The organism is Rhodoblastus acidophilus (assembly GCF_009720655.1).
Classification (GTDB): domain Bacteria; phylum Pseudomonadota; class Alphaproteobacteria; order Rhizobiales; family Beijerinckiaceae; genus Rhodoblastus; species Rhodoblastus acidophilus_A.
Genome location: NZ_WNKS01000023.1, coordinates 1 through 55,529, shown reverse-complemented (window position 1 = coordinate 55,529; position 55,529 = coordinate 1). Strand labels below are relative to the sequence as shown.

General features: G+C 64.7%; 55 protein-coding genes (1 of these 55 running past the window's edge). 41 read left to right on the top strand and 14 right to left on the bottom strand.

Annotated features, from left to right (window positions below):
• The 20 genes from rplN to GJ654_RS18105 form a co-directional block, all read left to right on the top strand.
• A protein-coding gene (gene rplN / locus GJ654_RS18200) for a 50S ribosomal protein L14 (protein WP_155447600.1) crosses the window boundary here: on the top strand, window positions 1–197 show its 3' portion. The gene continues 172 nt to the left of window position 1, outside the view; the window shows 197 of its 369 coding nt (coding positions 173–369); its start codon lies off the left edge, out of view; the stop codon is at window positions 195–197.
• The gene (gene rplX, locus GJ654_RS18195) at window positions 197–514 is read left to right on the top strand and encodes a 50S ribosomal protein L24 (RefSeq protein WP_155447599.1); all 318 of its coding nucleotides are present in this window, start codon (window positions 197–199) and stop codon (window positions 512–514) included. The genes rplN and rplX overlap by 1 nt, the downstream gene beginning before the upstream one ends.
• A complete protein-coding gene (gene rplE, locus GJ654_RS18190) occupies window positions 507–1,169 on the top strand; it encodes a 50S ribosomal protein L5 (RefSeq protein ID WP_155447598.1) in 663 nt (220 codons plus the stop codon). Before rplX ends, rplE begins: the two co-directional genes overlap by 8 nt.
• A 36-nt stretch (window positions 1,170–1,205) precedes the next feature.
• Window positions 1,206–1,511, top strand: coding sequence for a 30S ribosomal protein S14 (gene rpsN, locus GJ654_RS18185; protein ID WP_155447597.1), 306 nt, complete (start codon window positions 1,206–1,208; stop codon window positions 1,509–1,511).
• Window positions 1,512–1,521: 10 nt separating this feature from the next.
• Window positions 1,522–1,920, top strand: coding sequence for a 30S ribosomal protein S8 (rpsH, locus tag GJ654_RS18180; protein WP_155447596.1), 399 nt, complete (start codon window positions 1,522–1,524; stop codon window positions 1,918–1,920).
• Window positions 1,921–1,937: 17 nt separating this feature from the next.
• Window positions 1,938–2,471, top strand: a complete 534-nt coding sequence (gene rplF, locus GJ654_RS18175; protein WP_155447595.1) for a 50S ribosomal protein L6 — start codon at window positions 1,938–1,940, stop codon at window positions 2,469–2,471.
• 12 nt (window positions 2,472–2,483) lie between these two features.
• Window positions 2,484–2,840 (top strand): 50S ribosomal protein L18, encoded by a 357-nt coding sequence (gene rplR / locus GJ654_RS18170; RefSeq protein WP_155447594.1) that lies wholly within the window; start codon window positions 2,484–2,486, stop codon window positions 2,838–2,840.
• 179 nt (window positions 2,841–3,019) lie between these two features.
• Complete coding sequence (gene rpsE, locus GJ654_RS18165) at window positions 3,020–3,592, top strand: 30S ribosomal protein S5 (protein ID WP_155447593.1); 573 nt, start codon at window positions 3,020–3,022, stop codon at window positions 3,590–3,592.
• A gap of 11 nt (window positions 3,593–3,603) precedes the next feature.
• The gene (rpmD, locus tag GJ654_RS18160) at window positions 3,604–3,786 is read left to right on the top strand and encodes a 50S ribosomal protein L30 (protein ID WP_088520746.1); all 183 of its coding nucleotides are present in this window, start codon (window positions 3,604–3,606) and stop codon (window positions 3,784–3,786) included.
• A 14-nt stretch (window positions 3,787–3,800) separates the two neighbouring features.
• The gene (rplO, locus tag GJ654_RS18155; RefSeq protein ID WP_264586305.1) at window positions 3,801–4,271 is read left to right on the top strand and encodes a 50S ribosomal protein L15; all 471 of its coding nucleotides are present in this window, start codon (window positions 3,801–3,803) and stop codon (window positions 4,269–4,271) included.
• Between the two features lie 134 nt (window positions 4,272–4,405).
• Window positions 4,406–5,740: a preprotein translocase subunit SecY gene (gene secY, locus GJ654_RS18150; protein ID WP_155447591.1), complete on the top strand. Its 1,335-nt coding sequence runs from the start codon at window positions 4,406–4,408 to the stop codon at window positions 5,738–5,740.
• The gene (locus tag GJ654_RS18145; protein ID WP_155447590.1) at window positions 5,737–6,318 is read left to right on the top strand and encodes an adenylate kinase; all 582 of its coding nucleotides are present in this window, start codon (window positions 5,737–5,739) and stop codon (window positions 6,316–6,318) included. Before secY ends, GJ654_RS18145 begins: the two co-directional genes overlap by 4 nt.
• 165 nt (window positions 6,319–6,483) lie before the next feature.
• Window positions 6,484–6,852: a 30S ribosomal protein S13 gene (gene rpsM, locus GJ654_RS18140; protein ID WP_155447589.1), complete on the top strand. Its 369-nt coding sequence runs from the start codon at window positions 6,484–6,486 to the stop codon at window positions 6,850–6,852.
• 290 nt (window positions 6,853–7,142) lie between these two features.
• Entirely contained in the window at window positions 7,143–7,535 is a 393-nt protein-coding gene (gene rpsK, locus GJ654_RS18135) for a 30S ribosomal protein S11 (protein ID WP_155447588.1), read from the top strand.
• A gap of 138 nt (window positions 7,536–7,673) precedes the next feature.
• A complete protein-coding gene (locus GJ654_RS18130) occupies window positions 7,674–8,717 on the top strand; it encodes a DNA-directed RNA polymerase subunit alpha (RefSeq protein WP_425540404.1) in 1,044 nt (347 codons plus the stop codon).
• Window positions 8,718–8,915: 198 nt separating this feature from the next.
• Complete coding sequence (rplQ, locus tag GJ654_RS18125) at window positions 8,916–9,323, top strand: 50S ribosomal protein L17 (protein WP_155447586.1); 408 nt, start codon at window positions 8,916–8,918, stop codon at window positions 9,321–9,323.
• Between the two features lie 198 nt (window positions 9,324–9,521).
• Entirely contained in the window at window positions 9,522–10,946 is a 1,425-nt protein-coding gene (ccoG, locus tag GJ654_RS18120) for a cytochrome c oxidase accessory protein CcoG (protein WP_155447585.1), read from the top strand.
• Between the two features lie 130 nt (window positions 10,947–11,076).
• Entirely contained in the window at window positions 11,077–11,772 is a 696-nt protein-coding gene (locus GJ654_RS18115) for a hypothetical protein (RefSeq protein ID WP_155447584.1), read from the top strand.
• A 1-nt stretch (window position 11,773) separates the two neighbouring features.
• Complete coding sequence (locus GJ654_RS18110) at window positions 11,774–13,402, top strand: OmpA family protein (protein WP_155447583.1); 1,629 nt, start codon at window positions 11,774–11,776, stop codon at window positions 13,400–13,402.
• Entirely contained in the window at window positions 13,399–13,905 is a 507-nt protein-coding gene (locus tag GJ654_RS18105; protein WP_155447582.1) for a Rab family GTPase, read from the top strand. Before GJ654_RS18110 ends, GJ654_RS18105 begins: the two co-directional genes overlap by 4 nt.
• A gap of 457 nt (window positions 13,906–14,362) precedes the next feature.
• Here the strand turns inward: GJ654_RS18105 and GJ654_RS18100 are convergent, their stop codons facing one another.
• Window positions 14,363–14,782 carry a DUF1489 family protein gene (locus GJ654_RS18100; protein WP_155447581.1) on the bottom strand — a complete coding sequence of 140 codons (420 nt, stop codon included), beginning with the start codon at window positions 14,780–14,782 and terminating at the stop codon, window positions 14,363–14,365.
• Window positions 14,783–15,002: 220 nt separating this feature from the next.
• On the opposite strand from GJ654_RS18100, the gene GJ654_RS18095 reads away from it, so the two are divergent.
• Window positions 15,003–15,581: a molecular chaperone DnaJ gene (locus GJ654_RS18095; protein ID WP_246664816.1), complete on the top strand. Its 579-nt coding sequence runs from the start codon at window positions 15,003–15,005 to the stop codon at window positions 15,579–15,581.
• A 63-nt stretch (window positions 15,582–15,644) separates the two neighbouring features.
• Here GJ654_RS18095 and GJ654_RS21525 read toward each other — a convergent pair whose 3' ends face one another.
• Window positions 15,645–17,282, bottom strand: a complete 1,638-nt coding sequence (locus tag GJ654_RS21525; RefSeq protein ID WP_155447579.1) for a serine hydrolase — start codon at window positions 17,280–17,282, stop codon at window positions 15,645–15,647.
• Window positions 17,283–17,534: 252 nt separating this feature from the next.
• On the opposite strand from GJ654_RS21525, the gene GJ654_RS18085 reads away from it, so the two are divergent.
• The 6 genes from GJ654_RS18085 to GJ654_RS18060 all read left to right on the top strand — a co-directional run bounded on the left by GJ654_RS18085 (window position 17,535) and on the right by GJ654_RS18060 (window position 25,226).
• A complete protein-coding gene (locus tag GJ654_RS18085; RefSeq protein WP_155447578.1) occupies window positions 17,535–17,879 on the top strand; it encodes a phasin family protein in 345 nt (114 codons plus the stop codon).
• A gap of 424 nt (window positions 17,880–18,303) precedes the next feature.
• The gene (clpS, locus tag GJ654_RS18080; RefSeq protein WP_155447615.1) at window positions 18,304–18,699 is read left to right on the top strand and encodes an ATP-dependent Clp protease adapter ClpS; all 396 of its coding nucleotides are present in this window, start codon (window positions 18,304–18,306) and stop codon (window positions 18,697–18,699) included.
• A 10-nt stretch (window positions 18,700–18,709) separates the two neighbouring features.
• Entirely contained in the window at window positions 18,710–21,100 is a 2,391-nt protein-coding gene (gene clpA, locus GJ654_RS18075; protein WP_155447577.1) for an ATP-dependent Clp protease ATP-binding subunit ClpA, read from the top strand.
• Between the two features lie 372 nt (window positions 21,101–21,472).
• Window positions 21,473–23,110: an acyl-CoA synthetase gene (locus tag GJ654_RS18070; RefSeq protein ID WP_155447576.1), complete on the top strand. Its 1,638-nt coding sequence runs from the start codon at window positions 21,473–21,475 to the stop codon at window positions 23,108–23,110.
• 79 nt (window positions 23,111–23,189) lie between these two features.
• Entirely contained in the window at window positions 23,190–24,935 is a 1,746-nt protein-coding gene (locus GJ654_RS18065; protein ID WP_155447575.1) for an acyl-CoA dehydrogenase, read from the top strand.
• 66 nt (window positions 24,936–25,001) lie between these two features.
• Entirely contained in the window at window positions 25,002–25,226 is a 225-nt protein-coding gene (locus GJ654_RS18060; RefSeq protein ID WP_155447574.1) for a DUF6489 family protein, read from the top strand.
• Between the two features lie 5 nt (window positions 25,227–25,231).
• On the opposite strand, the gene nagZ is transcribed toward GJ654_RS18060, so the two are convergent.
• The 4 genes from nagZ to GJ654_RS18040 all read right to left on the bottom strand — a co-directional run bounded on the left by nagZ (window position 25,232) and on the right by GJ654_RS18040 (window position 30,601).
• A complete protein-coding gene (gene nagZ, locus GJ654_RS18055; RefSeq protein WP_155447573.1) occupies window positions 25,232–26,230 on the bottom strand; it encodes a beta-N-acetylhexosaminidase in 999 nt (332 codons plus the stop codon).
• Between the two features lie 74 nt (window positions 26,231–26,304).
• Window positions 26,305–27,624 carry an SPOR domain-containing protein gene (locus tag GJ654_RS18050; protein ID WP_155447572.1) on the bottom strand — a complete coding sequence of 440 codons (1,320 nt, stop codon included), beginning with the start codon at window positions 27,622–27,624 and terminating at the stop codon, window positions 26,305–26,307.
• 46 nt (window positions 27,625–27,670) lie between these two features.
• Window positions 27,671–29,452, bottom strand: coding sequence for an arginine--tRNA ligase (argS, locus tag GJ654_RS18045; RefSeq protein WP_155447571.1), 1,782 nt, complete (start codon window positions 29,450–29,452; stop codon window positions 27,671–27,673).
• Between the two features lie 363 nt (window positions 29,453–29,815).
• Window positions 29,816–30,601, bottom strand: a complete 786-nt coding sequence (locus tag GJ654_RS18040) for a class I SAM-dependent methyltransferase (RefSeq protein ID WP_196305611.1) — start codon at window positions 30,599–30,601, stop codon at window positions 29,816–29,818.
• Between the two features lie 1,430 nt (window positions 30,602–32,031).
• On the opposite strand from GJ654_RS18040, the gene GJ654_RS18035 reads away from it, so the two are divergent.
• From GJ654_RS18035 to rpsI, 8 genes are all read left to right on the top strand, one after another.
• Complete coding sequence (locus GJ654_RS18035) at window positions 32,032–32,247, top strand: hypothetical protein (protein WP_155447569.1); 216 nt, start codon at window positions 32,032–32,034, stop codon at window positions 32,245–32,247.
• 135 nt (window positions 32,248–32,382) lie between these two features.
• Complete coding sequence (locus GJ654_RS18030; RefSeq protein WP_155447568.1) at window positions 32,383–32,553, top strand: hypothetical protein; 171 nt, start codon at window positions 32,383–32,385, stop codon at window positions 32,551–32,553.
• Between the two features lie 81 nt (window positions 32,554–32,634).
• Window positions 32,635–33,144, top strand: a complete 510-nt coding sequence (locus GJ654_RS18025) for a SixA phosphatase family protein (RefSeq protein WP_155447567.1) — start codon at window positions 32,635–32,637, stop codon at window positions 33,142–33,144.
• Between the two features lie 222 nt (window positions 33,145–33,366).
• A complete protein-coding gene (locus GJ654_RS18020; protein WP_155447566.1) occupies window positions 33,367–34,161 on the top strand; it encodes an RMD1 family protein in 795 nt (264 codons plus the stop codon).
• Window positions 34,162–34,287: 126 nt separating this feature from the next.
• On the top strand, window positions 34,288–36,099 hold the full coding sequence (locus GJ654_RS18015; protein WP_246664815.1) for an ABC transporter ATP-binding protein: 1,812 nt from the start codon (window positions 34,288–34,290) through the stop codon (window positions 36,097–36,099).
• Window positions 36,100–36,248: 149 nt separating this feature from the next.
• Complete coding sequence (locus tag GJ654_RS18010) at window positions 36,249–36,683, top strand: PaaI family thioesterase (RefSeq protein WP_246664814.1); 435 nt, start codon at window positions 36,249–36,251, stop codon at window positions 36,681–36,683.
• A gap of 178 nt (window positions 36,684–36,861) precedes the next feature.
• Entirely contained in the window at window positions 36,862–37,332 is a 471-nt protein-coding gene (rplM, locus tag GJ654_RS18005) for a 50S ribosomal protein L13 (RefSeq protein ID WP_155447565.1), read from the top strand.
• 2 nt (window positions 37,333–37,334) lie between these two features.
• A complete protein-coding gene (rpsI, locus tag GJ654_RS18000) occupies window positions 37,335–37,814 on the top strand; it encodes a 30S ribosomal protein S9 (RefSeq protein ID WP_155447564.1) in 480 nt (159 codons plus the stop codon).
• A gap of 120 nt (window positions 37,815–37,934) precedes the next feature.
• Here the strand turns inward: rpsI and rsmA are convergent, their stop codons facing one another.
• The 7 genes from rsmA to GJ654_RS17965 all read right to left on the bottom strand — a co-directional run bounded on the left by rsmA (window position 37,935) and on the right by GJ654_RS17965 (window position 47,272).
• On the bottom strand, window positions 37,935–38,804 hold the full coding sequence (gene rsmA / locus GJ654_RS17995) for a 16S rRNA (adenine(1518)-N(6)/adenine(1519)-N(6))-dimethyltransferase RsmA (protein WP_155447563.1): 870 nt from the start codon (window positions 38,802–38,804) through the stop codon (window positions 37,935–37,937).
• Window positions 38,801–39,811, bottom strand: a complete 1,011-nt coding sequence (pdxA, locus tag GJ654_RS17990; RefSeq protein WP_264586303.1) for a 4-hydroxythreonine-4-phosphate dehydrogenase PdxA — start codon at window positions 39,809–39,811, stop codon at window positions 38,801–38,803. The genes rsmA and pdxA overlap by 4 nt, the downstream gene beginning before the upstream one ends.
• A complete protein-coding gene (locus GJ654_RS17985; protein WP_155447562.1) occupies window positions 39,808–40,698 on the bottom strand; it encodes a hypothetical protein in 891 nt (296 codons plus the stop codon). Before GJ654_RS17985 ends, pdxA begins: the two co-directional genes overlap by 4 nt.
• 61 nt (window positions 40,699–40,759) lie before the next feature.
• Window positions 40,760–43,465, bottom strand: a complete 2,706-nt coding sequence (locus tag GJ654_RS17980) for an LPS-assembly protein LptD (protein WP_246664813.1) — start codon at window positions 43,463–43,465, stop codon at window positions 40,760–40,762.
• Window positions 43,465–44,547 carry an LPS export ABC transporter permease LptG gene (gene lptG, locus GJ654_RS17975; protein ID WP_155447561.1) on the bottom strand — a complete coding sequence of 361 codons (1,083 nt, stop codon included), beginning with the start codon at window positions 44,545–44,547 and terminating at the stop codon, window positions 43,465–43,467. The genes GJ654_RS17980 and lptG overlap by 1 nt, the downstream gene beginning before the upstream one ends.
• Window positions 44,544–45,671 carry an LPS export ABC transporter permease LptF gene (gene lptF, locus GJ654_RS17970; protein ID WP_155447560.1) on the bottom strand — a complete coding sequence of 376 codons (1,128 nt, stop codon included), beginning with the start codon at window positions 45,669–45,671 and terminating at the stop codon, window positions 44,544–44,546. The genes lptG and lptF overlap by 4 nt, the downstream gene beginning before the upstream one ends.
• Before the next feature lie 185 nt (window positions 45,672–45,856).
• A complete protein-coding gene (locus GJ654_RS17965; RefSeq protein ID WP_155447559.1) occupies window positions 45,857–47,272 on the bottom strand; it encodes a cryptochrome/photolyase family protein in 1,416 nt (471 codons plus the stop codon).
• Window positions 47,273–47,459: 187 nt separating this feature from the next.
• Between GJ654_RS17965 and tmk the strand changes: the two genes are divergently transcribed.
• From tmk to GJ654_RS17945, 4 genes are all read left to right on the top strand, one after another.
• Entirely contained in the window at window positions 47,460–48,125 is a 666-nt protein-coding gene (gene tmk / locus GJ654_RS17960; protein WP_246664812.1) for a dTMP kinase, read from the top strand.
• A complete protein-coding gene (locus GJ654_RS17955; protein WP_264586302.1) occupies window positions 48,122–49,180 on the top strand; it encodes a DNA polymerase III subunit delta' in 1,059 nt (352 codons plus the stop codon). The genes tmk and GJ654_RS17955 overlap by 4 nt, the downstream gene beginning before the upstream one ends.
• Before the next feature lie 441 nt (window positions 49,181–49,621).
• The gene (locus GJ654_RS17950) at window positions 49,622–51,157 is read left to right on the top strand and encodes an acyl-CoA carboxylase subunit beta (RefSeq protein ID WP_155447558.1); all 1,536 of its coding nucleotides are present in this window, start codon (window positions 49,622–49,624) and stop codon (window positions 51,155–51,157) included.
• 192 nt (window positions 51,158–51,349) lie between these two features.
• Window positions 51,350–53,293 carry a putative bifunctional diguanylate cyclase/phosphodiesterase gene (locus GJ654_RS17945; RefSeq protein WP_155447557.1) on the top strand — a complete coding sequence of 648 codons (1,944 nt, stop codon included), beginning with the start codon at window positions 51,350–51,352 and terminating at the stop codon, window positions 53,291–53,293.
• Window positions 53,294–53,299: 6 nt separating this feature from the next.
• Here the strand turns inward: GJ654_RS17945 and GJ654_RS17940 are convergent, their stop codons facing one another.
• On the bottom strand, window positions 53,300–54,109 hold the full coding sequence (locus tag GJ654_RS17940; protein ID WP_155447556.1) for a cell envelope integrity EipB family protein: 810 nt from the start codon (window positions 54,107–54,109) through the stop codon (window positions 53,300–53,302).
• A gap of 121 nt (window positions 54,110–54,230) precedes the next feature.
• On the opposite strand from GJ654_RS17940, the gene GJ654_RS17935 reads away from it, so the two are divergent.
• Both GJ654_RS17935 and GJ654_RS17930 read left to right on the top strand, forming a co-directional pair.
• On the top strand, window positions 54,231–54,716 hold the full coding sequence (locus GJ654_RS17935; RefSeq protein ID WP_155447555.1) for a RidA family protein: 486 nt from the start codon (window positions 54,231–54,233) through the stop codon (window positions 54,714–54,716).
• Complete coding sequence (locus GJ654_RS17930) at window positions 54,713–55,453, top strand: glycerophosphodiester phosphodiesterase family protein (RefSeq protein WP_155447554.1); 741 nt, start codon at window positions 54,713–54,715, stop codon at window positions 55,451–55,453. Before GJ654_RS17935 ends, GJ654_RS17930 begins: the two co-directional genes overlap by 4 nt.
• The last annotated feature ends 76 nt before the right edge of the window (window positions 55,454–55,529 follow it).

Genomic DNA, 55,529 nt, shown 5'->3' with positions numbered 1-55,529 from the left:
TGAAGGCGGTGGTCGTTCGCACCGCCAAGGACATCAAGCGTCCCGACGGCTCCGTGATTCGCTTCGACACCAATGCGGCCGTTCTGATCAACAATCAGAAGGAGCCGGTGGGCACCCGTATCTTCGGACCGGTGCCGCGCGAGCTGCGCGCCAAGAACCACATGAAGATCATTTCGCTCGCCCCGGAGGTGTTGTGATGGCCGCCAAGATCAAGAAAGGCGACAAGGTCGTCGTGATCGCCGGCCGTGACAAGGGCCGCAAGGGCGAAGTGACCCTGGTGCTTCCCAAGGAAGGCCGCGCGCTCGTGTCCGGCGTCAATACGGTGAAGCGTCACCAGAAGCAGACGCAGGCGCAGGAAGGCGGCATCATCACCAAGGAAGCCCCGATCCAGCTGTCGAACATCGCGATCGCCGATCCCAAGGACGGCGCTCCGACCCGCGTCGGCTTCAAGATCCTCGATGACGGCCGGAAGGTCCGTTTCGCCAAGCGTTCCGGAGAATTGATCGATGGCTGAGGCAAAGACCCCCAAGAAGGGCGCCGCCAAGGCGGACAAGGGCGCCGAGAAGAAGGCCAAGGGTTCCGAGACCGTCGCCCACGCCGGCGCGGTCTCCTCGATCCCCGAGGGCTATGTCGCGCGCATGCGCCAGCACTACGACGAAGTGGTGCGGCCGAAGCTGATCGAAGAGTTCGGCTATAAAAACGCCAACGAAGTTCCGTCGATCGAAAAGATCGTGCTGAACATGGGCGTGGGCGACGCTGTCAACGACACCAAGAAGGTGACGCTGGCCGCCGCCGACCTCGCGCTGATCGCCGGCCAGAAGCCGGTCATCACCCGGGCCCGCAAGGCGATCTCGACCTTCAAGGTGCGCGAGAACATGCCGATCGGCGCCAAGGTCACGCTGCGCAAGACCCGCATGTACGAATTCCTGGACCGCTTCATCACCGTCGCGCTGCCGCGCGTGCGAGATTTCCGCGGTCTCAATCCGAAGTCGTTCGACGGCCGTGGCAATTATGCGCTCGGCATCAAGGAGCACATCGTGTTCCCTGAAATCGACTACGACAAGGTCGATACGGTTCTGGGCATGGACGTGATCGTGTGCACCACGGCCAAGACCGACGACGAAGCCCGCGCTCTCCTGCGCGCCTTCAACTTCCCGTTCCGGCAGTGAGCCGCAAGGCTCAGACGCGGAGACCAGAGGTAACTCATGGCTAAGAAAAGCGCTATCAACAACAACAAGAAGCGCGCCAAGATGGCGGTCGACAAGGCCGGCAAGCGGGCGCGTCTCAAGGCGATCGCCAAGGATCGCTCCTTGACCGTGGAAGAGCGTTTCGAAGCGACGCTCAAGCTGGCGGAAGTTCCGCGCAACTCCTGCGTCAATCGCGTGCGGAATCGCTGCGAAGTGACGGGGCGTCCGCGCGCCTATAACCGCAAGCTGAAAATGTCGCGTATCGCTCTGCGCGAATTGGGCTCCAAGGGTCTGATCCCGGGCCTGGTCAAGTCGAGCTGGTAAGGAGACCGTCATGGCGATCAACGATCCTGTGGGCGATCTGCTCACCCGCATCCGCAATGCGCAGATGCGCCGCAAAACCTCCGTCTCGACGCCGGGCTCGCGCCTGCGCGCCCACGTCCTCGACGTGCTCAAGGACGAAGGTTACATCCGTGGCTATTCGGTCACTGAATACGGCAACGGCCGCACCGATTTCGAAATCGAGCTCAAGTATTTCGACGGCCAGCCGGTGATTCGCGACATCACTCGCGTGTCGAAGCCGGGCCGCCGCGTCTATGCCGCTGTCGACAAGCTGCCGCGCGTCGCCAACGGCCTGGGCATCGCCATCATTTCGACCCCGAAGGGCGTCCTCGCGGATCATGCCGCGCGCGAAGCCAATGTCGGCGGCGAAGTGCTCGCCACCGTGTTCTGAGCCGAGAGGAGAACAAAATGTCTCGTATCGGTAAGAAGCCGGTTCCGGTTCCGGCGGGCGTCACCGCCAAGGTCGAGGGTCAGACGGTCACCGTCAAGGGCGCCAAGGGCGAACTGTCCTTCATCGTTCATGACGACGTGTCGGTCGAACTCAACGACAATGGCGTCAAGGTCGATCCGCGTTTTGAAACCAAGCGCGCCCGCGCGCTGTGGGGCACCGCCCGCGCCCAGATCAACAATCTGGTCGTCGGCGTCACCAGCGGTTTCGAGAAGAAGCTGGAAATCACCGGCGTCGGCTACAAGGCCGCTGTCGCTGGCAAGAATTTGCAGCTGTCGCTCGGCTACAGCCACGACATCAACTATCCGATTCCGGCCGGCGTCACCATCGCCTGCCCGAAGCCGACCGAAATCACCATCGCCGGGATCAACAAGCAGCAGATCGGCCAGATCGCCGCTGAGATCCGCGAGTATCGTGGCCCCGAGCCTTATAAGGGCAAGGGCGTCAAATACGCTGGCGAATTCATCTTCCGCAAGGAAGGCAAGAAGAAGTAAGGACCGCGTATCATGGCTAAGGATACCACTGATCGCCGTAAGGCGCGCGTCCGCCGCACGCTTCGCGCCCGCGCTTACGGAAAGCCGCGTTTGTCTGTGTTCCGCTCGTCGAAGCAGATCTATGCTCAGATCATCGACGACGCGAACGGCGTCACTCTCGCCGCCGCTTCCTCGATCGAGAAGGCGCAGCGCGAAGGGCTGAAGACCGGCGCCGACGTCGAGGCCGCCAAGGCCATCGGCAAGTTGATCGCGGAACGCGCGGTCGCCGCCGGTGTGACCGAGGTCGTGTTCGACCGCGGCTCGTACATGTACCACGGCCGCGTCAAGGCGCTGGCCGACGGCGCCCGCGAAGGCGGGCTGCAGTTCTGATCGGCGCGATCCGTTCAACGCCTTTGGCGTTGGACGCGCCGGTTGGCTGAGTTTTCAAACTCGTCCCGGAACGCGATTTTCGCGTTCCGGGATTGACGTTTGAGGAAAGCTCCCGTATCGGGAGCGACCCAGCGAGCGGGGGTCTAACGGGACCTTCCGCGCAAGTGACGGAAAAACAAATGGCTCGTGAAGAACAGGGCGGTCGCGGTCGCGATCGCAAGGATGAAGAGCGCGACAGCGAATTCGTGGATCGTCTGGTCCACATCAACCGCGTCGCCAAGGTTGTGAAGGGTGGCCGTCGCTTCGGCTTCGCCGCCCTCGTCGTCGTCGGCGACCAGAAGGGTCGCGTCGGTTTTGGGCATGGCAAGGCGCGCGAAGTGCCGGAAGCCATCCGCAAGGCCACCGAATCCGCCAAGCGCGCGCTGATCCGCGTGCCGCTGCGCGAAGGCCGCACCCTGCATCATGACGTGAACGGCCGCCATGGCGCGGGCCGCGTCGTTTTGCGCGCGGCGCCCGCGGGTACTGGCATCATCGCCGGCGGCCCGATGCGCGCTGTGTTCGAATCGCTCGGCGTCCATGACGTCGTCGCGAAGTCGCAGGGTTCGTCGAATCCCTACAACATGGTTCGCGCCACGTTCGACGCGCTCAAGGCCGAGGATTCGCCTCGTTCGGTGGCGGCGCGTCGCGGTCTGAAAGTGTCCGTGCTGCAGTCGCGTCGCCCCGGCGGCGAAGACGGCACGGCTGAAGGCTGAGGAGAACGGACATGACGGACAAGACTGTCACGGTCGTTCAGACCAAGAGCCCGATCGGCCGCCCCGCCGACCAGCGCGCGACTCTCGTCGGCCTGAAACTTAACAAGATCGGCCGCAAGGCGGTGTTGAAAGACACCCCCTCGATTCGTGGTCAGATCGCCAAGGTCGCGCACCTCGTGCGCGTCGAAGATTGAGGATCGCGACCATGGTGAAACTCAACGACCTCTCCGACAATCCCGGTTCCTCCAAGAACCGCATGCGCGTCGGTCGCGGTATCGGCTCCGGCAAGGGCAAGACCGCGGGACGCGGCGTCAAGGGTCAAAAGGCCCGCACAGGCGTCGCCATCAAGGGTTTTGAAGGCGGCCAGATGCCTCTGCATCGCCGTCTGCCCAAGCGCGGCTTCTGGAACCCCTTCTCCGTGGATTACAACGAGGTCAACCTCGGTCGTATCCAGCAGGCGGTGGAAGCGGGCAAACTGGACGCCTCGGCGCCCGTGACCCTGGAAGCCCTGATTGCCGCCGGCGTGATCTCCAAGGCCCGCGACGGCGTGAAGATCCTCGGCAATGGCGAAATCAGCGCCAAGCTCGCCTTCGAAGTCGCCGCCGCGTCCAAGTCCGCTGTCGCCGCCATCGAAAAGGTTGGCGGTTCGGTGAAGCTGCTGGCTTCCGCCGAGGCGTGATTTTTCTTTAGGCGAAAGGCGCGAATGCGCGTGATTTTGCCGGGATGAACGGTTATTGACGGGGCGGAACTCGAAGGAGTTGCGCCCCGTTTTCGCATCATTCATGCGCGCGTCGCGCATTTGGAGCAGTTTTCATGGCTTCGGCAGCTGAACAGCTTGCGGCTAATCTCAACTTCGCTTCGCTCGGCAAGGCCGAAGAGCTCAAGAAGCGTATCTGGTTCACCCTTGGCGCTCTGGTCATCTACCGCCTCGGCACCTACATCCCGCTGCCCGGCATCGATCCCGTGGTGTTCGAGCAGAGTTTTCATGGCAAGCAGCAGGGCGTGCTCGAGCTGTTCAACATGTTCGCCGGCGGCGCCGTGCAGCGCATGGCGATCTTCGCCCTGAACATCATGCCCTACATCTCGGCCTCGATCATCGTGCAGCTGATGACCTCGGTGATTCCCGCGCTGGAAACGCTGAAGAAGGAAGGCGAGCAGGGCCGCAAGGTCATCAACCAGTACACCCGCTATCTCACCGTGGCGCTCGCTGTGTTCCAGGCCTATGGCATCGCCATCGGACTCGAGGGGCAGACCGGCGTGGTGACGGAGCCCGGCTGGTTCTTCCGCGCCTCCACCGTGATCACCCTCACCGGCGGCGTGCTCTTCCTGATGTGGCTTGGCGAGCAGATCACCTCGCGCGGCATCGGCAACGGTTCGTCGCTGATCATCTTCGCGGGTATCGTCGCGGCCTTCCCGTCGGCGGTCGCCAGCACACTGGAGCTGTCGCGCCAGGGCGCGATTCCTCCGGCCGTGATCGTCGGCGTCTCCGTCATGTCCTTCGCGGTGATCGCTTTCATCGTCTTCATGGAGCGCGCCCAGCGCCGGCTGCTGATCACCTATCCCAAGCGCCAGCAGGGCAACCGGGTTTATGAGGGGCAGACCTCGTTCCTGCCGCTAAAACTCAACACCGCGGGCGTGATTCCGCCGATCTTCGCCTCGTCGCTGTTGCTGCTGCCGATCACCTTCTCCAATCTCGCGGGCGACGGCGGAACCAGCGGCTTTCTCGGCTTTCTCGCGACCTATTTCGGTCACGGGCGGCCGGCGTATATCGCCTTCTATGTCGGCATGATCGTGTTCTTCGCCTTCTTCTACACGGCCATCGTGTTCAATCCCCAGGACACGGCGGAAAACCTGAAGAAGCATGGCGGCTTCATTCCGGGCATCCGGCCCGGCGAGCGCACCGCGCAATATATCGACCACGTGCTCACCCGCGTGACCGTGCTCGGCGCCGGCTATCTCGCCATCATCTGCCTGCTACCCGAAATGCTGATTTCCCAATTTGCGCTGCCGTTCTATTTCGGCGGGACGTCCCTGTTGATCGTGGTCTCCGTGACCATGGACACGGTTGCGCAGATTCATGGCCATCTCCAGGCGCAGCAATACGAGGGACTGGTGAAAAAGGCCAAGCTCAGGGGGAAGAAGAAATGAGGCTCATTCTGCTCGGACCGCCGGGGGCCGGCAAAGGCACCCAGTCGGCGCGCCTGGAACAGAAGTACGGCATCCCGCAGCTCTCGACCGGCGACATGCTGCGCGCGGCGGTCAAGGCGGGCACCCCTGTCGGCTTGAAGGCCAAGGCGGTGATGGAATCGGGCGGCCTCGTCTCCGACGAAATCGTCATCGGCATCATCGCCGACCGAATCGACGAAGCCGATTGCGCCAAGGGTTTTATCCTCGACGGGTTTCCGCGCACGGTCGCGCAGGCCGAGGCTTTGACGGCGCTGTTGAAGCAGAAGGGGCGCGGTCTCGACGCCGTGGTCGAGCTGTTGGTGGACGACGGCATTTTGCTGGCGCGAATCGAGGGCCGGGCGCGCGACACCGTCGCCGCCGGCGGGACCGTACGCGCCGACGACAATCCGGAAGCGTTCAAGAAACGTCTGGCTCAGTATCATGAGCAGACCGCTCCGGTCTCGGGCTATTACAAGTCCATCGGCGAGCTGCGCACCGTCGACGGCATGGCGCCGATCGACGAGGTGACAAAACAGCTCGACGCGGTGCTGGCGAAATGATTTACCGCGCCGGTTGACGGCGCGGCGGAATCGTTCTAAGCGAAACGTCTTCTACGGCGCTCCTGCTGGAAAGCAGGAGCGTTGTTTTTATACCCGCAGGGGCCGGCCTCCACCGGACGCGGGTTTGTCTGGGCGCAAGCCCGTCAACATGGAGCATGTGAAAAAATGGCTCGTATAGCTGGCGTCAATATCCCGACCAACAAGCGCGTGATCATCGCGCTGCAGTACATCCACGGCATCGGATCGAAGAAGGCCGAGGAAATCTGCGAAAAGGTCGGCATTGCCGCGGAACGCCGGGTGAACCAGCTTTCGGACGCCGAAGTGCTGCAAATCCGCGAAACCATCGACCGCGACTATATGGTGGAAGGCGATCTGCGCCGCGAAGTCGCGATGAACATCAAGCGCCTGATGGACCTCGGCTGCTATCGCGGCCTGCGCCATCGTCGCGGTCTGCCGGTGCGCGGCCAGCGCACCCACACCAACGCCCGCACCCGCAAGGGCAAGGCCAAGCCGATCGCCGGCAAGAAGAAGTAAAATCCGGCCCAAATGGGTGGGGCCGGGCTACAAATGGCGTTTTGCTCCGCTCCGATGCTCACGTACTCAAGTACGCTCCGCTTCGGTGCTCGCAAAACACCATTTTCGCCGCAGCCTGACCCATTTGAATCCGAATTTTGGCAGTTCCACTTTCGCGCAAACAGCGCGAGATCATAGGGCGGCTCAAACGGCCGCTCGCCAACCCCAGCGCCGAAGGGCGCGCGTCAGCGCGGCCGTCGGATTACCTTAGCGACCGGCATTACGGGCGCGCTCGAAGGGCAGTTAAAAATATGGCCAAGCAGGAAAACACCCGCGTTCGCCGCAGGGAACGCAAGAACATCGCCTCCGGCGTCGCGCATGTGCATTCGTCGTTCAACAACACGATGATCACCATCGCCGACGCGCAGGGCAACACCATCTCCTGGTCGTCGTCCGGCACCATGGGGTTCAAGGGCTCGCGCAAGTCGACCCCTTACGCCGCGCAGATGGCCGCTGAAGACGCCGCCCGCAAGGCCGCCGAGCACGGCATGCGCACGGTTGAAGTGGAAGTGTCCGGTCCCGGTTCGGGTCGTGAGTCCGCGCTGCGCGCGTTGCAGGCCGCCGGCTTCACCGTCACCTCGATCCGCGACGTGACCCCGATCCCGCACAACGGCTGCCGCCCTCGCAAGCGCCGCCGCGTCTGATTATATATTGGGTTGGCCGCCTCGCGCGGTCTCGTGTCGATCGCGGCCTCGCCGCGATCGATTTGTATCCGCCTGGGACCGACGGGGCTCGGCGGACAATTCCGTTAGCGGACCAAAGGCCATGGTTGACGAACCGATATGCCGCGGTCCGAGGAAGAGGCTGAAATGATCCAGAAGAATTGGCAAGAGCTGATCAAGCCGAACAAGCTCATTGTGTCCCCCGGCGAAGACCCCAAGCGTGTCGCGACCGTCGTCGCCGAGCCGCTGGAGCGCGGTTTTGGTCTGACGCTCGGCAATGCGCTGCGCCGCATCCTGCTGTCGTCGCTTCAGGGCGCCGCCATCACCTCCGTCCACATCGACGGCGTGCTGCATGAATTCTCCTCGATTCCCGGCGTGCGCGAGGATGTGACCGACATCGTCCTCAACATCAAGGACGTCGCCATCAAGATGCAGGGCGAAGGCCCGAAGCGCATGACCCTGAAGAAACAGGGTCCGGGCGTGGTCTATGCCGGCGACATCGGCGTGACCGGCGACATCGCCGTGCTCAACCCGCAGTTGGCGCTGTGCACCCTCGACGAGGGCGCGGAAATCCGCATGGAATTCACCGTCAATACTGGCAAGGGCTATGTTCCCGCGGACCGCAACCGCGCCGAGGACGCCCCGATCGGCCTGATCCCGGTCGATTCCATTTATTCGCCGGTGAAGAAGGTGTCCTACAAGATCGAGCCGACCCGCGAGGGCCAGGTGCTCGACTATGACAAGCTCACCTTGCAGATGGAGACCAACGGCTCGCTGACCCCCGAGGACGCCCTGGCTTTCGCCGCGCGCATCCTGCAGGACCAGCTCAATGTGTTCGTCAATTTCGAGGAGCCCAAGCGCGAGGAGGCCTCGCCGGCCATTCCGGAACTCGCCTTCAACCCGGCGCTGCTCAAGAAGGTCGACGAACTCGAACTGTCGGTGCGCTCGGCCAACTGCCTGAAGAACGACAACATCGTCTATATCGGCGACCTCATCCAGAAGACCGAAGCCGAAATGCTGCGCACGCCGAACTTCGGCCGCAAGTCGCTCAACGAAATCAAGGAAGTGCTGGCGCAGATGGGCCTGCACCTCGGCATGGAAGTCTCCGGCTGGCCGCCGGAGAACATCGACGAACTCGCCAAGCGGTTCGAAGAACACTACTAAGGCACGCGCCTTCTCCCCTTGCGGGAGAAGGTGGCGCGAAGCGCCGGATGAGGGGTTCTTCCCGCCTCATCCGTCTCGGCGCTCCGCGCCGATCCGCCTTCTCCCGCAAGGGGAGAAGGATAACCCGCCCCGAAATCGGGGCAAGCACGGAAGGGCCGTTCCTTGGCACGGCGGCCCTAATCAACATGGAGAGCCAATATGTATCATGGTAAATCCAAGCGGCGGTTCAACCGCACCGCCGAGCATCGCAAGGCGATGTTCGCCAATCTCTGCCAGGCGTTGATCAAGCACGAGCAGATCACCACCACCCTGCCCAAGGCCAAGGACCTGCGTCCGGTGATCGAAAAGCTCGTCACCCTCGGCAAGCGCGGCGACCTGCACGCCCGTCGTCAGGCCATCGCCCAGATCAAGGACGTGGCGCTGGTCGCCAAGCTGTTCGACACGCTGGCTCCGCGCTACAAGGATCGTCAGGGCGGGTATACCCGCGTGCTCAAGGCTGGCTTCCGCTACGGCGATAACGCCGCCATGGCCATTATCGAATTCGTCGATCGCGACGTCTCCGCCAAGGGCAAGGATTCCGGTCAGGTCGCCGAAGCTGCGGAATAAGGTTTTTCGCACGCGATTTTTTCAGGGCGGCCCGGTGGGCCGCCCTTTTGTTTTGGCCGACGCGCCGATGGTATTATATTCGAATTCCTTGATGAATGATCCGAAAGGGCGTACACCCTGCGCGGGATCAATGAACGGATGCGGACTTCCGCGCTATCCCGCGCTGACTTCGCGCGTCGAAACGTCAGGACACTTGCGATGGACGACGAAACCATCATCACTGGACCGCTCTACGAGGTCCACAAGAAGGTCTATCCGCAGGCGACCCACGGAACGTTTCGCACCATCAAGTGGGGGCTGATGGCCTTCACCCTGGCGGTCTATTACCTGATGCCGTTCCTGCGCTGGGACCGCGGGCCGAACCTGCCGGACCAGGCGGTGCTGATCGACATGCCGGCGCGGCGCTTCTACTTCTTCTTCATCGAGATCTGGCCGCAGGAGGTCTATTATTTCACCGGCCTGCTGATCATCGCGGCCATGACCCTGTTCCTGCTGAACGCGCTCGCGGGCCGCGTGTGGTGCGGCTATCTGTGCTGGCAGACGGTGTGGACCGACCTGTTCTTCGCCGTCGAGCGCTGGGTCGAGGGCGACCGCCGCGAGCGCATCATGAAGGACAAGAAGGGCTGGACCTTTTCGCGCGTTCGCGAACTCGCCACCAAGCATGTCCTTTGGCTGTTGATCGCCATGTTCACCGGCGGCGCCTTCGTGCTCTATTTCGCCGATGCGCCGACTTTGCTGAAGGACTTGTTCACCGGCGCGGCGCCGGGCGTCGCCTATATCTGGGTCGGCATTCTCACCTTCACGACTTACGTCTTCGCCGGCCACATGCGCGAGCAAGTGTGCATCTTCATGTGCCCGTGGCCGCGCATCCAGGCGGCGATGACCGACGAATGGGCGCTCAACGTCTCCTATGAGCGCACCCGCGGCGAGCCGCGCATGTCGGTGAAGAAGGCTTTGGCCGCGCATGAACGCGGGGAAAAGGCCGGCGACTGCATCGACTGCCACCAATGCGTCGCGGTCTGCCCGACCGGCGTCGACATCCGCCACGGCTCGCAGCTCGGCTGCATCCAGTGCGGCCTGTGCATCGACGCCTGCAATATCGTCATGAAGGAGATCGGCCGGCCCGGCAATCTCGTCGCCTATGACACCGACATCAATATCGCCCGCCGCGACGAAGGGCTGCCGCCGGTCTATAAATTGATCCGGGCGCGCACGCTGATCTATCCGGTGATCATCCTGGCTGTCGCCGGCGTGATGGCGCTCAAGCTCGGGACGCGCGCGGATCTGTTCGTCAACGTGCTGCACGACCGCAACCCGCTTGCGGTCACCATGTCCGATGGCGCGGTTCGAAATGGCTACACGGTGCGCGTGCTCAACAAGCAGGCCAACGACCGCAAGGTTGAGGTGTCGGTGGAGGGCAGCCCCAATCTGCAATTGCAGATCATCAACGGCAAGGGTGGGCAGGCCGCTGTCGTCGGCCCGGACCAGACCCTGGAGCTGCGCGTCGCCGTGACCGCGCCCGCGGGGTCGGTTCCCGCAAAACCGGTCGATGTGGTGTTCACGGTGAAGGATGAGACCGGCGCGACCACCGCGACGCACAAGGATCATTTCTTCCCGCAGTGAATGTTGCCTTGCGTAAAATAATGGGCGCGGCGCCGAAAGGGCCGCGCCCAAAGCTTGCGACGCAAGGCAAAGCTGGCCTAAATGGGTTGTCGCGCGCGATCTTGTTCGCGCACTGCCCGGGAATTGAACCATGACGGACGTGAATACGAACGCGGCGCCGGCCGTTACACCCGAAACGATTGATGACGTGCGGGAAATGCTGTTTGGCGCGGAAAAGCGCGCTTCCGACGAAAAAATCCAGCACATGGACGCCAGACTGGATCGTCTCGACGAAAAACTGGCGAAGCTCGACGCCGGTCTGGCCAAGCTCGACGCCAAAAATGCGCAGCTCGACCAGCGGCATGCGCAGCTCGACCAAAGGCAGGCGCAGCTGGATCAAAGGCAGGCCGAGCTCAACGCAAGGCAGGCGGAGCTCGACGCGCGCTTCAGCCGAGTCGCGCAGCTGGATGGGCGATTCGCCCGGGTCGACACCCAATTCGCCCAGTTCGAGAAATGGATGGACCAGCTGGACACGCGGCTGGGGCAGGGGTTGAGCGCTCTGATCCAGGAAAAGCGCGCCGCCGACGCCCGGTTCAAGAAACTCGACGATCTGCTCGACGAGACCCGCGCGGAAATCGTCGCCGACAAGCGATTCGCCGAAGCGCGGTTTGGCGCTGTCGGCGTCGAAGCGCGCGCCGCCGAGGCCAGGCTGGAGGCGCTGCGCCAGGAATTGCAGCGGCTGGAGCTTCTCGGAACGGACGTGGAGAAGCTGAAGCGGGGGCAGGGCATTGGCGCGGCCATCGGCTATTCGCTGCGCAATTTCTCGACCGTTTCGAGGTCGCGCTGATTTGAGCGCCCCTCGCGCGGCCGGCGCCGATCTCGGCAGGCTGAAACAGCTGCTGTTCGAGCCGGAGCAGGCGAAGATCGAAGCGCTGCAAGGCCAGTGCGACGCCTTCGCCCAAAAAATCGGCGACGACGCGCGATTCGAGGCGTCGACGGCGCAGGTGATCGCCGGCGCCTTGCGAAAGGCGGAAGTCTCGCGGCATCGCGAGCTCTCGGCGGCGATCGCGCCGCTGGTGGTGGCGGCGATTCGCAGCGAAATCGTCAACTCGCGCGACATGATGGTGGACGCGCTCTACCCGATCACCGGCCGGCTCGTCGCCGCCGCCGTCGCCAATGCGTTTCGCGATCTGGCCGACAGTCTGGAAAAACGCATCGACGCGCTGCTGTCCACCGACCTGTGGCGGCTGCGGCTTCGCGCCTGGCTCAGCCGGCGCCCGCTCAGTGAAGTGGTGCTGGAGGCGGCGGGTCGGCCCCGCGTTCTGCGGCTTCTGGCTCTTGAGCGCGACACCGGCAAGCTTTTGGGGAGCTGGCGCGCCGATGGGCAGGCGGATGAGTCCGTGGAGCTGGTCAGCGGCCTGATCGCGGCGATCAGCCAGTTTTCCGCCCAGGCTTTTTCGAAAGCGCATGGCGAGCTGCGCGAGCTCGACATGGGGGCGAGCCATGTGCTGCTGCGGGCCTCGGCCCGCATGGTGGTCGCGGCGGAATTTTCCGGAGCGCCCGACGCCGCCGCCGCGCGGCGGATGGATTCGGCGCTGTTCGACCTGATCGACGGCAGCGCGCCGTTGGACGAACGCGCTCTTGAGCGTCTGGCGTTGGCTTCCGCGGCGCCTCCGCCGGCGACGCGGTCGCGCGCGTCGCGCTGGGTTTTGGCGGGGCTGCTCGCGGCGGCGCTTTTTGCCGCGCTCTATGGTCCGGTCCGCGACGCGATTCGCGACCGCCGCATCGAAGCCGCCTTTTCGCAAGCGCAAGCCGCGCAAGAGCTCGACTCCTGGCCAGTGACGCTCGCCATCGACCATGGTTCGAAATCGGTTTTGGTGCGCGGGCTCGCGCCGGCGAAAACCGATCTTGATGCGCTGGCGCGGGCTCTGGCGCCGGCGGCCGCGCCTTATGCGGTTGCGATGGGTGTGGTTCGGCTTGATGAGCCCGCGCCGCCCGTCGAGTCTTCAGAACCAAGACTCGCCAAGGCGGAAGCCCGGATCGCCGAACTTGAGGCCGGGATCGCCGAACTGAAAAGCTGGCGGGCCGAACGCGAGGCCCGCGACAACGCGCCGGCGGCGGTGTTGTCCCGGCTGGCGGGCGCCAGTGCAATTCACTTCACTGACGAGGTCACGCTGAAGGAGCCTGACAAGGCGCAAGCAACGGTGGCGGCGCTCGCCCAGGCGCTGAAGGCGTCGGGACTTGGCCTGCGCGTGGTCGGCTACAGCGATTCGACCGGCGTCGCCGCCAAGAACCACACGCTGTCGCTTTCGCGCGCGGCGACCGTGGTCAAAATGCTGGTCGAGGCGGGCGTGGCGCCCGAAAAACTGGTGGCGGTGGGGCGCGGCGACCAGAACCCGATCCTGGATGACGGCGGCGCCGAGCGCGTCGGCAACCGGCGCGTCGCCTTCGAGGCGCTCGAAGGGGCGCCGCGATGAATTTTTCCGCCAAGGTCATGCTGCTTGGCGATATCGGGGTGGGAAAAACCTCGCTGGCGCGGCGGCTGGTGTTCGGCAGGTTCGACGGCGACTACAAGACGACCATCGGGGTCGACATCCTCACCCATGACCTCAAGCTCGTCGGCCGGCCCGAGGACATCTGGGCCAAACTGTTGTTGTGGGACACCGACGGCGATTTCGGCCATCACATTTTCAAGTCGGTCTATATCGCCGGCGCCTCGGGGGCGCTGGTGGTGGCCGACGCCTCGCGGCCGCTGACCATCGAAAAAATGTTCGCGTTGGCGGCGGATTTTTCCGAAGCCATGCCGGGGCGTCCGGTGCTGGCTCTGGTCAACAAGGCCGATATCGTCAGGCCGAACCTCGCCGGTCTCGACCGCCTGGGGTTGCCGGAGGAGCAGATCATGATCACCAGCGCCAAATCCGGCGAGAACGTCAATGAAGCGTTCGAGGGGATCGCCGAGACCATCTATCGGCGCCGGTGAGGGCGGGCGCCATCGGTTGCGTTTTCGCGGGACTGACGCCCGGCGGCAGTGTCGAAATCTCCACCCTGGGTTGAAACATATGCGCCTAAAAACGGAAAAGCCGCGCTGTTTCCTGTGAAAATCGTGCGAATTCCTACACAAAACCGTCGATTCTTGCGCGTGCAACCGCAGGGTTGCGTACGAGATGTGGGCGGGAGCGGGGACCGCGTTCCGCGCGGTAAATGAGGATTGTTCTTGGGAAACAAGGGTTTGGCGAGGCGCGGTGGTTCGAGATGTTTCACGTGGAACATAACGAGAACAAAATCTTGTGGGTTTGCGGTTTTCACTTTTGTCGCGGGCGTCATCTCACGCCGGCGCCGGTCTGCTCGAAAAGGTTGGATTGCTTCGCTTCGCTCGCAATGACGGCATCAGGGAGTCTGGGCGAGCCGGCGCCGTCGGCGGCCCGCTTCGGAATGTTTCATAGAAGCCCCAGGGCGCTCAACTCGCGCCGCAGGTCTTCCGGCATGTCCGCGCCCGCGCCGGCCAAAAGATCGGGCGGGGCGTCCGCGGGTTTCAGATAGCGCCAGCCCTGGAAGGCGCGGCAGGGGCGGGGGGCGACCGCCACGATCTCGTCATCCAATTGCAAGGCGCAGCGGCGCACGCCGGCGGAATCGACGAAATCCTCGAGGCCGATCAGCCGTTGCCGGACGGAAATCTGGCCCTTGATCACCCAGTAGAGCGAGCCGCCGTCCAAGATTTCGTCGGCGCGGCTTGGCCTCATGCGCGTGACATGGGCGTGGACGAGGCCAGGATTGTTTTGCGCGCGCAACAGCGTCCAGCGGCGCAGGTCGTCAGCGGAGTCGATTCCGACGCAGAGTTTTAACAGGTGAAGGGGCATGACCGCGTTTCTTTAGCTGGCGGCGGGCCGCGCGCCTATCCCGAAATGCGGACCCTGGCGCCGTCGGGGGAGACCGCCTATGTTTCGCATCCATGCCCGCGGTTGCGCCTGAATTGGGGAGGCGGCGATTTTCTTTCTGCTCGGACTTCTGGTCCTGATCCTGATCCTGTTTGGCTTGCGCGAACTCGGCCGGGCGCCGCCGGCGCGCGTGGCTTCGATGATGCGCCAGGGATTCGCGGGCATCGCCCTGTTCGCCGCCGCCCTGATGCTGGCGCGCGGCCAATTCGCCGCGGCGCTGGCGCTGGCTGGCGTGGCGCTCGCCGCTTTGGGCCGGAGTTTTCCGCCATTCTCCCGCGGCAAGCGCGGTTCGGCGGTGGACATGGAGTTCGACGATTTTGGCGTCCGCGACGGCGCCGTTCGCTCCGGGCCGTTCGCGGGCTCAAGACTGTCGGAACTGTCCAAGTCGCAATGCCTGGCCCTCTACGCCCAGTGCCGCGCCGAAAATCCCGAGGCGCTGCTGGCGCTAGAGGCTTATTTCGACCGCCGCTTTCCCGGATGGCGCGTGACAGCGCAGGACGACGCGGACGCGCGGCGGGGCGGCGGGATCCGCCGCGCCGGCGAAATGAGCGAGCAGGAAGCGTATGAGACGCTCGGACTTCGATGGGGGGCGAGCGCGGACGAGATCGTTCGCGCGCATCGGACGCTCATGAAGGAACGTCATCCCGACCACGGGGGGACGACGGATGGCGCGGCCCGGCTCAATCAGGCCAAGGACAGACTCTTGCGGCGTCACGGGTGACCACCCTCCCAAACTCAAGTACGCGACGACTGAAAACCAACCTTGACCGCCTCGCGCCCCGCGTCAGTTGCGCATCGCGAAACAGGAAAATCCGGAACTCTTCAAAGCCTTGCACGCGGCCTCGGCGCGCGATTCCTCGAGGCCGGCGAAACGGGCGCGGTAGAGCGTTTCCCGGCCCTTGTGGACCGCCTCGGTGTAGCCCCTGGCGCCGCCGAGCAGCGCGGCGCGCTTTTCCCGGGCGCTCTTGAGCAGGGCTTCCGCCTTGTCGGCGTCGTCGGTCGCGCCGATCTGGAGAATCCAGCCGGAGACGGCGGGCTTGGCGGAGGCGATCTTGTCCTTGCCCTTCTCGCTGACCCCTTCAGTCTCCTGCGCCTTTGGGGTCGGCTTGATCTCGATGCGGGTTTCGAGCTTGGTGGGCCTGGCCGGCGCGCCGGTGAGCCAGCGCATGCCGCCGGGGGTGGCGGCGCCGGCGCCGTCCTGGGCCTTTCGCGTCGAGCCGTCGACGGCGGGACGGGCCGTGGGCCGCTCTTCGGGGCGCGGCGGCTGCGGCGCGGCGGCGACATAGGCCGGGCGCGGACGCGGGTCCGGCAGCACGGCGGCGAGCTGGAGGCGGGGCGGCTCGGGGGCGGCGCGCTCGGTTACGCGGGGCTCGGGCCTGGGTTCGGGTTTCGGTTCCGGCTTGGGCTCCGCGACGCGGCGGGGCTCGGGCGCGGGCTCGGCGCGCGCCTCGGCCTCTTCGTCGGCGTCGCGGCTGGCGACCTGGACCGCGCCGCGTCCGCCGGCGTCGTCGATATGCGCCTCGATCACGCGCTCCATATAGGCGTCGCGGGAGCGCGCGCTCTTGCCGCCCATCACCACGGAAATGAGATAGTGGCCGTCGCGCTTGACCGAGCTGAGCAGGTTGAAGCCGGAGGCGGCGGTGTAGCCGGTCTTGATGCCGTCCATGCCCTCGACGCGATCCATCAGATGGTTGTGGTTGTGGATGCGCTGGCCATGCCAGGAGACTTCGTGCAGCGAGAAATAGCGGTAGTAGCGGGGGAAACGCGCCTGGATGTCGCGGCCGAGAATGGCGAGGTCAAAAGCCGTGGTGATCTGCTCGCTGTTGGGCAGGCCGGAGGCGTTGCGGTAGAGCGTGCGGCTCATGCCGAGCGCATGGGCTTTGCGCGTCATCATCTCGGCGAAGTCCGACTCGGTCCCGCCGACGGCCTCGGCGATGGCGACGGCGATGTCGTTGGCCGATTTGGTGACGACCACCTTGATGGCGTCCTCGACGCGGATCGACGAACCCGGACGCAGGCCGAGTTTGGAGGGCGCCTGCGCGGCGGCATGGGCGGAGATCGGAATCGCGTCGTCGAGCGACAGTTTGCCCTTTTCCAGCTGCTCGAACAGCAGGTAAAGGGTCATCACCTTGGTGACGGAGGCGGGATGGCGCGGCGCATGCTCGTTCATGCCCCAGAGCACATGGCCGGTGGCGCCGTCCACCGCGATGGCGGCGGTCGCCGAGCCCGCGACGGCGGCGGGGCGCGCGTGGCGGAGATGATGGTGGGCGTGAAGATTCGCATGCACGCGATGGCCGCCGTGGTGATGATGGCGGCGGGCTTCGGCGGGGGTGGCGAGGGATGTGGCGGCGACGAGGGCGATGACGAAGCCGGAGAGGGTCGCGCGGGCATAACGCGGACCGCCGAGGATGCTCTGGAACATACACCAATCCCGAAGGTGAACTGACACGATCGTCCGCTGTGGCGCCGACGAAACTTTCCTCAAATTAGACCCAATGCGGTTACTCGCCCGTTAAGCGGTTTGCTGAACAAAGGGTTAACAAAAACTATGGTGCACCGCACAACGAATCATTGACATTTTTGTGCGCTGCATATAAAAGTAATCCTCGAGAACCGGAGAACGCGTTCTCACGGAATTCCTCAGCCGCCGAGCGGCAAAATCATAGGTGCTACAATGGCTATCAACTTCGAAGACTACCAGAAGGTCAGCAAGGAACAGATCGACGCGATCCAGGCCTCCGCTGTGGAAGTGTCCAAGCAGCTCCAGGCCATCGCCGCCGAAAGCACCGACTACGCCAAGAAGTCGCTCGAGCACGGCTCGGCCTTCGTGGAAAAGCTGCTCGGCGTGACCAAGTTCGAAGACGCGCTCGCCCTTCAGCAGGAATACGCCAAGGCGTCCTATGAAGGCTTCGTCGCGCAGACCACCAAGCTCGGCGAGCTCTATTCCAACGTCGCCAAGGAAGCCTGGAAGCCGGTCGAAGGCGCCTGGGCCAAGGCTCAGTCCTCCGTCGCGGCGTAATCCGCTCCCGCCCCCCGGGCGGTCTTGAGTTTTGAACGCCCGGTTCGGCGCCACGCCGAACCGGGCGTTTGCGTTTTGCGAGCGCCGGTCCGGTTTTCGCCCATTTCGTTGCGTATATTTGTTGGCGCCCAGAATTTGAGCAAAAGCCCGCGTTTCCTTCACGCGCGCCCAATCATCGGCGTTGCGTCATGCTTCGTGCAAGACATACGCTGCATGGTGGCTTGACGGTGACAGGAAGACAGGGGCCTCGCCAAAATCTTTTCGGCCCTCTGGCGGGGACGGGAAGCGGCGCATAAATTGAGCTTGAGGGGTGAAACGGCAGCGCCGCTCGCGCCGTTATGGTAACCTTGAAAGTGTCTGATGGCGCCGGACGACGAAACGAAATGCCGGTGCGGATTGTTGGAGAGAGAATTCCGTGACTGTTCTGACGACCCGTTCAAGGCGTGACGCGCTGCTCGGCGCGCGCGGCCGGGTTGGGCCAACCGCAGGCAAGGGCGGCAAGAAGAATCCGGGCGATGGCCCCGGCTCCGGGACGGCGGTCATCACCCGATCGAAGACCCAGACGCAACGACCTTCGATGTACCGGGTTTTGCTTCTGAACGACGACTACACGCCGATGGAATTCGTTGTCGGCGTGCTCTGCAACTTCTTCCACAAGACCCTCGAAGACGCCGAGAGGATCATGTGGCAAGTCCATACAAATGGCGTTGGGGAATGCGGAATCTATACCTATGAGGTCGCCGACACCAAGGTGACGCAGGTGATGGATCACGCGCGCAAGCACCAGCATCCGCTGCAATGCGTCATGGAAAAGAAGTGAGGTCCAGCCTATGCCGTCCTTCTCGCGCAATCTCGAACAGACCCTGCATCGCGCCTTGGCGGCCGCTTCCGAGCGCCGGCACGAATATGCGACGCTCGAACATTTGCTGCTGAGCCTGCTCGACGATTCGGACGCGGCGGCGGTGATGCGCGCCTGTTCCGTCGATCTCGACGTGCTGCGCAAGAGCCTCGTCGCCTATATCGAGCACGAACTGGCCAATCTCGCCACCGAACTGCATGAGGACCCCAAGCCGACCTCCGGTTTCCAGCGGGTGATCCAGCGCGCCGTGATCCATGTGCAGTCCTCCGGGCGGGAGGAAGTCACGGGAGCCAATGTGCTGGTCGCCATTTTCGCCGAGCGCGAGAGCCACGCCGCCTATTTCCTGCAAGAGCAGGACATGACCCGTTACGACGCGGTCAATTACATCAGCCACGGCATCGCCAAGCGTCCGGGCATGAACGATACCTCGAAAACCCCGCGCGGGGTCGAGGAAGAGGAAAAGACCGAGCGCGCCAGCGAAAGCTCCTCGAAGGACCACGACAAGAAGAAGGAGACGGCGCTCGAGGCCTATTGCATCAACCTCAACGCCAAGGCCAAGGACGGCCGCATCGATCCGCTGATCGGCCGCGAAACCGAAGTTTTGCGCGCCATCCAGGTGCTGTGCCGTCGGCACAAGAACAACCCGCTGCTGGTCGGCGATCCCGGCGTCGGCAAAACGGCGATTGCGGAAGGTTTGGCGCGGAAAATCGTCAAAGGCGAGACTCCTGAAGTCCTGCACGGCGCGACCGTCTATGCGCTCGACATGGGCGCGCTGCTGGCGGGCACCCGCTATCGCGGCGACTTTGAAGAACGCCTCAAGCAGGTGATGAAGGAGATCGAGCAGCACAAGAAGGCGATTCTCTTCATCGACGAAATCCATACGGTGATCGGCGCCGGCGCCACCTCCGGCGGCTCGATGGACGCCTCCAACCTGCTGAAGCCCGCGCTGGCCCAGGGCGGCCTGCGCTGCATCGGCTCGACCACCTACAAGGAATTCCGTCAGTATTTTGAGAAGGACAGGGCCTTGGTCCGCCGCTTCCAAAAGATCGACGTCAACGAGCCCTCCGTCCCCGACACGATCGAAATCCTCAAGGGCCTCAAGCCCTATTTCGAGGAGTTCCACAAGCTGCGCTACACCAACGACGCCATCAAGGCGGCGGTGGAGCTGTCGTCGCGCTACATCCATGACCGCAAGCTGCCGGACAAGGCGATCGACGTGATCGACGAGACGGGCGCCTCGCAAATGCTGGTGCCCGAGCCCAAGCGCAAGCGCATCATCGGCGTCAAGGAGATCGAGGCCACGGTCGCCACCATGGCGCGCATCCCGCCGAAGAGCGTGTCCAAGGACGACGCCGAGGTTCTGCAAAACCTGGAGCAGACGCTCTCGCGCGTCGTTTACGGGCAGGACACCGCCATCAAGGCCCTCACCTCCGCGATCAAACTGTCGCGCGCCGGCCTGCGCGACGGCGAGAAGCCGATCGGCAGCTATCTGTTCTCCGGCCCGACCGGCGTCGGCAAGACCGAAGTGGCCAACCAGCTCGCCAAGTCGCTCGGCGTGGAAATGGTGCGCTTCGACATGTCCGAGTACATGGAGCGGCATACGGTTTCGCGTCTGCTCGGCGCGCCTCCCGGCTATGTCGGTTTTGAGCAGGGCGGGTTGCTAACCGACGCCATCGACCAGCATCCCCATAGCGTGCTGCTGCTCGACGAAATCGAAAAAGCCCATCCGGATCTCTACAACATCCTGTTGCAGGTGATGGACCACGGCAAGCTGACGGATCACAACGGCAAGCAGATCAGTTTCAGGAACGTGATCCTGATCATGACCACCAACGCGGGCGCGGCGGAAATGGCCAAGGCCGCTTTCGGCTTCACCCGATCCAAGCGCGAGGGCGAAGACGTGGACGCGATCAACCGCATGTTCGCGCCGGAATTCCGCAACCGTCTCGACGCGGTGGTGCCGTTCGGCCGCCTGCCGACCGAGGTGATCGCCAAGGTGGTCGACAAGTTCGTCATGCAACTGGAGGCGCAACTCGCCGACCGCCATGTGCAGATCGAACTGTCGGACGAGGCGCGCGCCTGGCTGGTGGAGCGCGGCTATGACGAGGCGATGGGCGCCCGCCCGATGGCGCGGGTGATCCAGACCCACATCAAGACCCCGCTCGCCGACGAGGTGCTGTTCGGTCGCCTTAAGCACGGCGGCACGGTGCGGGTCGTGGTGTCGGGCGAAGGGGTCGATGCGGAACTCGCCTTCGTCTATCCCGACGGACCCGTGCTGCCGCGGCCCGACAAGGAGATCGAGGCCAAGAAGGCTCAGAAGAAAGGCAAGGGCGCGCCCGAGCCCGAGAAGCTGGCGGAATAAGGCGAGTGCGCGCCTCCCTCTGACCACGGACGTCATGCCCGGCCTTGTGCCGGGCATCCACGCCGGGGCGCGAGAGAAAAAGCTCGAACATTTCGCGCTGCGGCGCCGCGTTGATGGCCGGGACGACGCCCGGCCATGACGACATTAAGATGCGGGCCGCTTGTCTCAGCGGGCGTCATCGTCCCCGAAATCCTGCACAGCCATTCCGAACATTTGCCGCAAGCGCGCATTTGCGCAGGCTTTCGTGGCGGGTAGGCCCCGCCATCGCCAAAAGACGAACGCCTGTTTCGCTTGCGCGCGTAAGCGGCCGCATTAAAGTCCTCTCCAATCATCGAACGCCGGATTTTTGCGGCGAATGGGGGGACTGTTTTCATGAGCGACGCGTTTTCTACCGGCCTTGATCGCAACGACGCCAATTTCGCCGCGCTGACGCCGATCAGTTTCCTCAACCGCGCCGCCTTCGTCTTTCCGCAAAAGCCCTCCGTGGTCTATGGCGACCGCCGTTTCACCTGGAAGGAGACGGCGGAACGCTGCCGCCGCTTCGCTTCGGCCTTGCGCAAGCGCGGCGTCGGCAAGAACGACACCGTGTCGGTGATGCTGCCCAACGTGCCCGCGCTGTTCGAATCACATTTTGGCCCCGCCATGGCCGGCGCCGTGGTCAACACGCTCAACACCCGCCTCGACGCCGAAGCCATCGCCTTCATGCTCGACCACGCGGAAGCCAAGGTTTTGCTCACCGACCGCGAGTTTTCAAAGATCATCGGCAAGGCGCTGACGCTGATGACCGGCCCGAAGCCGCTGATCATCGACGTGGATGATTCGACCTTTTCCGGCGGCGAGTTTTTGGGATCGATCGAATACGAAGCCTTCCTCGCCGAGGGCGACCCCAACTTCAAGCCGGAAAAACTCACGGACGAGTGGGACGCCATTTCGCTCAACTACACCTCGGGCACGACCGGCAATCCCAAGGGCGTGGTCTATCACCATCGCGGCGCCTATCTGAACGGGATCAACAACATCGTCTCCTGGGGCATGCCGCCGCACGCGGTCTATCTCTGGACCCTGCCGATGTTCCATTGCAACGGCTGGTGTTTTCCTTGGACCATGGCGGCCAACGCGGGCGTCAACGTCTGCCTGCGCCGCGTCGATCCCAAAATGGTGTTCGACCTGATCCGCAATGAAAAAGTCACGCACATGTGCGGCGCGCCGATCGTCTACGGCATGTTGATCAATGACGACCCGAAGAATCATGTGGGCATCGACCACAAGGTCGAGGGCCTGATCGCGGGCGCGGCCCCGCCGGCGGCGATCATCGAGGGGGCCGAAAAGATCGGCATCGGCATCACCCACGTCTATGGCCTGACAGAGACTTACGGCCCGGCGTCTGTCTGCGCCAAGCAGGCCGAATGGGACGCCGAGGATTTGCCGCGCCGCGCCGAACTGAACGGACGCCAGGGCGTGACCACGTTGCTGCAAGAGGACATCGACGTGGTCGATCTCGTCGAGTTCAAGCCGGTGCCGCATGACGGCAAGACCATGGGCGAGATCGTCTTCCGCGGCAACATCACGATGAAGGGCTATCTCAAGAACCTGCGCGCGACTCAGGAGTGCTTTGCCGGCGGCTGGTTCCGCACCGGCGACCTCGCGGTGATCGAGCCGGACGGCTACGTCAAAATCAAGGACCGCTCCAAGGACATCATCATTTCCGGCGGCGAAAACATTTCGTCGCTGGAGGTGGAAGACGTTCTTTACCGCCACAAGGATGTTTTGGCGGCGGCCGTGGTGGCGACCCCGGACGAAAAATGGGGCGAGGTGCCCTGCGCCTTCATCGAGCTGCGCGAGGGCGCGGAGCCGACGCAGGAGGACTTGCTGGACCATTGCCGCACCCATCTCGCCCGGTTCAAGGTGCCCAAACTGTTCGTGTTCGGGGCGCTGCCCAAAACCTCGACCGGAAAAATCCAGAAATTTGTCTTGCGCGAAAAGGCCAAGTCCGCCGAAGCCATCAAGTAACATCCGCAATCCAGCCCTCGCCCTGAGGAGCGCCTGAAAGGCGCTTTGCTGGCGAGGGCCGCAACACCAGAGGTTTTATATGACCGCTTATCGCGCGCCCGTCCGCGACATGATTTTTTCCATGCGCGCCGTGGGCGGCCTGGCTGAAGTCGCCGCCCTGCCGGGCAACGAGGAGGTTTCCGACGATCTGATCGAGGCGATTTTCGAGGAAGCCGCCAAATTCGCCGGCGACGTGCTCGCGCCCTTGAACCAGTCGGGCGACAAGGCCGGCAGCGTCTGCAAGGATGGCGCGGTCAAGACGCCCGACGGATTCAAGGAAGCTTTTGCCGCCTTCTGCGAAAACGGCTGGCACGCCATGCCCTCGGCCACGGAATGGGGCGGGCAGGGGCTTCCGCAACTGGTCAATACGCCGGTCATCGAAATGTGGACGGCGTCAAATCTCGCGTTTTCGCTGTGCCAGATGCTCACGGTCGGCGCGATTTCCGCCATCGAGCATCACGGCTCCGACGCGCAAAAAGCGCTGTTCCTGCCGAAAATGACCTCAGGCCAGTGGACTGGCACGATGAATCTGACGGAGCCGCAGGCCGGCTCCGATCTGGCCGCCGTGCGGACGCGCGCCGTTCCCGAGGGCGACCACTACCGCATCACCGGGACGAAAATTTTCATCACCTGGGGCGAGCACGACTGCGCCGAGAACATCATTCATCTGGTGCTGGCGCGCCTGCCCGACGCGCCTCCCGGCGTGAAGGGAATTTCGCTGTTTCTCGCGCCGAAATTCTTGGTCAATCCTGACGGTTCGCTCGGCGCGCGCAATGATCTTGTCTGCGCCTCGGTCGAGCATAAGCTTGGCATCCACGCCAGCCCCACGGCCGTCATGTCCTTCGGCGAAAAGGGCGGGGCGATCGGCTACCTGATCGGCGAGGCCAATCGCGGCCTCGAATACATGTTCACCATGATGAACCACGCCCGCTTCAGCGTCGGCCTCGAAGGCGTTGCCATCGCCGAACGCGCCATGCAGCAGGCGTTCGCCTATGCGCTGGACCGCGTGCAGGGGCGGCCCATCGGTTGCGAGGCGGGAAAGCCGATCGCCTATCACCCCGACGTCAAGCGCATGCTGCTGGACATGAAGGCGCGCGTCGAAGCTCTGCGCGCCACCGCCTATTTCACGGCGGGACGGATGGATGTGGCGGCGAAATCGCCCGACGCCGCCAAGGCCAAGAAGGCGCAGGCGCTCGTCGACCTGCTGGTGCCGGTGGTCAAAGGGTTTTCGACGGAAAGCTCGGTCTGGATCGCCTCGACCGGCGTGCAGGTCCATGGCGGCATGGGCTATGTCGAGGAAACCGGCGCCGCCCAGCATCTTCGCGATGCGCGGATCACCCCGATCTATGAGGGCACGACCGGTATCCAGGCCAACGATTTCGTCGGCCGCAAAATCGCGCGCGATGGCGGCGCCGCGGCGAAAACCCTGATCGCCGACCTCCAGGCGGAGGTGGGCGACGATGCCGCTTTGGCTGGCGCGCTGAAGACGTTCGGTGAGGTGGTCGGCTGGATCGCTGACAGCCATTCGAACACTCCCGAGCGCACGGCGGCGTCCGCCGTGGCGGCGCTGAGCCTTGCGGGCATCGTCATCGGCGCGTGTCTGCTGGAAAAGCAGGCGCGCGCGGCCAAGGCGCAGCTCAACGGCGGCGATGCGGCCTTCCTCTCGGGCAAGATCGCGATCGCGCGCTATTTCACCGCGCATGTCCTGCCGCAGGTCGACGGGTTGGCGCGCGCCATCACGCAGGGGCATGAGGCGATCAACGCCTTCGATCCCGGCGCATTTTAGCTTTTGAATGGCGCCGCCTTTGCGTGTTATGCGTAGAACGATGCGTGCGTTTCGGGAGTAGGCGTCATGAAGATCAATATCGAGATCGAATGCACGCCTGCCGAGGCGCGGGCGTTCATGGGCCTGCCGGATTTCGAGCCGATGCAGCAGCGGGCGCTCGCGGAAATGGAGCGGCGCATGATGGAGTCGCTCGACACGTTTTCGCCCGACTCGCTGCTGAAACTCTGGATGCAGCCAGTGGCGCTCAACGCCGACTGGCTGCAGGACTTGATGCGCCGCGCGACAAAGTAGATTTTTCACGCCACGGCGGCGAGGCGGCGGCGGGCTTCCGCGACATCGAAAGTCTTTTCGTTTTCGCGCGCGTGCTCCAGCGCCACGCGGGCGCGCGCTTTTTGGACCCGCTCCAACGCCTTGCCCGCCAGGTCCGGCGCGGCCTCGGCCACGGCGCGGGCTTCCGAAAGGTCGCCGTTGCAATGCAGGGCCAGATCGAGCCCGGCCTCAAAACACCTTTTCGCACGCTCCGAGAAAGAGCCGGTTAGGGCTTTCATCGAGAGGTCGTCGCTCATCAGCAGCCCGTCAAAACCGATTTCGCCGCGCACGATTTCTTCGATGACCTTTGGAGATTGGGTGGCGGGCGCAGTGGGGTCGAGCGCCTCGTAGACGACATGCGCCGTCATCGCGGCGGGCAGGTCGGCATTGGCCTTGAACGGCGCGAAATCGCGCTCCAACGCGCTCCTGTCGGCCGAAACCATCGGCAATTCCAGATGCGAGTCGGCAAAAGCGCGGCCGTGGCCGGGGATGTGCTTCATCACCGGCATCACCCCGCCGCGCATCAGGCCAAGCGCCGCCGCCGCGCCGAGGCGGGCGATTTTTTCGGGCTCGCGGGCGTAGGCGCGGTCGCCGATCACGTCATGGGCGCCTTCGACCGGCGTGTCGAGCACCGGCAGGCAATCGACATCAATGCCGAGCGCCAGCAGATCCTCGGCCATGAGACGGGCGGACAGGGTAGCGAGTTCAAAACCGTCCGGAGCGGCGCCAAAACGCGCGGCGGCGGGGTAGGCGGGCCAGTGGGGGTCACGCAGGCGCTGCACGCGCCCGCCTTCCTGATCGACCAGCACCGCCGCGTCGGCGCCGACAATCGTGCGAAAGCATTCGGTCAGCGCCGCCACCTGCGCCGGGCTTTCGACATTGCGCCGGAACAGGATGAGGCCCCAGGGCCGCGCATCCGCGAAAAAAGCCCTCTCCTCGGCGGAGAGGGCCAGACCGGCGCAGCCGGCGATGAAGGCTTTGAACATTGGAATCCCGTGGACCGCCCTTACCCTTCGAGACGGCCTTCGGCCTCCTCAGGATGAGGGCTACTGATAGAAACTCAGTTCTTCACGATGAAGCAGTTGCCGCCCTTGCCTTTGATTGCGCCGCACATGCTGTTGGCGGCGTCCTTGCTCAGGCGTCCCACGCGGACGCGGTAGATGGTCTTGCCGTCCTTTTCGGCGGAGACGAAGGTCGGCCGATGGCCCTGGAGCGCGGAGCCGTATTTTTCGGCGAATTTGCTCGCGGCGGCGCGCGCCTCGGCCTCGGTCGGCTCGCCGGCGAGCTGGACCGCCCAGTCGCCGGTCGCGGCCGGCTCGACGGCGGCGGCTTCGGGCTTGGCCTTGGGTTTGGGGGCTTGCAGCGCCGCCTCGGTGGTGGAGGGCGCGCGCGGCGGGGCCGGCCGGGCGGCGGGAGCGACCGGGGTCAGGCCGGGCATGCCCGCGGCCATGGTCGGCAGCGCGCTCTTGGGCTTGGCGCCGTCGGGCGCGTTGAGCAGGCTGCCGTCGGCGCGGATCGACACCGTCTTGACTTTCCTCGGCGCCATCAGGCCGTCGCCGTTTTGCGCGGCCGGCTTGGCGGGCGCGTCAGAGGTCGGCTCGGGCGGCGTCGGCGTCGCCACCGAGGCGGCCGCCTGCTTGGCGGCGACGACGAGGTCGGCGGGCTGCTCGGCCTTGCTCACCGCCTTGGCCGGCGCATTGTCGTCCTTGCGGTCGAACAGCGCCTGGCCGACGCCGGTGGCGGCGCCTTCCTGCGCGGCCGGCTTGATCTTCGCCGGCGCATTGTCGGCCAGGATCAGCGGCGCCTCGCCGCCGCCGCCCTTTTTCAGGGCGAGGCCGCCGACAAACAGGCCGACGCCGCCGAACAGCACCGCCGCCATGGCGTAAACCACCTTGCGACGACCGCCCGTGCGCTCCGCCTGCGGCGCGAACGCCTGGGGCTCCGGAGCGAATTCAGGGGCTTGCGAGGCCCAGGGGGCGTCGACCCGCGCCGGCTCCTCCACCCATTGCGGGTCGGTTTCGGCGGCGTATTGGGGATTGCCGTGATGGGGCGACCGGCTTTCGAAGAAAGGATCGCGCGGCGAGGGCAGCGGGGGAATCGCCTGCCCTTGCGCGGGAGATGGCGGCGCGGGCGGCGGCGGGAAATGCCCGTGCGCGTCCTCGCGCCGGTCCGCCCGTCCCTGGGCGACGGCTTTTTGGGCGCGGAACAGCGCCTCGAACGGGTCCTGACGGCCGTCGGCGCCGCCGACGAGGCGCGCCAGTTCGGCCAGCGGGTCCGGCGCGCCTTGACGCGGCTGCGATGTGGGCGCGGCGGCGCGCAGGCGGCGTTCGAACTCGTCGAGATCGAGTTCAGGACGATATTTGGCGGCGGACTCACCCATGACCAACCCTCGCGAAACTCGCGGCGGTCGCACGGGACGTTGGCGCTCAGCGCATCTCGTCCGGCGCGTTCACACCGAGAATAGACAATCCAGACGCCAGAACCTTCATTAACCCTGTCACAAGAGCAAGCCTGGCGCAGCTCAACTCTCGGCGATCTTGATTAACAAAGCGTAATTGTGGCTGATCTTTGCCGCGATTCCAATGGGAATGGAACAATGACGCGACGTCGTGAAGGTAAAACGCGAGTCGATGGGGCTCGTGGGCATTGGCCGCAGCTTCGACAATGCGCGGATATTGCGCCAATAGTTTGATCAGAGCGCGCTCGCCCTCGTCCTCCAGCAAGGCGAGGTCCGCCTTTGCGAGAGCGTCGGGCGACAGGTCGAGGTCCGGGAAGGCGACCAGCGCCTGGCGCTGCACGGAATGGGCGCGGGCGTGCGCATATTGCACGTAGAAGACCGGATTGTCCTTGCTCTGCTCGATCACCTTGGCGAGGTCGAAATCGAGCGGCGCGTCGTTCTTGCGCATCAGCATGATGAAGCGCACGGCGTCGACGCCCACTTCGTCGACCACCTCGCGCAGGGTGACGAAATCGCCCGAGCGTTTCGACATTTTGACGGGCTCACCGTCGCGCATCAGCTTGACCATCTGGCACAGCTTGACGTCGAGCGCGCATTTGCCGTCGGACAGGGCCTTCACCGCCGCGCTCATGCGCTTGACGTAGCCGCCGTGGTCGGCGCCCCAGACATCGACGAGGGCGTCATAGCCGCATTCGATTTTCTTCCGGTGATAGGCGATGTCCGAGGCGAAGTAGGTAAAAGTCCCGTCCGACTTTTTCAGGGCGCGGTCGACGTCGTCGCCGAACTGGGTGGAGCGGAACAGGGTCTGTTCGCGATCCTCCCAATCGTCGGGAAGCTGACCTTTTGGTGGAGGTAATCTTCCTTCGTAAATCAAACCCTTGGCGCGCAATTCCTCAAGCGATGCTTCAACATCGGAAACGCCGTTGCGCTTCTCGTGCAGGCTGCGCTCCGAGAAGAAGATTTCGTGGGTGATGTTGAGCGCCGCGAGGTCGTCGCGGATCATGTCCATCATCGCGTCGATTGACGCGTTGCGCACCAGCGGCAGCCATTCGGCCTCCGGCTTGTCTTTTAGCGCGCCGCCATGCTGCGCCGCCAGCGCCGCGCCCACCGGTTTGAGATAGTCGCCGGGGTAAAGGCCTTCCGGGATGGTGACGGATTCGCCGAGCGCCTCGCGGTAGCGCAGGAAGGCGGAGCGGGCGAGCACGTCGACCTGCGCGCCCGCGTCGTTGATGTAATATTCGCGTGTCACCTGGGAGCCCGCGAATTCCACCAGGCTCGCCAGGGCGTCGCCGAACACGGCGCCGCGCCCGTGGCCGACATGCATGGGGCCCGTGGGATTGGCCGACACATATTCGACGTTGACCTTGCGCGCCTGCGCCCGGCCGGCGGCGCCGCGTCCAAAATCCTGGCCCTGCGCGAGAATGGCGGCGAGCACGTCGGCGTAGACCTGCGGCGCCAGGCGGATGTTTAAGAAACCCGGGCCCGCTGTTTCCGCCTGCTCGACATCTTCAAAATCGTCGACCAGGGCGGCGGCGAGTTCGACCGCGAACTGGCGCGGGTTGGGAAAAAACGCCTTCACGTCCTTGGCGAAGACCATGGCGACGTTGCAGGCGAGGTCGCCCATGCTGGCGTCGCGGGGCGGTTCGACGACAAAACGGCTGAAGTCGAGGTCTTGGGGAAGGCGGCCCTGCTCGCCCATGCTCTTGAGCAGATCGGAGATGCGGGCGTGAAAATCGGCGAAAATGTTCATGATGGTTCCGGCGGAGTCTGGCGCAGGGGTTAGGACAATCCCCGCGCGGGCGCAAGTTCTTGCCTGTCAGCATGGGCGGGGACGCGTTTTCGCGCTCGGGCGGCCATGGCTAACGCCTTGGTTGTGCTGGGGTTAACGTTTGCGTGATCCCCATGAATGATCCGAAAACGCGCGGCCAAAACGCATGCGAGAGGCCACCCGATTTTCATGTTCCGCGCCTGATCGTCGATCGGGCCACGTCGCTGCCGCCCTCCAAATCAGCGGCGCGGTGTTCGGCTCCTTTCGCCTCGGCCGCGCGCTTGGCGCCCTCCACAAGTTGTTGACCTATGGCGAGCACCGAAAGACGCCGGCCGAGGCGACCGATCATCCCGGCTTCACCGCGCTGAGCACGGCCGCTCGGAACGCGAACCTGACGCCCTCGGGCGTCCAATGGGCGCCTGTGTCCATGGAATCGCCATCGACGCTGGCCTCGATCGTCGCCAGCAGCCCCGCCCGGTCATCGTTGAGCGGGAACGACCGCGCGACGAAGTCCGGCGCCAGATAGGAGACGTCGAACCGCTGGACCGAGGGCTCCAAACCGGTCGCCTCGAAGAGACGGCGGAGGTCGGGCAGGGTGCGATACCCGACCGTGGACGGGTCTCGGATACGATCCATGGCGTTCAGCGCCGCGGCCTTTTCCGGGTCGTTCGAGGCGAAGGCGTCGCACACGACAATGCGGGCGCGCGGCGTGGCGATCCGAACCATTTCGGCGAAGGCGACGGCGGGGGTTTCCAGATGGTGGAAGGCGAACCGGCAGGTGACCACGTCGAACGACCCGTCCGCAAAGGGCGTCCGGTACACGTCGCCGAACCGCCATTCCGCGTTGCCGACGCCTTCGCGGGCCGCGAGGGCGCGCGCCTTCTCCAGCATGGCCGCCGTTGCGTCGAGTCCGACGACGTGGCGCACGCGCTTGGCCATCGCGCAGGCCACGGATCCGGGACCGCAGGCGAGGTCGATGGCCTGATCGTTTGGCTGCGGACGGGCCGCCGCGACGACGAGCGCCACCACGTCGTCGGCGTGGAGTTCCCTGGCGCCGGCGAATCCGGAGGCCTGGCGGGTGAATTGGTCTTGAATCGCGCGGTCGTGCGCGTCTGAATGTTCAGAAGTCATGGGAATTTCCGATCGCGAAAGAGAAATGCTGCGCACCGGCCTCCGTGGAGACCGGTCAGATAAGTCGCAGCGTTTCGCGGATCGTGGCCATGAAGCAAGGCTACGGGGGACACCGGCGCGTGTCAACGCTCGGGGGGAAGGGGGCATCGCAGGCCTGGAGGCGCGATGGCCACGGTCCCAAAAACGTTATGGCCCCGTCGCCTGTGGCGATCGGGGCCTAAAAAGTCGCACTTTGGCGCTTTCCGATAAAAATCAGAATGTCATGCGGTACGTGCCCGCGATTTGGCAGAGATGGAATATCTGATCTGCTTCTCCCTTCGGTTAGCGGCACATCCTAGACGCGCGGAAGAGTTGCGCACGTCGGCCCATATAAGGACTGGAAGTCGTCACTGCTGCGGTGGAGTCATGATCCTCGTCCGTCTTTTCCGGGCGCTCGCTGCGGCCCAGAGCTTCGGGTCAGAAGGCGTCTATTCGCTAGGGTTTCGTGGCGGTATAAGCCTCGATGCTATACTTGCGGGAAACGATCAGTTTATTGCGCGCCTCGCGGGTTCGTAGCCCTGGGCGGTGGCTTCGTCTTGAAAGCGGCTTCGCACGTCTTTCAATCGATGCTGCAATACATGAATACTGCCACGTTTTTTGGAGTCGTCAACTGGAATTTTTTAGGCGCGCCAATCTTTTGAGCTCTTGAAATCTGGACAGGCGCTCACGCTTTGGGAGGGGCGGTCGCGGGCCGCGCAGGCGCCGCCTCAACCGGTGAATTGCAGGAGAGCCAAGGCTTCGGCACTATGGTCTGTCCTTTGGTCATGGGGGAAGGCCATGGCGCCGGTTCCATCGCCCCTTCGATTCGCGTCCGTTTTTCTTTTCTGCATTTTCGCCACTGGAGCGCTCGCCTGTTCCGGTTGCGGCTGCCGAGGCGGCCCCGGGTATCGCGGGCCGGATGGGCGGTGCGTCGGCTTCGCCAATATGGCTCGTGTGTGCGGCGATCCTCCCGAGACGAGGTGTGTCAGGGAAGCCGCTCCGCAGGTCGGGGAGCCGGACTGCCGAGGATGCGGCTGCAAAGGCGGCCCGGGCTACCGCAACCCTGACACGGGCCAGTGCGTCGGCTGGCAATCCTTGCGTTCAACATGCGGCGATCCGCCCAACTTACACTGCACCCCCGAGGGAACTGCGCTTATCAGGTCTCAGGAGTCGCGTTGATCTGCGTTCATTTTTTCAGCCGACCTGTCCCGCCTCCCTTTTTCGGGGATGAATTCGATCCTCGGGTGACCTCGCCCGATTTGCCTGGAACGCCGTGGGTGTCAATCGGCTCGCAATTTTGACCCGGATCGGCGTCCAACATTGCTCGTTCTTTACCGCGCGACGGCGGGAGGAACGGTCTTGATGTCAGGCTGCTGCTCGACGAACCCACCAACGCGTTCGAGGAGACCCATTTGGCGCGCTTGACCGACATTCTGCAAAAGCTCGATGTCGCCATGGTGATCGTCAGCCACGACCGGCTGTTTCTGGAAAAGCTGGCGACCCGCGCGGCGCTGCTGAAGGACGGGCGGGTGACGCCCGCCACCCTGCACCGGCACGTCCATACCCACGACCATCCGCACATTCACGGCGTGGACGAGGCCCATGCGCATGCGCATTCCGCGAAATGAAAACGCCGAGGATCGCGGCGGAGTCCCCCTCACCCCGATCAGGTCGACTATGGGCCGGAAGGCGGTTCCGGTCTCGACGGCCGTGGCGGTGGCGAGGCGTCCGACGACGCCAGGAATGAGCAGACCGAGCACGACATGCAGGGCGTGGAAGTCGGTCACCGGAAAATCGAGGGGGAAGAAGGGCGGGGAGGCGATGTCCTTGCCGGCGGCGCGCCACAGGCGGGTTCGCCGGGTCGTTCCAGCCTGCGCGGCCTGGATTGCTTCGCTTCGCTCGCAATGACGGCGGATAATCTGGAGTTTGTTTGACGAGCGGTTCGGGGCGGGCGATATTTGATCCGGCCGGCGCAACCGAGATCTTGCCGTCGCCTCGAGCCCAGCCGCATCGCCATGACCCGAAACCTGTTCCTGCTCCGTCACGCCAAATCGTCCTGGGACGAGCCCGATCTCGCCGACCACGACCGCCCCCTGGCCAAGCGCGGGCGCAAGGCCGGCGAACTGCTGCGCGCCTTTTTCAAGACGCGGGACATCCGGCCCGACCTCGTGCTGGTTTCGAGCGCCCGGCGCGCGCAGGAAACGTTTGAGGCGCTGCAATTTCGGGATGCGCCGCACAAGACCCTGCCGGCGCTCTACCACGCCGCGCCCGAGGCGATCCTCGACATCATTCGCGCGGCGCCGGAAAAGGCCGAGCGCGTGCTGGTGATCGGCCACAATCCCGGACTTCAGGATTTCGCGCTGCTGTTCTGCGCGAATCGCGGCGACGAACTGGCCCGCCGCATGGCGGACAGTTTTCCAACGGGCGGTTTCGCTCAGTTCGAGGCGGATCGGCCCTGGGCGCTGTTGGAGATGGGCTGCGGAAAGCTGACGGGCTTCGTCACGCCGAGGGAGCTGAAAGGGTAGGGCTGGACGCACATCACATTCGCGCGCCTGCCAAGGGGACAAGCGGAAGAGCGCGTCGTGCTCGATTGCCTTGCGGCGCAGCTTCACCGCGGCCTGCCGCTTCAACGGACAGACACCCGCGACGAGGCGTTCGCCGGACGGCCAATGACGCTGCGCCTGACGTTCGGCGCGCGTGAGCGTAGGATTTAGCAGATTGTCACACTCTGGCGTTACAAACCTGTCATGAACGAGCCCGCTCCCGCCAAACTGACCGCCCGCGCCCTGTTGCTCGGCGACCGCATCGACCTCGCGGGGCTGGAGCGGACCGACACCATATCCCTCACCCCGCTGGCCTTCCATGTCGGCCCTTCCGGCCGGGTGGCGCTCTACCGTTACGGCGTCGCCGTCCTCGTCGGCCTGAGCCCGCTGGAGGAGGATGACATCATCGCCAAGATGAAGGAGCGAATCGTCGGCGCGCGCCTGCTCAAGGAGGATGAAACCGCGCAACTCGTGCTCGACGGGGACGACCGCATCGCGCCGGGCGGCGTCATCGGGCTGAAAGACCTTTCGGACGCGCGCTTTCTCGTGTTCGCCGACGCCCTGGCCAAGAGCGTCGCGCTGGGACGCGACGAGCGCGAGGTCAGCCGGGTGTTCGACGAAATCGAACCGCTGGCGCACAGCCTCGCCCGGCATGGACGGCCGGGGCGCGGGCGGCGCGACCTGCTCAGGCTGATCGGCAAGGCCCTCGGCGCGCAGCACCGCGTCTCCGGCCGTGTGGCGGTCGAGGAAAAGCCGGACGTGCTCTGGGACCGGCCCGATCTGGAGCGTCTCTACGCGCGCCTGGAGGACGAATATGAGCTGAAGGAGCGCGCGCAAACGCTGCAACGCAAGCTGGATGTGATCGTCGAGACGGCGCGGGCGCTGGCCGACCTGATCGACGCCGACCGCTCCAGCCTCATGGAGGCGGCGATCGTCGTGCTGATCGTGCTGGAGCTGGCGGCCTCGCTGTTCCAGATTATCTTCCAGTCAAGTCATTGACATAAAACAGGAAAAAACCACCGGATTGACAGGCTCGGGATTAACCCTCACAAGGCGTCGGAATTATCCGCGCGCCCGCGGCCGGAGCGTGGAGGAGATTGTCCAAGGCCTCGCGGAAGAAGTTGATTGTCCTGGCTTTCTGAGAAATTGGCAAAAAAGTGGTTCACGGCCGGTCAGCTGCATCTGATCGAGCGACTGTTGCGCGAACAGGGGCGTAAGCACGTCAAGGCCTATGTGATCGCCTTCGCCATGATGGGCGTGATCGCCGCCTGCACCACGTTCTCCGCCTATATCATGAAAGACATCATCGACCGGATCTTCGTCGACCGGTCGATCGAGGCGATGTGGGCGATCGGCGGCGCGATCGTCACGATCTACGTGACCAAGGGATTCGCCACCTATGGACAGGCGGTGGTGCTGACCCGGGTCGCCAACAACATCGTCGCGGAAATCCAGACGCGCATTTTCGACAAGATGCTGGCGCTGGACATGGCTTTCTACAACCGCAGCCACTCCACCGAGTTCATCGCGCGGCAGGCCTTCATCTCCAGCGCGGCGAGCGGCACGCTCAACATGCTGATCACGGCGCTGGGCCGCGACATCCTGACCACGATCGGCCTGACCTTCGCCATGCTCCAGCAGGACCCGGTGCTGGCGCTGCTGGCGATCGTGATCATGCCCGGCGCCATTGTCGGCGTTCGAAAACTCGGCCACAAGGCCAAGAAGGTCATGATGACCGAATTCGCGGGCTTCCAGGCGATCCTGGAAAGCCTGCAGGAGACCTCGCAGGGCATTCGCGTCGTCAAGTCCTACACGCTCGAACCGTTCATGCGCGAGCGCCAGCTGGAATCGATCAAGAGTTTCGAGGCCGCCGCCAACAAGCTCGCGCGCGTGCAGTCGCGCTCCAGCCCGCTGATGGAGACCTTCGCCGGCATCGCCATCGCCGCGGTCGTGGTTTATGGCGGCTATCGCGTGATCTATTCAGGCGCCGAGCCCGGCAATTTCTTCGCCTTCATCACCGCGCTGTTGCTCGCGACCGAGCCGGCCAAGCGCATCGCCCGCCTCCAGGTCGATCTGGCGACCTCGCTGATGGGCGTGCAGATGCTTTACGAGTTCCTCGATCTGAAGGAGCCCGAGAAGGAGATCCCGGGCACGCCCGAACTGAAAGTGACGCAGGGCAGGGTCGAATTCCAGGAGGTGGAGTTCTCCTATCGCGCCGGCGAATCCGTCCTGAACAAGATCAGTTTCGTCGCCGAGCCCGGCGAAACCACCGCCCTTGTCGGCCGCTCCGGCGGCGGCAAGACCACGACCATGGCCATGATGCTGCGCTTCTACGAGCCGACGGCGGGCCACATCCTGATCGATGGCCAGGACATCTGCCAGCACACGCGCCATTCGCTGCGCAGCCAGATCAGCTACGTCGGCCAGGACACGTTCCTGTTCAAGGGCTCGGTGTTCGAAAACATCGCCTATGGCCGGCCAGGCGCCAGCCAGGAAGAGGTCGAGGCCGCCGCGAGGGCCGCCTTCGCCCATGATTTCATTATCGGGTTCGAACGCGGCTACGATTCGCCGGTCGGCGAACAAGGCATGCAATTGTCCGGCGGCCAGCGCCAGCGCATCTCCATCGCCCGCGCCTTCCTCAAGAACGCGCCGCTGATCCTGCTCGACGAGGCGACGTCGGCGCTCGACACCGAATCCGAGCGCGCGGTGCAGGAGGCGCTCAAGCAATTGTGCGCGGGACGCACGACGTTGGTCATCGCCCATCGTCTCAGCACCGTCGCCAACGCCGAGCGCATTTGCGTGATCGAGGGCGGCAGGGTGATCGAGACCGGCCGTCAGGACGACCTTCTGGCGAAAGGCGGGGTTTACGCCTTGCTTTACAGAACGCAGTTCGAAAGCGCCGCGCTGGCGAGCATCGCGGAGGCCGCGGCGGAGTGAGGCCAACGATACAATCATGAGTGCTGGAGCCCGGTCATTTGGAATGGTCGGGCTTTTTCTTGCGCCCGTGTGGCGGCGCTGACCGCCCGGCTTGTTTTCGCGGCCTCGCAGGCGCCCTATCCTGCCCAGACCGCAACCGGGAGGGTGAGATGCGCCCCGATCCAAAAATGTCCCTCGCCGAAGTCGAAGCTTTTCTCGAAGCCGAATTTCCGCAATTGCGCCATGGCGGGCGCATCATGGTCAGAGTCGAATCCGTCGGGCCCATGACGGCGCGGCTGCGGCTTCATTCGGACGAGCGCCACCTGCGCCCGGGCGGCACCGTGTCGGGGCCGGCGATGTTCATGCTCGTCGACGTCGGGATTTACGTGGCGATTCTCGCGCAGATCGGGCCCGTGGCCCTGGCGGTGACCACCAATCTCAACATCAATTTTCTGAGAAAGCCGCCGCATGGCGATATTTTAGCTGAGATATCCTTGTTAAAGCTCGGCAAGAGGCTGGCGGTGGGCGAGGCGACCTTGTTCGCCGAGGGCGACGACGAGCCGGTCGCCCATGCCGTTGGGACCTATTCGATCCCGCCGCGATGAGGACGGCTACGCAAAGCGGCGTCAGCCCTCGTAACGGTACTATGATACCATTCTCGTGAAACGCCTGCTTTTTCGTGTCTTCCGGCGCGAAACGCCGTTGACAAGGAGTCGATGGGTCCCTAAAAACCCGCATCCTCCCGCCGGGTTTTTTCGACCCGCGCTGCAACGGAAAAGAGACATGTACGGCAAGACCTATTCGGCCAAGGCCGCCGAAATCGAGAAAAAATGGGTGCTGATCGACGCCAAGGGCCTCGTTGTCGGCCGCCTCGCCTCGATCATCGCGCTGCGCCTTCGCGGCAAGCACAAGGCCACCTTCACCCCCCATATGGATGACGGCGACAACATCATCGTCGTCAACGCCGACAAGGTGGTTTTGACTGGCCGCAAGCGCGACCAGAAGGTTTATCACCACCACACCGGTTTTCCGGGCGGCATCAAGGAGCGTTCGGCCAAGTTCATTCTTGAAGGCCGCTTCCCCGAGCGCATCGTGGAAAAGGCCGTGCAGCGCATGCTGCCCGAGGGTCCGCTCGGCCGCAAGCAACTCGGCAACCTGCGCGTCTACAAGGGCGCGGAACACCCCCATGCGGCCCAGAACCCCGTCGTGCTCGACGTCGCCGCCATGAACTCCAAGAACAGCCGGAAAGACTGACCATGAGCGAGACCCTCTCCTCCCTGCAGGACCTGAAGGCCGCGACCTCCGCGCCCGCGCCCGAGGCGCCCGTCCATGTGCAGAAGCTGGACAAGCTCGGCCGCGCCTACGCCACCGGCAAGCGCAAGAACGCCGTCGCCCGCGTCTGGATCAAGCCCGGCGCCGGCAAGATCACGGTCAACGGCCGTGAACTGGACGTGTATTTCGCCCGTCCGGTGCTGCGCATGATCGTCAAGCAGCCGCTCGGTGTCACCGCGCGCGTCGACCAGTTCGACATCATGGTCACGGTCGCCGGCGGCGGCCTGTCCGGCCAGGCGGGCGCGGTGCGCCACGGCCTGTCCAAGGCGCTGACCTACTATGAGCCCGGCCTGCGCCCGGCTCTGAAGAAGGAAGGCTTTCTCACCCGCGACTCGCGTGTGGTTGAGCGCAAGAAGTACGGCAAGCGCAAGGCGCGCAGAAGCTTCCAGTTCTCGAAGCGCTGAGTTTTCTCAACGTTTTCGGATTTTTGGCGGCGGGCCTCTGGCCCGCCGTTGTTGTTTGTCTTTGCCGCTTCATGACTGAGCGTCGTGGCTGGACGACGCTCAGTCATGAAGCGGGCCAGTCTAAATCGCGTTGGAAATGCGACCGGGGGACAGAGCGCGCGCCAGCGCCACAAAACCTTCGACACAAACTTCTTCGGCGCGGCGGGTCGGTTCGATGCCGGCGGCCTCCAGCAGGGCCAGCGGGTCGACGCCCAAACCCTTGAGCGCTTGCCGCAGCATTTTGCGGCGCTGCCCGAAGGCGGCGGCCGTGACCCGCTCCAGCGTCGCCGCATCGCATTCGAGCGGTCTTACACGGGGGCGCAGTTCCACCACAGACGACGTGACCTTTGGCGGCGGCGTGAAGGCGGCGGGCGGCACGTCGAACAGGATTTTTGTTTCGCAGCGCCAGTTGGCGAGCACGCCGAGCCGGCCGTAATCGGCGCGTCTTTGGGGGCCGGCGACGATGCGCTCCGCCACTTCGCGCTGGAACATCAGGACCATGCGGTCGTAAAACGGCGGCCAGTCCTTTTGCGTCAGCCAGCCGACCAGCAATTGCGTCCCGATATTGTACGGCAGGTTGGCGCAGATGCGCACCGGGCCGCTGACGCCGCGCTCGGCGAGAAAGGCGGGATAATCCAGCGCCAGCGCGTCGCCCGGAAAAAGTTCGAGGCGGCCGGGGTAGGCGGCGGCCACGTCCTCCAGCGCCGCGAGGCAGCGGTCGTCGCGCTCCACCGCGATCACCTTTTTCGCGCCATGGGCGAGCAGGGCGCGGGTGAGGCCGCCCGGCCCCGGGCCGATCTCCAAAAAGGTCGCGTCGTCGGATGCGCCGGCGGCGCGGGCGATGCGGCCGGTCAGGTTGAGGTCGAACAGAAAATTCTGGCCGAGCGATTTTTTGGCGTTCAGCTCGTATTGCGCGACGACCTCGCGCAGGGGCGGCAGGCCGTCGCTCATTGCCCTTGCGCCCGCGCGACCGCCATGCGGTCCGCCAAAAAAATCGCCTCGGCGAGGCTGCTCGTCCGCGCCCGGCCGGTTCCGGCGAGGGAAAAGGCCGTGCCGTGATCGGGCGAGGTGCGGATGAACGGCAGGCCCAGCGTGACATTGACCCCGGTGTCGAAGGCCAGGGTTTTGACGGGGATCAGGACCTGGTCGTGGTACATGCCGATGGCGACGTCATAGGCTTGACGCGCCTCGGCGTGGAACAGCGTGTCGGCGGGCAGGGGGCCGGTCGCGCAAAACCCCTCGGCGACGAGCCGCGCCACGGCGGGGGCGACGATTGCCAAATCTTCGCGGCCCATGGCGCCGTCCTCGCCCGCGTGGGGATTGAGGCCACAAAAGGCGAGTCGCGGCGTCGAAATGCCGAAGTCGCGGGCGAGCGCCGTCGCGACAATGCGGCCGATTTCGACAAGATCGTCTTCGCGCAGGGCGCCGGGGACCGCGCTCAGGGGGATGTGGATGGTCGCGGGAACCACGGCCAGCTCCCGCGACCAGATCATCATCACGGGACGCGCGGCCTCGCCAAATTTTTGCGCCGCCAGCTCTCCCAAAAATTCGGTGTGGCCGGGATGCGAAAACCCGGCGGCGTAGAGCACGGATTTCGCAATCGGATTGGTCACCATGGCCCGGGCGCGGCCCTCGCGCAGAAAATCGACCGCGCGCGAAATCGCCTCGATCGTGGCGGTGGCGTCGGCGGGATCGGGCTGGCCCGGCGTCCCGCGCGCCCGATGGCGCAGGGGGACGACGGGAAGGGCGGCTTCGAAAAAATCCTTCGCCTGCTCCGGCGCGCATTCGGCGATGGCGAGATCGAGCCCGAGCCGCGCGGCGCGGCGTCGCAAAAGGTCGGGATCGGCGATGAGAAAAAACGGGGGCAGACGGGCGCCGCGCGCGAAAAGCGTCAGGGCGATGTCCGGGCCGATCCCGGAAGGATCGCCCTGGGTGACGCAGAGCGGCGCGGGGCTCACTTCTTAACGACGACCGCCGTGGCGCGCAGCTCCTTGTAGAGCTTCTCCGCGTCTTCCGCGATTCTCCGCGAGAGCACGCGCTGGGCGGCCTGCTCGCGGGCGGAGTCGCCCTTCGCCTTGGACTTGGCGCAGACCGCGAGCGCCACCAGACCGCTGGAATCGCGGCTCGGCGCGGTGAGATGGCCGACCGGCGTCTTGGCGAGCAGCTCGGAAAGCTGCTCGCCCAGCGCCGAGCTGGTGCGGGTGATCGGTTCGCGCACCACCACATTGGGTGAGGCGCTGGCCATCTTGACGCCCGAGTCGCAATCGGTGAAGCGCGCCTTAAGATCCTGCATTTCCTTGGCGGCGGCCTGCAATCCCGCGGCGCCCCCGGACGGCGGCGTGGCGACCACCACCTGGCGGAGGGTGTAGCTGATCTCGCTCGACAGTTTCGGGTTGCGGGCGAGTTCGGCGTCGATGTCCTTCTCGCTGACTTCGACGGCGCGGTTGCGGGCGCGGGCGTAAATGGTGAAGGCTTGGTGGATCTGGAGGAAGTTCTCCAGATGCTTGTTGTCGACTCCGGCTTGGGCTAGCCGCTGCTGGATCGCCTGGGGCGTGGTGTGGGCGCGTTCGGCGAAATAATAGAAGGTCGGGCCGAGTTCGTCGCTCTTGACGCGGATGCCGTACTTGTTGATCTCGCCGGCTTCGACGCGCGACTTGACCAGGCTCTCGAGCGCATCGGAGGCGGACGAGGGCATGCCCAGCGCGCGCAAAACCTTTTCGCGGTTGGCGATGTCCTGGCTGGTGACGGGGTCTCCGTTGACGGTGGCCACGATGGATTGGGCCTGCGCCCCCGAGCAAACCAAGAAGGCGAGCATCGCGCCCGCAAAGACTATTGAACGCGCCATTGTCATTCCGTCGAAACCCCCTCCGCTGTCAGCCCGACTGTTCCAGCGGCCGGGGGATAGGTCAAGGGTTGTAATAGTAGGATGCGCCGTTGGTGCGCGTGCCGTCCTGAACGACCGTGGGCGTCAGCGACAGCGGCGCCTTGATGTCGCCGAGCGTGCGCAGTTCGAGATTGAACACGACCGCCTTGTTGCGGGCGTAGGTCGGCGGATAGCCATAGCCGTCGGTGATGGAGTCGCGATAGCTCAGGCCGAGCTTGACGCATTCGTCCTGGTAGCCGATGCCGGCGCCCCAGGTGGCGATGGCGAACAGCGGCGCGGCCGGCGCGTTCTGGAACAGCGCCTGCCCCGTGCTGTTGTAGCCGACGAGATATTGAACGCCGTTGTAATTGTGCCGGCCGAGATCCCAGGTGATGTCGCCCATCACATAGTAGTTCGCGAGCATGTTGTAGCGCGTGCTCAGGCCGAGTCCTTCGCGGCGCTCGTTGTAGCCGATGATCGGCTGCGCCGCGTAATTGGCGTAGTTCACCGCGAAGGCCAGCGGACCGTAGTTGGCGCGCGCGGAGAGGTCGAGGCGGCGTAAGGCCCAGTCGGCTTGGTCGAACCGCGCCTTGGTGATGAAGCTGTAGTTCGAGGATGGCGCATAGGTCAGCCGCGTCACGTAGTCGGACACCGGCTTGTCCAGGCCGGAGCTGAGGCCGATATTGGCGGCGTCGGGGGTGGCGTAGGAATTGATGCCCGCGACTTGCACGGATTGGCCGACCAGCGCGCTGGCGTAGCCGTATTCATGCATGTCGTAGGTGAACTGGGCGCCGTAATTGGCGCGCACGCCGGTCTCGAAGCGGTCGTAGCCCGAATATTTGTTCCACTCGAACAGGTTGGTGTCGTCGAACACCAGGCTCTGCGCGTCGAGGTTCACCATGCTGGTGGTCGGCTGGCCGTTGGGCCGCGCGATGATCTGCGCGATCGGTTCGATCACCATCTCGCCAATGGGGGTTTTCGACAGCAGCGGGTAGCGCCATTCCAGACCGGCGCCCGGCGTGATGTAGCCGCCGAACTGGTCGTTGTGGCTGACGAAATTCGTCTGGTAGGTGTTGGCGATCGGGTCCGTGATCGTCGTATAGCCCGTCGCGGTCGCCGGATCGGCATAGGTGCGCGAGAAGACGGCCGCGCCGTTCACGTTGGCGTTGAGATAGTTCAGGTTCGCGCGCGCAAAGGTGAAGGGAGTCCAGACTTCGCCGAGCGGATCGATGTACTTGCGCTTCCACGACACCTGCAGGGTGCCGCTGTCATATTCGCCGCCGATGCCGCGCAGCAGGCAGTTCTGCTTGGTGTAGAGCGCCGTCATCGTCGAGGGATTGCGGCAGACTGCGTACATTCCGTACTGCACGTCGAACTGATACGAGCCGATCTGCTGGTAGGAGGCGAGCCCGGCGCTCGAACGGGTAAAATTGACGTCGATTTCGATCTCGCCGCCGATGCCCCAGGTGTTCGCCGGGTCGAGCGAAATCATCTTGTTGTAGTCGAGGATCGGCCAGACGGCGGCGAGTTGCGGCTGCAGGTCGCTGTTGGCCAGACCCTGGAACGAATAGCCGCGCAGATCGAGATAGCCGCGGTCGCCCTGGCCGGTGATATAGGCGGTGGACGAGTTCTCGCGGAAGAAATTGCCGTTCAGCGTGTTGTTGCCGACCTGGTAGTCGTTGTTGAAATATTTGTCGGTGGCGCGCACGACGTCCCAACCGAACTTCCAGTTCTGGTTCAGCCAGATCGCGCCCTGGGACACGATCATGCCGCGGTTGACGCGGCTGCCCACGCCATAGACGTCCGGGTTGTCCTCGTGAACGCCGATGAGGTTGAGCGTGTAGAAGCCGTTGTCGAGCCGGTGACGGAACTCGAAATCGCCGCGGAACCCCTGGTTCGTATAGTAATAGGGGGTCACCGTGACGTCCATGTCCGGCGAGATCGTGTAGAAATAGGGCTGGCCGAAGCCGAAGCCGTTGGTGTCCTTGTAGGACAGGCGCGGCGCCAGAAAGCCCGACTTGTTCAGCACGCTCGGATCGGGCGTCGACAGATAGGGGAGCCAGGCGATCGGCACGCCGAACAGATCGAAGGTGGCGTTCTCGTAGTAGAGCGTCTGTTCGCTGTTCTTGTGGATGATTTTTTGCGCGCGCAAGCGCCAGACCGGCGCGCGTTCGGGATGGTCGGCGCAGCTCTCGCAGGCGGTGTAGGCGCCCTTCTCGAAGACCGTGGTCTCTTCGTCGAGCCGTTCGGTCCGCGTCGCCGTCATATGGGTGCGGTCTTTCTCGCCGCCGGAATCGGACCGCGCCGCGTCGACGAAGCCGCGCTTGAAATCGCCCGACAGCTCCATCCGGTCGGCATGGGTGACCGAACCATCCGCGTCCGTGAGTTTGACCGAGCCTTCCGCGAGCACCCGTCCGCTGTCGCGATAATAGGTGACCCGGTCGGCCTCGAGCGTCTTTTTCTTGTAATAGATCTGCACGTCGCCGGTGGCGACCACGGTATGATCGCGGTCGTTGTAGGTGACCTTGTCGGCGTCGACGTTCATCGGCGCCTTGTCGTCGCTGTTGGCGGCGCCGGAGAACCTGTCGGCCAGGGTTTGCGCGTGCGCGACTGTGGGAAGCGCGGCCAGCGCCGCGCCGAGGGCGAGCGTCATGGCGAACCAGGAGACGCGCGCGCGGAAGAGTCGCGCGACACCGTTGCGGTCCGCGGCGGAGATCGTGGCCATGGGGGCGAGGTCTGTCCTGGCCATCAGCCGTCCTCGCGATTCAAAAGAGTCAAGCCGCCCAACAGGTTCGCTATGATCGCTGGCGACCAGGCGGCGGCGGGCGCGCTCAGCATGCCCGCCGCCCCCAAGTCGGATACAAGTTTAGAGGAAACATAAAGCACGAAGCCGGCGCCGACGCCACCCAGAACCATCAGGCCGACTCCGCCCATGCGGGACAGCTTCAGCGAGAAGCAGGCCGCGATCAGCACCATGGCGGCGAGCAGCGTCGGAAGGGCGAGAAGTTGTTGAAAACGCAAACGATAACCCACTGCATCCAACCCTGCTGATTCCGTGTCCGACGCCAGTCGCGGGAGCGACCAGAATGGCACGGTCTCGGGCGCCACAAAACTCTGCGCCACCTGTGTAGGCTGCAGATTAGTCCCAAGATGGTAAATTTCCATTTGCTTCGGATCGGTCGCCGGAGCGGTCACCAAAGCCGTTTTCATCTCCCACTCGCCTGGGAGCAGCCGGCTCTCGACCGCATCCACTCTTTCGACGAATCGTCCCTTCATGTCAAAGACATAAGCTGTGACCCCGGTGAGGCGCAAGCCGGCGTCGGCGGCGAAATCGGCGCGCAGGATCGACTGCTGGTCGCGCCCGCGCTGGCGAATCCACATGTTGGAGTCCTGCATGGAAAGCTGGGTTTTGAAAATCCCGGCTTCGATGCTGTCGGCCTTTTCCTTCATCAGCGCCGCGCCGGGGCTGAGCGCCGTCATCACCACCACGCCGAGGCCGATCGCGGCCAGGACCGGAGGCGTGAGGAACTGCCAGACGGACACCCCCGCCGCGCGGGCCACCACCAGCTCCAGCTTGCGGGTGAGGTTGATGAAGGCCGCCATGGCGCCGAACAGGGTGGCGAAGGGCAGCGCCTGCTCGGCGATCATCGGCGTGCGCATCAGGCACAGAAGCAGCACCAGCGACAGCGGCGTGTTGGGCACGTCGCCCGCCCGGCGCAGCATTTCGACGAAATCGGCCATGAAGATCAGGCCGAAAATGGTGAGGAAGATCACCCCGAGACTTTGCAGGAAGCGCAGGGCGATATAGACCCCGAGGGTGCGGCCGATCATCGCGCCTCCGCCGGAACGAGCCGCGAGGGGCGGAACAGCGGGATCAAGGCGTAGCGGAAGGCATAGAGACCGGCGGCGACCATGCCCAGGATCGGCAGGGCGTAGGCGAAGATCACCGCCTCGGGTCCGCGCACAAGAGCGCCGGCGACGCCGAAGCCGCCGACGCGCAGCGCCACGGCGGCGACGGTCGCGCTCGCCAACGCCAGGCCGCGCGTCTGCCGCGTGGTGCGCGGCGAGCCCAGCGCCGCGAAGCCGATCAGCCCCATGGCCATGGCGTAGAGCGGCGAAACGAAGCGTTCGTGCAGGTCGGCGCGGAAGCGCCCCTCGTTGTCGCGGGTGTAGGGGTCGGTGATGTCGTAGTTCAGCAGCTCGCGGGTCGAGCGCTCGCGCGGCTTGAGCGGACCCATCAGGGCTTTCGGGCCGAAGCTTGAGAGATCGAGCGCGTAGGAATCAAAAGTCACCATGGCGGGAATGGCGCCCTTTTCCTGCTTTTGGATCGTGCCCGTCTGCAGCACGATGTAGGATTTGCCGTCGATTTTCGTGACGATGCCGTTTTCGGCGAGATAGACGTTCGCCTGGCCGGGGTCGCGCCGGTCGAGCATGAACACGCCGAGCAGTTCGCCGCCCGGTCCGCGGTCCCGGTAATGGAAGACAAGCCCGCTTTCGAGCGAGTTGAACTGGCCGGGCCGCACGATCTTGGTCAAGAAATCCGATCTCACCTCGACCCAGGCGTCGCGCATCAGGACAAAGCTCGCCGGCATGATCCACAGCGACACCAGCGCGCAGAAGCCGGAGACCAGCACGATCAAGAGCGCGTAGGGACGCAGCAGGCCGAGCGGCGACAGACCGGAGGCCGCGGTCACCACCAGCTCGCTGTCGCTGTTGAGCTTGTTGAGGGAGAACAGAACGGCGATGAACAGCGCGATCGGCGCGATGACCATGACCAGCGAGGGAATCCACATGCCGGTGATGGTGAGGAATTTGATGATCGACTGGCTCTTGGAGGTGATCAGGTCGAGGTCGTGCAGCGCCTGCTGCAGCCAGATCACGGCCGTCAGCACCCCGAGCGTGGCCAGGAAGGCCATGCCGGCGACTCGGAAGATGTAGCGCTCAATCAGGGTCATGCACACCGTTTCCGCCGCAACGGCCCCAAAATGGCGGACGACGGCGCAAAGCTTATGTAGCAGCAATTTAAGCCAAACAATGGCGGGGCCCTCCGGAGCCCGGACGAAAACGGCGGTCTGTGGCGCGCAAGGCACAGATCAAGCCAGCGCCAAAAAGGCCAAGGAATGGCTATGGTTAACGGGCGTCAGGCGCCAGGGGCGGTGGTGGCCGCGAAGGCGTCCAGCGCCCGTCTGCGGGCGAAATCATGCTCGACGATCGGGGCCGGCCAGTTCCCGCCGATGGTCACGCCGGCGGCCTTCAGGACGTCTGCGGGCGCCGCGAACGGCCGGTGAATCCATTTTGCCGGCAGTCGCGCGAGTTCGGGGAGCCATGTCCGCACGAAGTCGCCGTCGGGATCGAATTTTTCGCCCTGGAGCACCGGATTGAAGATGCGGAAATAGGGCGCGGCGTCGGGGCCGCTGCCGGCGATCCATTGCCAGGACACCGCATTGTTCGCCGCGTCGGCGTCGGTGAGCGTGTCCCAGAACCAGGCTTCGCCCTCGCGCCAGTCGATGAGGAGGTGCTTGACCAGGAAGGAGGCGACGATCATGCGGGCGCGATTGGCCATGAAGCCGGTGCGCCAGACCTGACGCATCGCGGCGTCGACCACGGGATAGCCGGTGCGCCCGCGCTTCCAGGCTTCGAGGCCCTCTGGGTCGTTACGGTAGGGAAAACGGTCGAATCGGGCGTTGAAATTTCCCCAGGGCAAATCGGGCCGCGCGTGGAGCAGGTGGGTCGAAAATTCCCGCCAGCATAATTCGATGAGGAATTTTTCCGCCGGGCGGCCCCGCACCGCCGCCACGATCTGTCGCGGCGAAATCTCGCCGAAATGCAGATGCGCCGACAGTTTCGAGGCGCCGTCGCAATCGATGCGGTCGCGCATGGTCTCGTAACCATCGAGCTTTTCATCGATGAAATGCCGCAACCGGCTTTCCGCGCCGGCCTCGCCGGCGTGGGGCTCCGGAAAATCCCTGGCCCAGTCGGGCCGGCTGGGGGAGAGGGCGAGCGCCGCGCGGTGGAGCTGGGCAAACCCCTGCGGCCACGTCGCGAAATCGAGGTCTTGCGGGGCCGGGCGGGGCTCGGCGTGGGCGAGCCGGTCGCGCATGGCCCGCCAGAACGGGGTGAACACCTTGAAATGGCCGCCGGAACGCGGCGCGAGCTGCGCGGGCTCGGCCAGCAGGGCGCTGTTGAACGTCTCGACCCGCCCGGCCAAGGCCGCCGCGACCCGCGCGTCGACCGCGCGCTCGGCCCCGCCATAGCGACGATTGAAGACCAGTTTTGCCGCGCCGGCGGCCTGGGTGAGCTGGGGCAACAGGGTTTCGGCGGCGCCGCGCAAGAAATGCAGCCGGCCGCCGTATCGGGTGAGATCGCTTTCGAGGGCTGCGAGCGCCCGGTCGAGCCGCCAGCGCGCCGCCCCGCCGATCGGCCGCGGGCCCTCGTCTTCGAGGATGAAGACGCACAGCAGCGGCAGGCCCGTGGCCGCCGCGGCGGCCAGCGCCGGGTTGTCGCCAATGCGGAGGTCTTCACGAAACCAGACGAGGACGCACGGGGAGTTTGGCATGGACGAATCGCGTGAGAACGGAAGAATGTGCGGCATTAACCTGCCGCGAGCGGAAAGGTCTCAACCGCCCGACTACCCCGGGCGGTTTTTTCGCGTTATGAGATTGATTGACTTAGAGCATGATCCCAAAAAAGAGGGAAATCCGATTTTTTGGAAAACATCCTGCGCGAACAATAGGGCGAGCGGCTTGGGCAAGGGGCTTTTCATCAGCTTCGAGGGCGGCGAGGGCGCGGGCAAGTCGACCCAGATTCGCCTGCTCGCCGCGCGTCTGCGCGATTACGCGCGCGAGTTGGTGACGACCCGCGAGCCCGGCGGCACCGCGCTCGCCGAGCGCCTGCGCGACGTGATTTTAAGCGGGCGCGCGAAAACATTCGGCCCGCTCGGCGAGGCCGTGCTGTTTTCGGCCGCCCGCATCGACCATATCGACCGGCTCATCGCCCCGGCGCTTGGGCGCGGCGCCGTCGTGCTCTGCGACAGGTTCGCGGATTCGACCCGCGCCTACCAAGGCGCGCGCGGCGAAATCGACGACACGGTGATGGCGGCGCTGGAAAACGCCACCGTCGCCGATTGCCGGCCCGACCTGACCTTCATCCTCGACATTCCCCCCGAAATTGGTCTGGAGCGCGCGCGCGCGCGGCGGGGCGAGGGGACGGCCGACCGATTCGAGGGCGAGGACCTCTCCTTTCACTGGCAGTTGCGCGAAAAATTCCTGGGCATAGCCAGGGCCGACCCCGAGCGCTGCCGGGTGATCGACGCCGACCGGCCGCAGGACGCCGTGGCGGCTTCGATCTGGGAGGCCATGGCGGAGAAATTCCGCCGCCGCGAGCACGAGGCCGCCGAGGGCGTTTCGTGAAGGGGGATTCGCAGCCGGAAAGCGATCGGTTCGAGCCTGCGCCGCATCCGCGCGACACTTTTGGCCTGTTCGGTCATCGCAAGGCCGAAGCCGATTTCCTGGAGGCTTTTCGCGCGGGGCGACTGCCGCAGGCGTTCATTCTCGGCGGACCCCTGGGGATTGGCAAGGCGACGCTGGCCTGGCGCATGGCGCGCTTTCTCGCGGCTCATCCCGATCCGGGCGCGCCCGAGGTTTTGTCCGCCAAAAACCTGTCGGTCGATCCGGCGCATCCGGTCTTTCGAAAAATCTCGTCAATGACGTTCGGCGACCTCGCGCTGCTGCGGCGCGGCTATAGTGACAAGACCAAGAAGTTTTTTACGCGCATCGCCGTCGAGGATGTTCGCAAAATGCTGCATCTGTTCGAGCAGGCGGCGGGCGGGGGCGGCTGGCGCATGGCGATCATCGATTCCGCCGACGATCTCAACGCCGCCAGCGCCAATGCGCTGCTCAAAATGATCGAGGAGCCGCCGCCGCGCAGCCTGTTCCTGCTCGTCGCCCACCAGCCGGGGCGCATCCTGCCGACGATCCGCTCGCGCTGCCGGAGGGTGATGCTGCAAAAGCTCGCCGACGCCGACTTGCGCGCCGCCGCCCGCGCCGCGCTCGACGCGGCCGGGCTCACCCCTGAGGAGTCCGCGCTCGACGCCGCCTGCCTCCGGGCCGAAGGCTCGGTCCGCGAAGTCTTGCGGCTGCTCTCCGCCTCCGACGCCAAGTTCGACGCCCAGGTGACCCGCGCGCTGGCCATGCTGCCCCAGATCAGCTGGCCGCTGGTCCATGGCATCGCCGACAGCGCGGCGGGCGACGAAACCGCGCTGGACGCTCTGCTCGCCGCCTGTTTCGGCTGGCTCAGCGCCGGTTTGCGCGAAAAGCGCGGTCTTGGACCTCGCGCCGTCGCGCCCTATGCGCAGGCCTGGGAGCAGCTCGAACGCGAGGCGCGCGAACTCGCCGTCTTCAATCTCGACAAGCGCGCCTTCACCCTGCTGGCCTTCGACCTGCTGGCGCAGACGGCGCGGTCTTGACGATGGGGACTGGATCGCATTGCGCGCGATCCGCTTCATGAGATGATACGGTTTCCGCAAGATCGCTTCGCGATCCGCGAAAACGAAATCGCGCGGAAATCCTCCAGGCGAAGGGCGGATTTCCGCGCGAGTGGAATACGATTTCCGAACGGATCGCTCGGAAATCGTATGATCGGTCCGCGGGGGCAATGCATTCCTGTCCCCGGCGCCGCGAATGAGGGGGACAGGAACGCATCGCGCCCATCATTTCGTCGTGACATGAGAGCGGGTGAGCGCGATGCGATCCAGGCCCCGCGCTCCCGGCTCGGTCCGCAGCCCGCATTAGCCGAAAGGCTTTCATCCAAGCGTCATCTTGCCTGTTCCGGTCCCCGTCCGCCCGTGTTAAACCCCGCGCGATTTTGTTCATTCGCGGCGAGCCGCCGCCAAGACCGGAACGGCCTCATGAAACACATCCTCGAAGCTCTTGATCAGCGCCGCGAAGCCGCCCGCCTCGGCGGCGGACAGAGGCGCATCGACGCGCAGCACAAGCGCGGCAAGCTCACCGCCCGCGAGCGCATCGAATTGCTGCTCGATCACGGCTCCTTCGAGGAATTCGACATGTTCGTGCAGCACCGCTGCGTGGACTTCGGCATGGACCAGGGCGAGAAAATCCCCGGTGACGGCGTGGTCGTCGGCTGGGGCACGATCAACGGCCGCGTCGTTTATGTGTTCGCCAAGGATTTTACCGTTCTCGGCGGCTCGCTGTCCGAGACGCATGCGCAAAAGATTACAAAAATCCAGGACATGGCGCTGCGCAACCGCGCGCCGATCATCGGCCTGTTCGACGCCGGCGGCGCCCGCATTCAGGAAGGCGTGGCGGCGCTCGGCGGCTATGGCGAGGTGTTCCAGCGCAACGTGCTGGCCTCCGGCGTCATTCCGCAGATTTCGGTGATCATGGGCCCGTGCGCGGGCGGCGACGTCTATTCGCCGGCGATGACCGACTTCATCTTCATGGTCAAGGACACGTCCTACATGTTCGTGACCGGCCCCGACGTCGTCAAGACCGTCACCAACGAGACGGTGACGGCGGAAGAGCTCGGCGGCGCCTCGGTGCACGCCACCAAATCCTCCATCGCCGACAAGGCCTATGACAACGATCTCCAGGCGCTGCTGCAGATGCGCCGCCTGATCGACTTCTTGCCCGCGTCCAACACCGACGAGGTGCCGGAATGGCCGACGTTCGACGATTGCGACCGCTATGACATGTCGCTGAACACGATCATCCCGGACAATCCGAATAAGCCCTATGACATGAAGGAGCTGATCACCAAGGTGGTCGACGAGGGCGATTTCTTCGAAATCCAGGAAGCGCACGCCAAGAACATCGTGGTCGGCTTCGGCCGCTTGGACGGGCGCACCGTCGGCATCGTCGGCAACCAGCCGATGGTTCTGGCGGGCGTGCTCGATTCCGACGCCTCGCGCAAAGCGGCGCGCTTCGTGCGCTTCTGCGACGCCTTCAATATCCCGATTGTCACCTTCGTCGACGTGCCCGGCTTCCTGCCCGGCACCGCGCAGGAATATGGCGGCCTGATCAAGCATGGCGCGAAACTGTTGTTCGCCTATGCCGAGGCCACCGTTCCCAAGGTGACGGTGATCACCCGCAAAGCCTTCGGCGGCGCCTATGACGTCATGGCCTCAAAACATTTGCGCGGCGACATCAACTATGCCTGGCCGACGGCGCAGATCGCGGTCATGGGCGCCAAGGGCGCGGTGGAAATCATTTTCCGCCAGGAAATTGGCGATCCGGACAAGATCGCGCAGCGCACCAAGGAATATGAGGACCGCTTCCTGTCCCCGTTCGTCGCGGCCGAACGCGGCTATATCGATGAGGTCATCCAGCCGTTCGGCACGCGCAAGCGCGTCGCCCGGGCGCTCGCCATGCTGCGTCACAAGAAGCTGGAAAACCCCTGGAAGAAACACGACAACATTCCGCTCTGAGCAAAAACGCCCGGTTTCGCCCCCAAAGCTCGCAAAGACAGCCGACCTCCCGCCGCAAGGCGGGAGGTTTTATTGTTGCGGCCCAGCTTTGCTTGCGGAGATTACGCAGCGTAACTTGTGTTTAACGAGTTGTTGGCTAAATCTTTAACGATCGCCGGCGGTTGTGCGCAGGGGCGAGGGGATGGGGCATTCATGCCATTGGTGTTTTCCCTGCATGCCGGAGCCGGTTGCGGCGCCTCTTCTCCGTGCGCGGAACGCGATTGCGCCCGCCTCGCCGCCTTGGTCCGGCAAATGCCCCTGATCGCGCTGGCGATCGCCGGCAACGCTTTGACGCTCGCCGCCATTTCCCTGTATTCCGCGCCGCTTGCCCTCACCGTGTCCGCGCCGCTGGCGCTCGCGGGACTTTGCGCCTGCCTCGTCATCGCCTGGCGGCGGCTGATCAGAAAGCCGATCGTCGAGGCCGAGGCCCGCCGGATCCTGCGTCGCGTCAAGCTGGCGGCGGCGCCGCTGGCGTTCCTCTATATCGCCTGGGCCATGGCGCTCTACATGCACGCCGGGCCGGGGCAGGCCGAGGCGCTGGTCTATTCCTTGGCGCTCACCGGCATGTTCACGATTTTCGCGCTGGCGCAATTGCCCAAGGCCGCGCTGCTGGTCGGCGGCATGAGCCTGCCGGGTTTCGCCTGGCTGCTGATCACGGGCGGGGACGCCAGCGCCATCCTCGCGGGGGTGAACATTTTTGTTGTCGTGCTGGCGCTGTTCATGTCGGTGAACGGGTCTTCGCGGGAATTCGACGATCTGGTGGCGGCCAGGGCCTGCGCCGCGCAATTCGCCGAGGACAACAGGCGAATCGCCAATACCGACAGCCTGACGGGCCTCGCCAACCGCCGCGCTTTCTTCGCGCAGATGTCCCGCGAAATCGCCAGGAGCGAGCAGGTTTTCATGGGCATCGTCGATCTCGACGGTTTCAAGCCCGTGAACGATCTCTACGGCCACGCCCTGGGCGACAAGGTTTTGTGCGAATGCGCCGGGCGGCTGCGCCAGTTCGAGACTGAAGGCGTCTCGGTCGCGCGCCTGGGCGGCGACGAATTCGGCGTCGTCGTCAACGCCCGGATGACGCCAAGCGAAATCCTCGCCTTTGGCGCCCGCATCTGCGCGGCGCTCAAGGCGCCGGTGCGGATCGCCGGGGCCGAGGCCAGCATCTCGTGCTCGATCGGCTTCGCGCGCTTCCCCCAGGATGCGTCGGACGCCGAACAGCTTTACGAGCGCGCCGATTTCGCCCTCTACCACGGCAAGCAGCACCATCGCGGCGAGGCCGTGCTGTTCACGGCCGAACACGAGACCAAGATGCGGCTGAAGGCGCGCATCGAGCAATGCTTGCGCCGCGCCAATCTGGAAGAGGAAATCAGGCTGGAGTTTCAGCCTCTGTTCGACGCGGCCGACCAGTCCATCGTCTCGTTCGAGGCGCTGGCGCGCTGGACCTCGCCGGAGCTGGGGTCGGTTTCGCCAAGCCAGTTCGTGCCCATTGCGGAGCGCAGCGAAACCATCCACACGCTGACGCGCACCGTGCTGCGCAAGGCGCTGAGGGCCGCGAAAAACTGGCCCGAAACGGTCGGGGTCAGCCTCAACCTTTCTGTCCGCGACCTGCTGTCGCCCATCGCCCTGAGCCAGATCATCGTGATCATCGAGACCAGCGGCGTCGATCCCGCGCGGATTGACATCGAAGTCACAGAAACCTCGCTGCTGACCGATTTCGAGGGCGCGCAGGCGGCGCTGACCACGCTCAAGCGGCTCGGCGTCAAGATTTCGCTGGACGATTTCGGCACCGGCTATTCAAGCCTCGCCTATGTGCACCGGCTGCCACTCGACAAGATCAAGATCGACCGCAGTTTTGTGCAGGAAATGCAGGGCAATGGCGTCGCCCGCGACATCATCAAGAGCATGATCGCCCTGATCGGCAGTCTCAACCTGCATTGCGTGACGGAGGGGGTGGAAACCTCCGAGCAGTTCGACCTGCTGCGCAAGTTCGGCTGCAATGTCGTGCAGGGCTTCCTGTTCAGCCGCCCGATCCCGCAGGATGAGGTGGTGCGCTTCATCGCCGACGCCGGGGGCGGGCGCCCCTATGCCGCGTCGGCGTGACGCCGTCTACTTGCGGCAGAGCGTCCGCGCCGGGAATTCGATCCGCGTGAGTTCGCCGTTCAGGGAATAGTCGCCGTAGTCGAGCTTCAGATGGGTCGACACGCCGTTCTCGTAGAGGTCGTAGTTCAGCACATAGTCCGGCGCGCCGTCGTGGCGGTCTTCGGGGAAATAGGCCAGCGACACCGGCCAGCGGCGCAGGCCGCGCAACTTTTCCGCCTTTGCGGCGCTGTCGGCGTCGGGCGTTGTGCGCGCGGCGCCGATGACCGCGGTGACGTTAAAAATCTTGCGGCCGTCGGCGGAGCCGTCGAAGACGCGCGCCAGCAGGATATTTTCGCCCTTTTCCGCCGCGTCGATCAGCTTGGCGATGTGCTGGGTCGGAAACAGCACGGCGGAATCGGCGCTGATTTTCTGCGGGCGCGGCGAACTCAGGGCGATGGCGAGCGCGCCGTCGCTGGCGCGCTGGGCGCGGCCCTCGACCTCCTCGCCCCGCGCGCCGGACTCAACGGTGGTGAAGCGGAAATCCTGGCCGCGCCCGTCCTCATAGGTGCTGACGCGGCTTTCGCTGAGCTGGGCGCGCCCCTCCTGCGGCTGCATGGCGACGACCTGCCGAAGGGACTGGGCGTAGAAATCGCAGTCCGAAGAAAAATGATAGGCGATCATGCCTTCGGCGCTGGCCGGCGCCCTGTTGCCGGTCGCCTCGCCCAGGCGCAATTCATAGAGCGCGCGATGGCTGACGAGGGGAACGCGCGCTTCGGCGGCGATGGCGGGCGCGCCGCTGGCGAGGACAGTCAGCAGCAGGCTGGCGGTCAAACGCATAAACTTCTCCCTGAGAGCTTCATGATCTTTGTATTGGCTCGGATGCGAAAGTCATTGCCGTCCATCTTTGGCGAAATTACGCTCAAGTCCAATCACAAATGGAATCACAGGAAAGTCTCCCATGGGCCAGATCGCTTCTGAGGTCGAACGCCGCCTCGCCAATCTCGGATTTGTCCTGCCGACTCCGGCGGCGCCAGTGGCCAATTACGTTCCCGCCGTGCGCAGCGGCGCGCTGCTGTTCGTCTCCGGGCAATTGCCGTTCGGCGCCGATGGCGCGCTGAGCGAAGCCCACATCGGCCGAGTCGGCGTCGAAGTGGAGGAGGCCTTGGCCAAGCAGGCGGCGGCTTTGTGCGCGGTCAATGTGCTGGCGCAGGTCCGCGCCGCCATCGAAGACCTCGACCGCATCGGCCATTGCGTGCGCCTCGGCGGCTTCATTCGCGGCGCCGAGGATTACACCCGGCTCGCCCAGGTGATGAACGGGGCGTCGGATTTGATCGGCGGCGCGCTCGGCGAAAAGGGCGCGCACGCCCGCTCGACCATCGGCGTGGCGCAATTGCCGCTCGGCGCCTGCGTCGAGGTCGAGGCCATTTTCGAGATCCTGCCATGACCGGACATGCGCCGGGCTGGCTGACGGCGCGGCCGATCGCCCATCGCGGCCTGCACGACGCCCAAAAACCGGAGAACACGATGTTCGCCCTGCGCGCCGCCATGGCGCGGGGTTTTGCCGTCGAGGCCGATGTCCGGCTGTCGCGCGACGGAGACGTGTTTGTCTTCCATGACGACGAACTCGACCGTCTCACCTGCGAAACCGGGTTTTTTCGCGATCTGGACACCGCGCAAGCCCAGGCCTTGCGGCTGCGCGGCGGCGAGCGCATTCCCGCGCTCGCGGAGTTTTTGCGCGATGGCGCGGCCTGTCCGCTGATTCTCGAACTGAAAAGCGATTTTGACGGCGACGTGTCGCTGGCGCATGCGGTGGCCGCCGCACTTGCGGGACATCGCGGCCCCGTCGCGCTCAAGAGTTTTGATCCGGCCCTGATCGCCGTCTTGCGGGCGCAAAACCCGCCCTGGCCGCTCGGGATCGTGGCGCAGGCCGATTACGAGGACGAGGATTTTGAAAATCTGTCGGCGGCGGAGAAGGACCGGCTCGCCCGCTTCGTCCATGCCCGCGAGACGCGGCCGGACTTTTTGTCGTGGCGCTGTTCCGACCTGCCCAACCCGACCTGCGAACTCGCCCGCGCCTGCGCCAAAATGCCGGTGATGAGCTGGACGGTGCGCAGCGCGGAGCAGGCGACGGAAGTCTTGCTCCACGCCAACCAGATCGTCTTTGAAGGTTTTCTGCCGTAATACCAAGTCTCCGAGAGACTGACTCGGCGGCGGATTCCCGAATCGGCTTTTGTTTGATTCAACAGGCGAACCTGGA

What these genes read in the sequence shown, in the direction of transcription:
- rplM (WP_155447565.1), top strand. Translation starts at nt 36,862, where the DNA reads ATGTACGGCAAGACCTATTCGGCCAAGGCCGCCGAAATCGAGAAAAAA.
- GJ654_RS18085 (WP_155447578.1), top strand. Translation starts at nt 17,535, where the DNA reads ATGGCTATCAACTTCGAAGACTACCAGAAGGTCAGCAAGGAACAGATC.
- GJ654_RS17980 (WP_246664813.1), bottom strand. Translation starts at nt 43,465, where the DNA reads ATGGCCAGGACAGACCTCGCCCCCATGGCCACGATCTCCGCCGCGGAC.
- GJ654_RS17935 (WP_155447555.1), top strand. Translation starts at nt 54,231, where the DNA reads ATGGGCCAGATCGCTTCTGAGGTCGAACGCCGCCTCGCCAATCTCGGA.
- GJ654_RS18115 (WP_155447584.1), top strand. Translation starts at nt 11,077, where the DNA reads ATGACGGACGTGAATACGAACGCGGCGCCGGCCGTTACACCCGAAACG.
- ccoG (WP_155447585.1), top strand. Translation starts at nt 9,522, where the DNA reads ATGGACGACGAAACCATCATCACTGGACCGCTCTACGAGGTCCACAAG.
- GJ654_RS18100 (WP_155447581.1), bottom strand. Translation starts at nt 14,782, where the DNA reads ATGCCCCTTCACCTGTTAAAACTCTGCGTCGGAATCGACTCCGCTGAC.
- rpsI (WP_155447564.1), top strand. Translation starts at nt 37,335, where the DNA reads ATGAGCGAGACCCTCTCCTCCCTGCAGGACCTGAAGGCCGCGACCTCC.
- rplR (WP_155447594.1), top strand. Translation starts at nt 2,484, where the DNA reads ATGGCTAAGGATACCACTGATCGCCGTAAGGCGCGCGTCCGCCGCACG.
- GJ654_RS18060 (WP_155447574.1), top strand. Translation starts at nt 25,002, where the DNA reads ATGAAGATCAATATCGAGATCGAATGCACGCCTGCCGAGGCGCGGGCG.
- GJ654_RS21525 (WP_155447579.1), bottom strand. Translation starts at nt 17,282, where the DNA reads ATGTTCCAGAGCATCCTCGGCGGTCCGCGTTATGCCCGCGCGACCCTC.
- GJ654_RS18065 (WP_155447575.1), top strand. Translation starts at nt 23,190, where the DNA reads ATGACCGCTTATCGCGCGCCCGTCCGCGACATGATTTTTTCCATGCGC.
- GJ654_RS18025 (WP_155447567.1), top strand. Translation starts at nt 32,635, where the DNA reads ATGACCCGAAACCTGTTCCTGCTCCGTCACGCCAAATCGTCCTGGGAC.
- nagZ (WP_155447573.1), bottom strand. Translation starts at nt 26,230, where the DNA reads ATGTTCAAAGCCTTCATCGCCGGCTGCGCCGGTCTGGCCCTCTCCGCC.
- GJ654_RS17940 (WP_155447556.1), bottom strand. Translation starts at nt 54,109, where the DNA reads ATGCGTTTGACCGCCAGCCTGCTGCTGACTGTCCTCGCCAGCGGCGCG.
- rpmD (WP_088520746.1), top strand. Translation starts at nt 3,604, where the DNA reads ATGACGGACAAGACTGTCACGGTCGTTCAGACCAAGAGCCCGATCGGC.
- rpsN (WP_155447597.1), top strand. Translation starts at nt 1,206, where the DNA reads ATGGCTAAGAAAAGCGCTATCAACAACAACAAGAAGCGCGCCAAGATG.
- GJ654_RS18030 (WP_155447568.1), top strand. Translation starts at nt 32,383, where the DNA reads ATGCAGGGCGTGGAAGTCGGTCACCGGAAAATCGAGGGGGAAGAAGGG.
- rpsE (WP_155447593.1), top strand. Translation starts at nt 3,020, where the DNA reads ATGGCTCGTGAAGAACAGGGCGGTCGCGGTCGCGATCGCAAGGATGAA.
- GJ654_RS17985 (WP_155447562.1), bottom strand. Translation starts at nt 40,698, where the DNA reads ATGGCGCGTTCAATAGTCTTTGCGGGCGCGATGCTCGCCTTCTTGGTT.
- GJ654_RS18050 (WP_155447572.1), bottom strand. Translation starts at nt 27,624, where the DNA reads ATGGGTGAGTCCGCCGCCAAATATCGTCCTGAACTCGATCTCGACGAG.
- secY (WP_155447591.1), top strand. Translation starts at nt 4,406, where the DNA reads ATGGCTTCGGCAGCTGAACAGCTTGCGGCTAATCTCAACTTCGCTTCG.
- GJ654_RS18130 (WP_425540404.1), top strand. Translation starts at nt 7,674, where the DNA reads ATGCCGCGGTCCGAGGAAGAGGCTGAAATGATCCAGAAGAATTGGCAA.
- GJ654_RS18145 (WP_155447590.1), top strand. Translation starts at nt 5,737, where the DNA reads ATGAGGCTCATTCTGCTCGGACCGCCGGGGGCCGGCAAAGGCACCCAG.
- GJ654_RS17950 (WP_155447558.1), top strand. Translation starts at nt 49,622, where the DNA reads ATGAAACACATCCTCGAAGCTCTTGATCAGCGCCGCGAAGCCGCCCGC.
- rpsK (WP_155447588.1), top strand. Translation starts at nt 7,143, where the DNA reads ATGGCCAAGCAGGAAAACACCCGCGTTCGCCGCAGGGAACGCAAGAAC.
- GJ654_RS18040 (WP_196305611.1), bottom strand. Translation starts at nt 30,601, where the DNA reads ATGACTTCTGAACATTCAGACGCGCACGACCGCGCGATTCAAGACCAA.
- GJ654_RS17945 (WP_155447557.1), top strand. Translation starts at nt 51,350, where the DNA reads ATGCCATTGGTGTTTTCCCTGCATGCCGGAGCCGGTTGCGGCGCCTCT.
- rplF (WP_155447595.1), top strand. Translation starts at nt 1,938, where the DNA reads ATGTCTCGTATCGGTAAGAAGCCGGTTCCGGTTCCGGCGGGCGTCACC.
- argS (WP_155447571.1), bottom strand. Translation starts at nt 29,452, where the DNA reads ATGAACATTTTCGCCGATTTTCACGCCCGCATCTCCGATCTGCTCAAG.
- GJ654_RS18095 (WP_246664816.1), top strand. Translation starts at nt 15,003, where the DNA reads ATGCGCCAGGGATTCGCGGGCATCGCCCTGTTCGCCGCCGCCCTGATG.
- GJ654_RS17965 (WP_155447559.1), bottom strand. Translation starts at nt 47,272, where the DNA reads ATGCCAAACTCCCCGTGCGTCCTCGTCTGGTTTCGTGAAGACCTCCGC.
- rpsM (WP_155447589.1), top strand. Translation starts at nt 6,484, where the DNA reads ATGGCTCGTATAGCTGGCGTCAATATCCCGACCAACAAGCGCGTGATC.
- GJ654_RS18020 (WP_155447566.1), top strand. Translation starts at nt 33,367, where the DNA reads ATGAACGAGCCCGCTCCCGCCAAACTGACCGCCCGCGCCCTGTTGCTC.
- lptG (WP_155447561.1), bottom strand. Translation starts at nt 44,547, where the DNA reads ATGATCGGCCGCACCCTCGGGGTCTATATCGCCCTGCGCTTCCTGCAA.
- GJ654_RS18010 (WP_246664814.1), top strand. Translation starts at nt 36,249, where the DNA reads ATGCGCCCCGATCCAAAAATGTCCCTCGCCGAAGTCGAAGCTTTTCTC.
- GJ654_RS18105 (WP_155447582.1), top strand. Translation starts at nt 13,399, where the DNA reads ATGAATTTTTCCGCCAAGGTCATGCTGCTTGGCGATATCGGGGTGGGA.
- rsmA (WP_155447563.1), bottom strand. Translation starts at nt 38,804, where the DNA reads ATGAGCGACGGCCTGCCGCCCCTGCGCGAGGTCGTCGCGCAATACGAG.
- GJ654_RS18070 (WP_155447576.1), top strand. Translation starts at nt 21,473, where the DNA reads ATGAGCGACGCGTTTTCTACCGGCCTTGATCGCAACGACGCCAATTTC.
- clpA (WP_155447577.1), top strand. Translation starts at nt 18,710, where the DNA reads ATGCCGTCCTTCTCGCGCAATCTCGAACAGACCCTGCATCGCGCCTTG.
- GJ654_RS17930 (WP_155447554.1), top strand. Translation starts at nt 54,713, where the DNA reads ATGACCGGACATGCGCCGGGCTGGCTGACGGCGCGGCCGATCGCCCAT.
- rplE (WP_155447598.1), top strand. Translation starts at nt 507, where the DNA reads ATGGCTGAGGCAAAGACCCCCAAGAAGGGCGCCGCCAAGGCGGACAAG.
- lptF (WP_155447560.1), bottom strand. Translation starts at nt 45,671, where the DNA reads ATGACCCTGATTGAGCGCTACATCTTCCGAGTCGCCGGCATGGCCTTC.
- rpsH (WP_155447596.1), top strand. Translation starts at nt 1,522, where the DNA reads ATGGCGATCAACGATCCTGTGGGCGATCTGCTCACCCGCATCCGCAAT.
- rplQ (WP_155447586.1), top strand. Translation starts at nt 8,916, where the DNA reads ATGTATCATGGTAAATCCAAGCGGCGGTTCAACCGCACCGCCGAGCAT.
- rplX (WP_155447599.1), top strand. Translation starts at nt 197, where the DNA reads ATGGCCGCCAAGATCAAGAAAGGCGACAAGGTCGTCGTGATCGCCGGC.